We start from the raw sequence: 57,671 nt of genomic DNA, 5'->3' as shown, positions 1-57,671 counted from the left end.
GCGTCGGCCGGGGCGGACTGCCAGCCGGCGTCCGCGGCGAGGACGGAGGAGGACTCAGCGGCGTCCGTCCCGTATGCCGAGGTGACGGCCGGGGCGGCGAGGGCCGCGGCGACGACGAGGGAGACGACCGCGGCGGCCTTGGCGATACGGATGCGAGGCATGGCTGTCCGTTCCTTCCGGGACGAGGTGTGAGGTCCGGCCCGCTGTCGCGTCCCGCGGTGACGCGCTTCCTGGCCGGTGATCACTAGGTTCGTCGCCGCCGGGGCCCATGAGAAGGGTTCCTCGGTGGACGGAAAGGGCCTTGGACCGATACGTCCACACGGGCCGCTTCAGTCCACCGGTTGCTCCTCGAACGCCAGAGGCATCAGTGGCACCCCAGCACCTGTCAGCCGCGCCGCCGCCAACTGCGGGACGTCGCACAGCAGTCGGCCGCAGACGCGGACGGCCCGCTCCTCGGCCTCTCCCAGCCTGTCGGCCAGCAGGTAGAAGCCCAGGGTGAGCCGGGAGGGGGAGCGGGGATGCACGGCGACGTGCTCGACGTGGTCGTTGGGGACGATGGACGAGCGCACCAACTCACGGACATCCGGCGGCAGACGGTCGCCGGGAGGGAATTCCAGATGCGCGTGGACGAGATACACGCTCCAGCGTCTCAACGGATGAGCTCGCCACGTCGGCGCGCCGCGTGGCCGGTTGTGTCCCTGGCCCCTTCCGGCCTGCCCCTGTGACGAAACGTCTCTGTTCTGCGAAGATCAGCGCTGAAGAGGGGTCGTTGTGTGCAGAATCGGGGGGACGCACGTGCTGACCGCACTCGGACTCGACTCCGTCGCGGAGACGGTGTACCGCGCCATGCTCAGACATCCGGCCGCCGGTGTCGCGGACCTCGGCGACGCCGTGGGGCTGTCCGAGGAGGAGGTGCGCGACGCCCTCGACACCCTGAGCGAGCTGGCGCTAGCGCGTCCCGCCGCCGGGGACGCGGGGCGGCTGCGGGCGGTCTCGCCGGACATCGGCATGGAGATCCTGATGGCCCGGCAGCAGGCCCAGCTGGCGGCGCAGCAGCAGCGCCTGGAGGCCTCACGGGCGGCCGCGGCCCAGCTCATCTCGGAATACGCCGAGCTGCGGCCGGCCGCCAGTCACCCCGGCGTGGAGCAACTGGTGGGGCTCGACCAGATCCGCGACCGGCTGGCCGTGCTCACCCGTGAGGTGCGCGAGGAATTCCTGACGTTCGCGCCGGGCGGGCCGCAGACCGCGGAGAACATGGCCGCGTCCCGGCCGCTCAACGAGGACCTGCTCGGCCGCGGGGTGCGGATGCGCACGATCTACCTGGACAGCGTGCGCGCCAATCGGCCCACTGTGGAGCACGCCAACTGGCTGGCCCGGCTGGGCGGTCAGGTCCGCACGGTGCCGTCGCTTCCCACGCGGATGATCCTGATGGACCGGCGGATCGCCATGATCTCCGTCAGCAGCGACGACACCGCCGCCGGCGCGGTGCTCCTGACCGGACAGGGCACGCTCACCGCACTGTGCGCGCTCTTCGAGACCACCTGGGAATCCGCCCAGCCCCTCGGCCAGCTCGTCTCCACCGACGCGCACGGCCTCACCGGTCAGCAGGCCACCGCCCTGCGCCTGCTCGCCGAGGGTCACACCGACGAGGCCATCGCCAAGCGCCTCGGAGTGTCCCACCGCACCGCCCGCCGAATCGCCTCCGAGCTGATGGACCGCCTCGGCGCGCGCAGCCGCTTCGAGGCCGGCGTACGCGCCGTCCAGCAGCGCTGGCTCCCGGCCCACCCGTGACCCACGTCCGTGCCGGACAGCCGCCTGCCGGTAAGGCGCGTCGGCCTACGTGATCGGCCACGCGGGTCGGCCCCTCCAATTGGACTGGATAACAAGGGACCCCCAGGCCCCTGATCTGAGGTTTCTCCTCTGCCACCGTGAAGCGGATGGTGCTGGTGGGGTCGTTTCTGCGGCCCCCCTTTCGGTGGCCTGGGCCGCGACGACGGACAGAAACACGTGGGCGAGCATGGCCAGAGTGATGTGGCGATACCAGCCCGGATAACGGCGGACCTCGTACTGGTCGGGGCCGCATTCGTTCTTTGCGGTCTGGAAGGCTTCCTCGATCGCCCAGCGCGAGCCAGCGATCCGGACAAGGTCAGCAACGCTGGTGCCGTTGGGGGCGTAGGCGAGAGTAGGCAATCTCGTCCGGGCGGGCCAGGCTGCGGCGGCCCGGTATCCACCGCTCGTGGGTGGGCCTGTCGCCGTCGAAGACGCTGATCGCCGGCAGGCGTGCGGCGGCCCAATCGTAGAGGCGCGGGCCTTTGGCACCGTCGCCGCAGGAGTGGTCTTCCCATGCCTCGCCGGGGGCATCGGCGATGGCCTGGTCGTACGGCCGAAGGGAGCGTGCAGTCGCTGTGACTTCGGCACGGCCAGGACGTAGCCGACACCGGCTTCTTCCAGGGTGCGGCGCATGCGCCATTCCTGTCCGTAGGCACAGTCGCCCGTCACCCAGGCGATCGGCAGGGGGGAGGCCGGCGCCCGCAGGGTCATCGCGCGGGCCAGCTCGCCCTTGGTCGCAAAGACGCGACTGTCAGGGACCTTCGCCGCCCGGCAGCGGTCCGCATCCGAGGTCCACGACTGCGGCAGATACAGCTCCCGGTCCACCAACGCTCTGCCCTTGGCCGAGGCGTAGGCGGCGAAGACTCCAATCCGGCAGTTCTCCGTCCGGCCGGCCGTACCCGAGTACTGTCTTTGCACCCCAGCGGACGTGGTGCCCTTCTTGAGGAAGCCGGTGTCGTCCACGATCAGGACCCCGTCCGGGGTGCCGAGGCCCTCGGCGACGTAATTCTGCACGTCGTCCCGGACCGCGTCGACGTCCCAGGCCGCACCGTTCAGCAGATGCTGGAAGCCTGCCGGCCCACGGTGACCTGCGTACTCGGCGAGCTGCCAGCCGTTCTTCCGCTCCACCGGAGCCAGCAGACCACGCACGTAGTCCCGCATCCGCCACCGCAGATCCACCCTTGAGAACCGGCCCGCAACCCGCGCGAGCACCGACTCCAACTCCCCAGCCCACAAACCTGCTTCATCCACCCCCACCATGACCAGCACAACGAAGCCGACCAGCTCAGGCAACGCCGCGAGCGTGCGTGCCAGGCGCCGCGGGGCAGGCGGGACTTTCGAAACACGCCCTAGGGGCGCGAAGTGCTGCTCTATGACCGGTAGCTCCACAGCAACCACGCAACGAAGGTCTCCTGCGCTGCGTGGGAGGCCCCGGGCACGCGGGCCACAACTGATGTCTCCGGGCCGGAATGAGGGGCGCGCGGCTTCACGAGAGGATCCGGGCTTGCTGCAAGCACCGCAGCGTCTCCATGGCGCGGTGGCCCAGGCCATGGACTACGTGGCCGGGGCCCACATTGAAGAGGGCGCTTTCAACGCTTTCGCCGAAGTTCCGGCGGGCAGTCGCTCCGTCGGCCGCCCCCGCGCCCGCTGTCGCCGTTTCCGTCTGCGGACCGGACCGGGCCGGTCCGCAGACGAGGGGGGCGCCGACGCGGCCTATCCCCGGCCGGACTCCGACAGTGCCGCACGCGCGGGCGGCACAGTGGTATGCGGCCGGTACGGCAGCCGTGGGTCTCTCGGCGTGAGCGGATGGGAGTGGGTCACCAACTGCTCTTGGTGACGCCGGGCAGCTCGCCCGCGTGGGCCATCTCACGTACGCGGATGCGCGACAGGCCGAAGGCGCGCAGGTGGCCGCGGGGGCGGCCGTCCACGGAGTCGCGGTTGCGGAGGCGGGTGGCGCTCGCGTCGCGCGGCTGTCGGCGCAGTTCCCTCTGGGCGGCGGCGCGGTCCTCGTCGGATGTCCGGGGAGACGAGATGATCACCTTCAGCTCGGCGCGGCGGGCGGCGTAGCGGGCCACGACGCGGCGCCGCTGCTCATTCTTCGCGATCTTGCTCTTCTTCGCCATCAGGCCTTCCCTCCCCGGGCGCGGATGCGCGCCACCGCGGCCTCGATGCCGATCGTGTCGACCGTCTTGATGCCCTTGGCGGAGAGGGTGAGCCGGACGTGGCGGCCTTCGCTGGGCAGCCAGTAGCGCTTGCGCTGGATGTTGGGGTCGAAACGGCGCTTGCTGCGCCGGTGAGAGTGGGAGATGTGATGGCCGAAGCCGGGCTGTCGACCGGTGAGCTGGCAGTGGGCGGACACGTTTCCTCCTTGGTGGTGGCTGTGGCAGCACACTAGCAGCTTAATGAAAATGAAAATCAATAGCGTGTATGCTGCCGTCCATGGCCCGTAACGAACTCCGACCGATCATCAAGCTGAGGTCCACCGCCGGCACCGGCTACACCTACGTGACCCGCAAGAACCGCCGTAACGATCCCGACCGGCTGACGCTGCGCAAGTACGACCCGGTCGTCGGCCGTCACGTCGACTTCCGTGAGGAGCGCTGAGCGCAGTGAAGCCGGGAATCCACCCCGAGTACCGCCCGGTCGTCTTCCGCGACCGGGCCGCCGACTTCGCCTTCCTCACCCGGTCGACGGCCACGAGCGACAAGACCGTCGAGTGGGAGGACGGCAACACCTATCCGGTCATCGACGTCGAGATCTCCTCGGCGAGCCATCCCTTCTACACCGGTACCCAGCGCGTCCTGGACACCGCAGGACGGGTCGAGCGCTTCGAGCGGCGTTACGGCAACCGCGGACGGAGCAGCCGGTGAGCGGGCACAAGGCGCGGCTGCCGGTCGCGATCGTCGCCGGGCTGCACGCCGACGCCCGCAGGGCCGCCGTGGACGAGATCCTGCGTACGGTCCCCGGCGCGGTCGTGCTGCACCACGACCTGACGTCCGCCGCCGACGGTGCGGCGCACCGCACCGTACGCGACGCCAAGGGCCTGCTGGGCAGTGGCGACGCACCCCTGGTGAACGACTGTGCGTGCTGCGCGCTGCGCGAGGACCTCGTCCCCGAACTCCTGCGGCTCGCCGAGCAAGGCAGGCACCAGCTTGCCGTCGTGGAACTGTGGGATTCCGTCGAACCTCAGGGCATGGCCACGGTCATCGCTGCCGCCGGCGCACCGCTGGCGCTGACCGGGGTCGTCACCGTGGTCGATCCGGCGCTCGTCCTGCCGTACCTGGCCAACGGGGACGACCTGGCCGATGTCGGCCTCGCCGCCGCCCGGACCGACCAGCGCACCGTCGCCGACACCTTCGCCCGGCAACTGGAGTACCCCACGGTGATCGCTCTCGTTGAGGGCAGTTCGTGCGAGGAGGGCGGCGAGTCGGCCGACGACGCCGACCACGCGTTGCTCGCCCAGCTCACGCCAGGCGCACGAAAGGTGCGCGTGGACAGTGGCACCCTGCAGGCCGCTCTGCCGGCGGGCTTCGACGTGGCAGCGGCCGGCGCCCGTGTGCATCCTGCGTGCGCGCTTCTGCCGCAGGAATGCGAGGAGCACGGTGTGAGCACCTTCGTCTGGCGGCGCCAACGGCCCTTCCACCCGCAGCGCCTCTACGCCGCGCTGGAGGACCTGACCTGCGCCGCCGCCCGCAGCCGCGGGCGGTTCTGGCTGGCCGACCGCCCCGACACGCTGCTGTCCTGGGACGCCGCGGGCGGCGCGCTGTGCGTGGAGTCGGCCGGCCCCTGGCTGGCCGCCCTGCCCGACGCCGCCTGGGAGATGGTGCCCGCCGAACGCCGCGTCGCCGCCTCCGTGGACTGGCACCCCGAACACGGCGACCGCTGCCAGCACCTCACCTTCACCTCGCCCGGCCTGGACCGCGACGGTCTGGCGACCCTGCTCGATTCGTGCCTGCTCACCGAGGACGAGTACGCGGCGGGCAGGGACCGCTGGAGGCAACTTCCGCACGCCTTCGACGACTTGCTCGACCCAGTGACCTGAACCGCGAGCTGTACCGCTCCGCCGTACAGCTCGTGCGTTCCACCGCATCCCGTTGAAAGAGAGGATCGACCTCACCATGCCCCGACCCACAAGCACCCGGCGGCAGGCCGTCACACGCCGGCGCGTCAACCCCCTGGACGCCGCCGGCATCACCTCCATCGATTACAAGGACACGGATCTGCTGCGGAAGTTCATCTCCGACCGCGGGAAGATCCGCAGCCGTCGGGTGACTCACGTGACACGTCAGCAGCAGCGGCAGATAGCGAAGGCGATCAAGAACGCACGAGAGATGGCGCTCCTCCCCTACAGCTCCCGATAGCCTCGGAGGGACCAACGCTGTCCGTACGGGGCCGACGGCTCTTCGACGTACCTGATCGTCTTCGCCTCCAGCACCGGGGGCCAGGCCGCCGACGAGCCCAGCCTGCCTTCGGAGCGCCAGGTGCGCGTGACCAGACGTCATGTGTCCGTCGCCGGGGCGTCAGCGCCGTTGGACCTGCACCTTGCTCGTCGCAGCGTGAGCCGCGCAGCACGACGCCATCAGCCGGGCCGCGTACCACGTACCACGTGCCGCGTTCCGTACGTGACGAATCCGGTCAGCCGGAGCGGACACGGGGCAACTGGGGACAGGCGCGGGAAATTCCACGCCGCGCGGATGCGTCCGGTGTTGTGCCGTGTGAGGCCCGAAACAGTTGCTGGCTGGGCCACAGCACACACATTGTGCCGTCGCGATGCGTGAGGCCAGCGCAACAGTGGTGCGGGAGGGCACCGTCGTGAGCTGGGGGCTTCACCGGGACGACTTCTTGGCTCGGCTGCGGGAGCGGCGGTGCTGTTCGGCTCGGTCCTGGTGCCGCCAGCGCAGGCAGCCGGTGCGCCGACCGGCCGGCCCGATGGCGCAGCGGCAAAGGCGGTGCGTATCGCCGAGCGGATCGACAAGGTTTTCCCGGACAGCGGGCAGGAATTCGTCCGGGCCCGCACTCAGGCCGGGCAGGGGCTGGCGGCAAGCGGCCACCACCTGCGCATCGACCCGCCCGACACCAGCCGTGACAGCCTGACGCTGGCCCGGTCAGGTGCAGGCGACCGCGCGCCGTTGAGTCTGAGTCTGCCGAAGGGGGCTGCCCAGCGTCCCGCTCAGCTGGCGAAGGACGGCACTGTCGCCTATCCCGACGCGCTGCCGCACACCGACCTCGCCGTGCGGCCGATGGAGCGCAGTGCTCGGGTGCAGGCCGTGCTGAATGACGTGGCGGCGCCCAGCGAGTTCACCTACCCCGTGGATGTGCCGAAGGGAGGCCGGCTCAGCCAGGGCAAGGACGGCAGTGTCGCAGTAATGGACGCACGCGGAAATCCGGTAGGCGGGATCGACGCCCCGACGGCAAGGGACGCCAACGGGAAGGCTGTGCCCGCCTCGTACCGCATCGAGGGGAACAGCGTGGTGCAGACCGTGCGGCATGACACGGCCGCGCATCCCGTGGTGGCGGATGCGCAGGCGAGCGGGGGTGCCATCCTCTCGGCACACTGGGCCGTGCGCGGAGACGGGCCGTCCTTCTATGTGGCGACTGCCCATTGGTTCCGGCACAACCAGCTGATACGGCCCAACATCGGCACGGGCATCGCCTGGACGGAATTGCTGCAGGAGTACGGGCACCTCATCCCCCACAACCGCGGCGGCCTGTACGACCAGTTCGCATGCCACCACCAGTTCGCCCAAGGGAATCCCGTTTGGCATCTGGAGGACTGGCGCCGCGACGGCTCCTATCCTTGGACGGTCTGGTGGGAGTGCAACCCGCCTCGCGCCTGACGAGTGAGTGATGCTGTTGTGGAGTGGCTGATGCAGCCGAGAGCGCCCGCGATGCCCGCGACCATGCCGCCGCCGCGCATCCGGCCCCGCCGCGCGGCCACCTTCACCACCTCGCTCGCGCCAAGCCGTCACGGAGGTGAACACCGGGTACGGCCAGCGCACCAGGCCGACTGTGGTCGTTGACCCTCCAACGCGCTGACACCTTTGCCCCGTGTGACGAACAGGTGGTGGAGCGGCTTTCGGCGGGGTGCCCGGTTCGTCCACAGGCCTCCCGGAACGTCCAGCCGCGACGGTCCCGGTCTTCCTCGCCCACCGCGACAGCAGGTAAGGCGCAGTGCGCCCAGCGCGGTCGGGGGCTTGGCTTGCCCGAGATTGACCCTGCTCACGGCCCACGTTGGATGTTATTCGACTACGTCACCAAGCTGTGGGACCTGGTCAACTGGGAGGAGTCGCCGCCCGCTACACCGCAGCAACCAGCGCCTGACTCAGCATCACAACATCACCCTGCGGGCCGGACAGCCATCGTGGCTTCCCGGCCCGCCAACCCGGCAGCGCTGCCTGGTTGCGATCTTCTTCGGTGTGTCGATCGGAGGCGGACCCCAACCAGGCAGGCACCCGCACCAGGAACGTGGGTGCCGCAAGAACATCTCGCACACGCCCAAGGGCGCTCTCGGGCATATCGGATGGGCGAGGGAAGTCATGACCGCCAGCCGGGGAGGTCTGATATGAGGTGTGAAGGGGTACGGATTATCGCGGCGTGCGTCCCCTGGCGGTATCAACCTCGACCGAAGCCGCCCGCCATAACACAACTCGCTGAAGGCGCAAGGCGTCTTGCCGGAGTACCTACGGACAGACCGCCCTTATGCAGCTCTTGTCGGGTGGAAGGCTTCTTCTTCACTGAGGCCACTACCAAGGTGAGGTTGTCGTCATGGCGCGTCGCGTATCTCTGACGTATCGCCAACCATTCAAGATCATCTTGCACGTGCGTTGCACAAGGTGCTGAAAAACAACAGTGATCAGTGGAGGGTCGTGAAGGTGAGTATCCACAGGTCAGCTGGCATTTCGAGGTGTCGTGCCCCTTGCCTTCAAGGGGCACGACACCGCGCCGTTCAGATGTCCCGGAAGATCTCGATCTGCGCCCCGACCGTGTTGAGCCGCTCGGCCAGGTCCTCGTACCCGCGGTTGATGACGTACACGTTCCGCAGGACGGACGTGCCGTCCGCCGCCATCATCGCCAGCAGGACGACCACGGCGGGCCGCAGGGCGGGCGGGCACATCATCTCGGCGGCGCGCCAGCGAGTGGGGCCCTCGACCAGCACGCGGTGCGGGTCGAGGAGCTGGAGGCGGCCGCCGAGCCGGTTGAGGTCCGTGAGGTAGATCGCGCGGTTGTCGTAGACCCAGTCGTGGATGAGGGTCTTGCCCTGCGCGGAGGCGGCGATGGCCGCGAAGAACGGCACGTTGTCGATGTTGAGGCCGGGGAACGGCATCGGGTGGATCTTGTCGATCGGCGCCTCCAGTTTGGAGGGCCGGACGGTGAGGTCCACCAGACGCGTACGGCCGTTGTCGGCGACGTACTCGGGCGTGCGGTCGTGGTCGAGGCCCATCTCCTCCAGGACCGCGAGCTCGATCTCCAGGAACTCGATGGGGACGCGACGGACCGTCAGTTCCGACTCCGTCACCACGGCGGCGGCCAGCAGGCTCATCGCCTCGACCGGGTCCTCCGAGGGGGAGTAGTCGACATCCACGTCGATGTCCGGCACACCGTGCACGGTGAGGGTGGTCGTCCCGATGCCCTCCACGCGCACGCCCAGGGCCTCCAGGAAGAAGCACAGGTCCTGGACCATGTAGTTGGACGAGGCGTTGCGGATGACGGTCGTGCCGTCGTGCCGGGCGGCGGCGAGCAGCGCGTTCTCGGTCACCGTGTCGCCGCGCTCCGTCAGCACGATCGGCCGCCCCGGGCTGACCGCGCGGTCCACCGTGGCGTGGTACTGGCCCTCGGTCGCGGTGATGTCCAGTCCGAAGCGGCGCAGCGCGATCATGTGGGGCTCGATCGTCCGCGTGCCGAGGTCGCAACCGCCCGCGTAGGGCAGCCGGAAGCGGTCCAGACGGTGCAGCAGCGGGCCGAGGAACATGATGATCGAGCGGGTACGGCGGGCCGCCTCCGCGTCGATGGCGTTCATGTCGAGATCGGCCGGGGGCACGATCTCCAGGTCGACCCCGTCGTTGATCCACCGGGTGCGGACACCGATCGATCCGAGTACCTCCAGAAGGCGGTACACCTCCTCGATGCGGGCGACCCGGCGCAGCACGGTGCGCCCCTTGTTGAGCAGCGTGGCGCACAGCAGCGCGACACACGCGTTCTTGCTGGTCTTCACGTCGATGGCACCGGACAGGCGGCGGCCGCCGACCACGCGCAGATGCATCGGACCCGCGTAGCCCAGCGAGACGATCTCGCTGTCCAGCGCTTCACCGATTCGAGCGATCATCTCAAGACTGATGTTTTGGTTGCCGCGCTCAATGCGGTTCACGGCGCTCTGGCTGGTGCCGAGCGCCTCCGCGAGTTGCGACTGTGTCCAGCCCCGGTGCTGCCGGGCGTCACGGATGAGTCTGCCGATGCGTACGAGGTAGTCGTCTCCCATGAGGCGACCGTATATCTGATGTGAGATATACGAAAAGCGGAAGACCGCCTTCCGAGTGAGCGGGCCAGAGTTCCGGGCATGACCGGACCGTGCGCATGTACTACAGTTATCTCGACATCGAGATATCTGCCGAGGCGCGCCGCAGCCGCACGCCATCATCGAGTGGCGGTAAGGCTTGCCTAAGTAAGCCTTACCTTAGCGGATCGTCGAGACAGCGTGGCGGCAGGATGCGGTGGTACGCGCACAAAAATGAAGGAGACTGTCGTGTCGGCGAACAGCTTCGACGCCCGCAGCACGCTGCAGGTGGGCGACGAGTCGTACGAGATCTTCCGGCTGGACAAGGTGGAGGGCTCGGCCCGCCTTCCCTACAGCCTCAAGGTCCTGCTGGAGAACCTGCTCCGCACCGAGGACGGCGCGAACATCACCGCCGACCACATCCGGGCTCTCGGCAACTGGGACGCGCAGGCCCAGCCCAGCCAGGAGATCCAGTTCACGCCGGCCCGCGTGATCATGCAGGACTTCACCGGTGTTCCCTGTGTCGTGGACCTCGCCACCATGCGTGAGGCCGTCAAGGAGCTCGGCGGCGACCCGGCGAAGATCAACCCGCTGGCCCCGGCCGAGCTGGTCATCGACCACTCCGTCATCGCCGACAAGTTCGGCACGAACGACGCCTTCACGCAGAACGTCGAGCTGGAGTACGGCCGCAACAAGGAGCGTTACCAGTTCCTGCGCTGGGGCCAGACCGCGTTCGACGAGTTCAAGGTCGTCCCGCCGGGCACCGGCATCGTCCACCAGGTGAACATCGAGCACCTGGCACGTACGGTCATGGTCCGTGGCGGCCAGGCGTACCCCGACACCCTCGTCGGCACCGACTCGCACACCACCATGGTCAACGGCCTCGGTGTCCTCGGCTGGGGCGTCGGCGGTATCGAGGCCGAGGCCGCGATGCTCGGCCAGCCGGTGTCGATGCTCATCCCGCGCGTCGTCGGCTTCAAGCTGACCGGTGAGCTCCAGCCCGGCACCACCGCCACCGACCTCGTGCTCACCATCACCGAGATGCTGCGCAAGCACGGTGTGGTCGGCAAGTTCGTCGAGTTCTACGGCGAGGGCGTGGCCGCCACCTCCCTCGCCAACCGCGCCACCATCGGCAACATGTCGCCGGAGTTCGGCTCGACCGCCGCGATCTTCCCGATCGACGCCGAGACCATCAACTACCTGAAGCTGACCGGCCGCAGCGAGCAGCAGCTGGCGCTCGTCGAGGCGTACGCCAAGGAGCAGGGCCTCTGGCTCGACCCGGCCGCCGAGCCCGACTTCTCCGAGAAGCTGGAGCTCGACCTCGCCACGGTCGTCCCGTCGATCGCCGGCCCGAAGCGCCCGCAGGACCGTATCGTCCTCGCCAACGCCGCCGAGCAGTTCAAGCTGGACGTCCGCAACTACGTGGACGTCGTGGACGAGGCGGGCCAGGAGTCCTTCCCGGCTTCCGACGCCCCGGCCGTCGCCCCGAACGGCGCCCCGTCCAACCCGGTCACCGTCACCGCCCCCGACGGCTCGACCTACGAGATCGACCACGGCGCGGTGACCGTCGCGGCCATCACCTCCTGCACCAACACCTCGAACCCGTACGTCATGGTCGCCGCCGCGCTGGTGGCCAAGAAGGCGGTCGAGAAGGGCCTGACCCGCAAGCCCTGGGTGAAGACCACGCTCGCCCCGGGCTCCAAGGTCGTCACCGACTACTTCGACAAGGCGGGCCTGACCCCGTACCTCGACAAGGTCGGCTTCAACCTCGTCGGCTACGGCTGCACCACCTGCATCGGCAACTCCGGCCCGCTGCCGGAGGAGGTCTCCCAGGCGGTCAACGACCACGACCTGGCCGTGACCTCGGTCCTCTCGGGCAACCGGAACTTCGAGGGCCGCATCAACCCCGACGTCAAGATGAACTACCTGGCGTCCCCGCCGCTGGTCGTCGCGTACGCCATCGCGGGCTCCATGAAGGTGGACATCACCAAGGACGCCCTCGGCACGGACCAGGAGGGCAAGCCGGTCTACCTGTCCGACATCTGGCCCTCCGAGGCCGAGGTCAACGACGTCGTGGCCAACGCCATCGGTGAGGACATGTTCAACAAGTCCTACTCCGACGTCTTCGCGGGCGACGCCCAGTGGCAGGCCCTGCCGATCCCGACCGGCAACACCTTCGAGTGGGACGCCGAGTCGACGTACGTCCGCAAGCCCCCGTACTTCGAGGGCATGGCGCTGGAGCCGTCCCCGGTCACCGACATCGCCGGTGCCCGCGTGCTCGCCAAGCTGGGCGACTCGGTCACCACCGACCACATCTCCCCGGCCGGCGCGATCAAGGCCGACACCCCGGCGGGCAAGTACCTCACCGAGCACGGTGTGGAGCGTCGCGACTTCAACTCGTACGGTTCCCGCCGCGGCAACCACGAGGTCATGATCCGCGGTACGTTCGCCAACATCCGCCTGCGCAACCAGATCGCGCCGGGCACGGAGGGCGGCTACACCCGCGACTTCACGCAGGAGGGCGCGCCGGTCTCCTTCATCTACGACGCCTCGCAGAACTACCAGGCCGCCGGCACCCCGCTGGTCGTCCTGGCCGGCAAGGAGTACGGCTCCGGTTCGTCCCGCGACTGGGCGGCCAAGGGCACGGCGCTGCTCGGCGTCAAGGCCGTCATCGCCGAGTCGTACGAGCGCATCCACCGCTCGAACCTCATCGGCATGGGCGTGCTCCCGCTGCAGTTCCCGGAGGGCGCCTCGGCCCAGTCTCTCGGTCTGACCGGCGAGGAGACCTTCTCCGTCTCCGGCGTCACGGAACTGAACGAGGGCACCACGCCGCGCACGGTCAAGGTCGTCACCGACACGGGTGTCGAGTTCGACGCGGTCGTCCGCATCGACACCCCCGGTGAGGCCGACTACTACCGCAACGGCGGCATCATGCAGTACGTGCTGCGGAGCCTGATCCGCAAGTGATGCGCTCCGTGGCGTGACCCCCGGGCCCCCGCTCCTCAGGCCGAAGAGCGGGGGTCCGGGGGCGGCGGCCCTCAGGAAGGCTCACTCACCCCGGTGCTTCGCCGCCGACGCCTGCGCGAGGTCCTGGGACTTCTGCAGCGCCGTGCCGACCGACTGCTGTCCGGCGATCGCGGAGCCGATCTGCTGGGAGACCGCGGTACCGAGAACGGCGAACTCGGGGATGGCCAGGAAACCGATCCCGGTGTAAGGACGCGGGGCGACACCCGGGTCGTTCGGATCGGCGGACTGCGTCTCGGCCGTGTACTCCTGCCGGTACCAGGCGTGGGCCGCCTTCTGGTACTCGGGATTGTCGTAGAGCGACTCCCGGCTCCCGGCGGGCGCGGCGGTCCAGCCGAGTTCCCTGCCCACCTCGGCCTGGTACTGCTTGGAGGAGGCCCAGGAGATGAACTTCCAGGCGTCGTTCTTCTTCCTGCTCGCCTTCTGGATGCCCCAGGCCCAGGTCCACAGCCAGCCGGACCTCATCGTCTTGTCGTGCGGTGCCGGGACGTAGCCGACCTTGCCCTTGACCGGCGAACTGTCGGCCTCGATGGACGAGGCCAGCGACGTGGCGTCGTACATCATGGCGCACTTGCCCTGGACGAAGCGGCTGAGGATCTGCAGAACCCCCATCCGCTGGGCGTCGGGCTCACCGTACGCGCGGAGCAGGTGGACGTAGAACCCCACGGCCCTCCTGAAGTCCGGCGAGGTGAGCCTGGCGTTCCACCCCATGTCGTACCAGGCGCCGCCGAAGGTGTTGACGACGGTGTTGATCGGGGCGAGGTTCTGGCCCCAACCGGGCAGCCCGCGCAGACAGATGCCGTTCGCGCCGTCGGTGCCGTCGAGCCGGGCCGCGAGCCGGGCGACCTGCTCCCAGGTCGGGTTCGCCGGCATGGTCACCCCGTCCCTGCGGAAGAGGTCCTTGCGGTACATCAGGAACGACCCCTCGCCGTAGAACGGCTCGGCGTAGAGCTTGCCGTTCTTTCCGGTCAGCGAGGCGACCAGGTTGGGGAAGACGTCGCCCTGGTCGAACTTCTTGTCCGCCTTCGCGTACGAGTTCAGCGGGGTCAGCCAGCCGTTGGCCGAGTAGATCGGCACCTCGTACGCGCTGACGCTCGCCACGTCGTAGTGCCCCGCCTGGGTCGCGAACTCGCGGTTCATCCGCTCCCGCGCCGCGTTCTCCGGCAGCATGGTGTAGTTGACGTTGATGCCGGTCCGCGCGGTGAAGTACTTCATCGTGAGTTTCTTGAGGTTCTGCATCTGGGACGCGTCCGTGGTGAGCACGTTGATCGTGCTGTTCGACTGACCGGACGGCAGGCCGGCGTGGCCGCAGCCGGAGAGGACGAGACCGGTGGCGACCGTGGCGGTCACGGCCACCTGGGCTAGGCGGCTGCGCTTCATGGCACTCCGATGGACGCGAGGCTTCCTCCACCGTATGTCAGGAATGCCCGGGTCTTCCATTTGGTTGAGATTTCATCGAAAACCAGGCGATCGGTGATTGTGGTGAGCGCGTCAACCTGCCCGTGGTCGCCCGCCCCTCAGTCGGTCGGTGCGCCGGGAGAGGGAGTCGGCCGCCACGGCGGCGAGCAACACCCCTCCAGTGATCATGAACTGGATGGAGTCCTCGATCCCCAGCAGCGTCATGCCCGAGGCGATCGACCCGATGACGAGCACGCCCAGCAGCACGGACCAGGGCGAACCGCGCCCGCCGAACAGGCTGGTGCCGCCGATGACGGCCGCCGCGATGGCGTTGATCAGCAGCATGCCCGAGCCGGCGGCACGGGCCGTCGTGGGGCTCGCCGAGGTGAGCCCCGAAGCCACGAACAGGCCCCCGACGGCGGCGAGCGTCCCCGACAGCATGAACATCGTGATCCGCACCCGCTCGACACCGACTCCGGCACGTCGCGCCGCCTCGGGGCCGCCGCCGAGCGCGTACACCCGCCGTCCGTAGCGAGTGCGGCGCAGGACGTAGTCCGAGACGACGAGGACCACCAGGAAGATCAGCAGTGCCAGAGGAAGGCCCTGGAACTGGTTGAGCGTGTAGGCGGCGCCGAAGGCGAGCACCGCCAGGACCCCGCCGCGCAGCCAGATCCCGCCCGCCGGCCGGAACGGCATCCCGGCGGCCCGGTTCCGGTTCCGGTGCCGGACGGCGGCCAGCAGGTACCCGGCCGTACCGAGCCCCGCCAGACCGTAGGCGGCGGCGTGGGCACCGAAGTATCTGCTGGTCAGCGAGGCCACCAGGCCCGACTGGTCGATGTTGATCGTGCCGCTCGCGCCCAGCAGGTAGAGCGTCAGGCCGTTCCAGATCAGCAGTCCCGCGAGCGTGACGACGAACGCGGGCACGCCGATCCGGGCGAAGAACACCCCGTGGAGGGCACCCACGGCCGCCCCCGAGACCACCGCCACGATCACGGCGATCCACTCCGGCAGCCCGTAGTTCACGTTCAGCACGGCGAACACGGCCCCCGACAGGCCGCTCACGGAGCCGACCGACAGGTCGATCTCCCCGATCAGCAGCACGAACACGATGCCCACCGCGACCAGGCCCGTACCCACGATGTCCACGCTGAGGTTGGACAGGTTGCGCGGTGAGAGGAAGTTGCTGTCGAGGGTCTGGAAGACGATCCAGATCACGACCAGACCGAGGATGGCCGAGACCGGGCCGTGTTCGCCGTCCCGCACCCGGCCGCGGACGTCGTCGGCGTACCCCTTGAGGCTCTGGTGCCATCCGCGGGTGCGCGGGCCCCTGCCGGGCGTGGCGGTCCCGGCACCGATGCCGCCTCGCGGCCCGACGCGCCGGGACGGCTCGCTGCCGCTCACGGCCATGCCTCCTCGGTGCCTGTCGTGCGGTGGGCCACGGCGTTGTCCGCGGCGCCGGTGATGGAGGAGATGATCTGCTCCTGGGATGCGGTGCTGACGTCGAACAGGCCGTTGTTGCGGCCCAGGCGCAGGACGGCGACACGGTCCGCGACGGCCTTGATGTCCCCCATGTTGTGGCTGATCAGCAGGACCGCCATGCCGCGGTCCCGTACCTGCTCGATGAGGTCGAGGAGGTGGCTGGTCTGCTCGACACCCAGGGCGGCGGTGGGCTCGTCGAGGAGCAGGACCCTCGGTGAGCCCATCAGCGAGCGGGAGATCGCGACGGCCTGCCGCTGTCCCGCGGACAGCGCGGCGACCGGCATCCGCACATCGGGGATACGGATGGACAGGGTACGCATCAACTCACGGGCGCGGCGCTCCATCTCCACCTCGTCGAGAACGCCCACCCGGTCGATCTCCCGGCCGAGAAACAGATTGCCGACGATGTCGAGGTTGTCGCACATCGCGAGGTCCTGGTACACGGTCGCGATGCCCAGGGTCTGGGCGTCGTGGGGCCGTTTGATGTGCACGGGCCGGCCCTCCCACTCGATGACACCCCGGTCGGCGGGCCCGACCCCCGAGATCACCTTGATGAGCGTGGACTTGCCGGCACCGTTGTCCCCGGCCAGGGCGACCACCTCACCGGCCCGCAGTTGCAGTTCCACATCCAGGAGCGCCTGGACGCCGCCGAACCGCTTGGAGATGCCGCGCAACGCCAGCACGGGCGGGAACGCCACCGGGATCACCTCCCTTCACCAGCTTCTCCTTCGTCTCCTTCGTCTCCTTGGTCCCCTTGGTCGTCGGTCCGGTGAGCCCGGCACGGTCGCAGGCGGACCGCAGCTTCGGAGGACAGATCTCGTGGATCGAGTACACCTCGTCCCTGACGAGGGTCCGCTCGATCGTGCCGGCCGTGACGGGGACCGGGGTGAGCAGGACGGCCGGGACGTCCTGGGCGGTGGGACTGTCCACCGTCGTCGTGGCGATGGCGTGGGTCGACCTGCCGTGCCCCAGGGCCACGGCCATGGAGGCGGCCACATCGGCCTCCTGCCTGAAGGACTTGTACACGGTCATGGTCTGCTCGCCCTTGACGATCCGCTGCACCGCGTCGAGGTCGGCGTCCTGGCCGGTGACGGGGAGCAGCGGTGAGACACCGGCGCTCTTGAGTGCCGAGATGACACCGGAGGCGATGGCGTCGTTGGCCGCCAGGACGCCGTCGATCCGGCCCGGACCCAGGTCCCTGATCGCGGCCGTCATGTTGTTGTGGGCGTTGTCCGCCCGCCACTCCAGGTTGGCGTACTCCTTGCGGATCGTCACCTTGTCGTGGAGGACGGACCGGGCTCCCTTCCTGTACCAGGCCGCGTTGGGGCTCACCGGGTCGCCGTTCATCATCACGATCCGCCGGTGCTTCGCCCTGTCGCCCATGGCCTTCAGGAGTGCCTTGCCCTGGAGCCTGCCGACCTGGGCGCCGTCGAAGCTGACGAAGCCCGATACCGGGCCCTCGGCGAGCCGGTCGTAGGCCACGACCGGGATGTGTGCCCGGTCCGCCGCCTGGACCGAGGAACGCAGCGCCTTGACGTCGACCGCGTCCACGATGATGGCTCGGGCCCCTCGGGTGATCAGGGAGTTCATCTGCTGCCGCTGGTTCGTCGCGTCGTCCGCGGCGTTGGCGTACGCCACCTTGCAGTCGGGGCACAGCGCCTTCACCCGCTTCTCGATCATGGGTTTGTCGAAGCGTTCCCAGCGGGGGACCGCGCTGCTCGGCAGCAGCAGGCCGACGGTGAAGCCGTCGTCGCCTTCTCCCTCGCCCTCGCCGCAGCCGGCCATGGACACGGCCATGAGCCCCGTGATGACGGCGGCGAGGGCGTTGCGCATGCGGGTCCTCATCTCAGACGCCCTCGATTCCCTTTCCGGCCCCCTCGGTTTCCTCCGGGCCCGCGGGCCCTGGTTCGGTCGGTGTCACGACCAGCTCGCTCCACACCTGCTTGCCACCGCCGACCGGCACGGAGCCCCAGGACGCCGACATCGCCTCGACCAGGAACAGGCCCCGGCCGCCGGTCGACTCCCAGTCCACGATGACCGGCTTGGCGGGGGCGCGCGGCGAGGAGTCGGTCACGGCGACCCGTACCCGGTCCCCGGCGTGGGTGAGGTCGAGCCGGACGGCGCCCTGGGTGTGGACCAGCGCGTTGGTGACCAGCTCCGACACGACCAGCAGCACCGTGTCCGCCTCCTCGCTGACCTGCCACGAACGCAGCGTGCGCGCGGTGAAGCGGCGGGCGTGCATGACGGCGTCGGGCAGCCGCCACACCACCCATCCTGCCCGCACCGGCCGGACCCTCATCCCGTCGTAGCGCAGCAGCAGCAACGCCACGTCGTCCTCACGGCGGCCGTCCTCGCCGAGCAGCGCGTCGGCCATCCGCCCGGGATCCGAGGGGTCGGCGGCGGCGAGCGCCTCAGCCGTGCGCCGCATGCCCTCGTCCAGTTCCAGCTCGGCCGACTCGACCAGTCCGTCGGTGATCAGCGCGAGAACGGTGCCGGGAGACAGCGCCGCGGCGGTCAGGGGAAACTCGGCGTCCGCGACGATGCCCAGCGGCAGCCCGCCCTCGACCGCCACCTCCTCGGTGCTGCCGTCCGGGTGCCGCAGCAGCGGGGACAGGTGCCCGGCCCGGACGAACAGCGCGTTGCCCTCCTCCATGTCCAGCTCGACATAGCAGCAGGTGGCGAACAGGTCGGTCTCCATGCCCACCAGCAGACGGTTCGCGTGCGAGACGACCACGTCGGGCGGGTGGCCCTCCACGGCGTAGGCCCTGACCGCCGTGCGCATCTGGCCCATGATCGTCGCGGCCCCGGCGCTGTGGCCCTGCACGTCGCCGATGACCAGGGCGACCCGGCTCTCGGAGAGCGCGATGACGTCGTACCAGTCACCGCCCACCTGAAGCCCACGCTCGGCGGGGAGGTAGCGGGCCACGGCCGTCCCGCCGGGCAGCTCGGGCAGGCGGCGCGGCAGCAGACTGCGCTGCAGCATCGTGGCGAGCTCCTGCTCGGCGTCGTACGCGCGTGCCCGCTTCAGGGCCTGCCCCACCAGCCCCGCCGTCGCGGTGAGCAGGGACCGCTCCTCCGGGCCGAACTCGTGCGGCTCGTCCCAGCCGACCAGGCACACCCCGGCGACCCCGCTCTTGGCCCGCAGCGGCAGGAGGGCCAGCCCACCGGGGCCGACACCCGTGAGCCCGGGTTCGAGGGCGGCCCCCGCGGGCCACAGGCTCATCCGGCCGTCCCGCAGCGCCGCCTGCAGCGTGCTGGACAGCGCGCTGATCGGCGCGTCGGGCCACTGCGAGCGCCACTGGGTACGCCATCGCTCCGGCCAGGCATCGGCCCCCGGCGGATCGAGCACGGTGACCGCCAGCCGGTCGTCCACCAGCTCGGCGAGCGCCACCCGGTCGGCACCCAGCGGCTCGCGCAGGGCGGCGACCACCACCTCGCCGACCTCCCGGACCGTTGTGGCGTCGTCGAGCGCGGCGGTGAGCCACTGCACCCGGGCGACGTCACTGGCGCTCTGGCGCAGCACGGGAGCCGCGGTCACCAGACCCACCACCCGGTCCGGGCGGTCGTCCACATCCCGCAGCACCCGGCAGACCAGGCGCAGCCAGCACAGCTCACCGCTGGGCCGGCGGATACGGAACTCCAGCTCCCTCAGCCCGCCGACCTGCGGGGACGGCTCCACCACCGACATCAGCGAGGGGAGGTCCTCCGGCACGGTGTACGACAGGAGGGGGTGGGACTTGCCGTCGAAGTCGTCCTCGGAGATGCCGACCAGTTCGAGCAGGGTCGCGTCGGACTCGACCATTCCGGTGCTCATCACCAGGACGAACGAACCGACGCGCATGCTGCGCAGAGCGGGATCGAGCGGTGGTTCGGGCGCGGCCGTGTCGGGCTCGCCCCGGAGCCGGCCGGAGATCGCTTCGGCGTACTGCTCCAGGAAGTCCCGCTGCTCCGCTCCGAAGCCGTCCACGGAGTCGCCCACGACGACGAGGCAGCCCAGCCAGCCTCCCGCCGCCCCCAGCGGCAGCACCGCGAGAGGCCCGTCCGTGGGACGGGAGGCGAACGGCGCGGAGCTCAGCCACAGCTGCCGGCCGACGCGGAAGGCGTCGGCCACGGGCGAGTCGCCGGAGACCGGAATGCGCTCAGGCAGCCCGTCCCGGCCGGTGCCGGTGCCGGCCGACTCGACGAGCTGGAGCTGTCGGCCGCCGTCAACCGGCACGTAGACAGCCATCAGCGTCGCCCCGGCGAACGCCAGGACCCGCTCTCTCACAGTGGGCTCCGACGCCGGGCGAGACAGTCCGGCGTCCTGTGCCCCGGCCCCGAGTGCCCGCAGACCCGGGACTGCGGCCCGGGCACCGCCGTAATGGGGCATTGTCCGTAGCTACCTCCCGTCCGTGCCGCAGGTGCCGGCGGGTAGGGATTCCCCTGAACTCAGGCGGCGACGGCGTGGGCGCACGATCCGACGAGACCGGACCGCGCCGCCCATGAGCGGCAGGGCACCCACACACAGAATCGCATACCTGGACGAACACGCCCATACGGTCCGTCGTACGAGGGGGTAGGGGGTAGGGAGCAGGGGGCAGGCAGCGCAGGCGGCCCCTCGTGGTGACTGCGTGCCCTGCGCCCCGGCACGGCGTGCCGGGGCGCAGGGCCGCTCATGCCGCGGCGCGGTACCGCAGGTGCACGGTCCCGCCGCCGAACCGGTGTACGTCGCGCAGCTCCAGGCCGAGCCGGACACCACTGGGGAGGGCCTGTTTTCCACCGCCGACGACGACCGGGACGACGAAGAGGCGGACCTCGTCGACGAGGCCGGCCCGGAACGCGTGCGCGGCCAGCCCGGAGCCGCTCACCACGAGGTCGTGCGGTGCCGCCGCCTTCATCCGCCGCACCCGCTCGGGGTCGAAGTCCCGCTCGATGCGCGTCCTCGCCGTGCTCACCCGCTCCAGCGTCCTGGAGTACACGACCTTGTCCGCCGCCTGCCAGAGCTGTGCGAAGTCCCGCATGAGAGCCGACTGCGCGGCGAGGGCCGGGTCGGTCTCCCAGCCGGTCATCATCTCGTACATCCGGCGCCCGTAGAGATACGTCCCCAGTGACTTCTCCTGGTCGTTGATGTAGGCGTGCACCTCGTCGTCGGGCACCGCCCAGTCGAATCTGCCGCTCTCGTCCTCGATGAAGCCGTCGAGTGAGGTGATCGCCGTGTAGACCAACTCGGCCATGAGGGGCTCCTCCGTCTGCGTCGACAGTCGACGCGCCCCCCTCACGCTAGCGACGGGCACTGACACACCGTGCGTCAGGCGTTTACAACGGGACGACTGGGCGCTAGCTTCCGGAACAGGTGTGGTGGGAGCGCTCCCATATGCGGTGGACCGGAACCCACCCCTGGGGGCCGCTCCCACCTCCCGCACGCAGAGGCGCCGCTCGCACCCGACGCCCCTGCGCGCACCCGACGCACACGCGCACGTTCCTCATGGCTGTACACCGAAGGAGCGTTTGTCATGCACGCGATAACCCTACGATCGATGCTTCCCCAACGCCACAGAGCTCTCCTCATGGTCCTGCTCGCCCTCGTCACCACCATCCCGGCACTCGGCCTGGTCATGACGGCCGGCAGCGGCAAGGCGGAGGCCCACGGCACCCCCATGAAACCGGGCAGCCGCACCTTCCTGTGCTGGCAGGACGGGCTGACCGACACCGGTGAGATCAAACCGGTGAACCCGGCCTGCAAGGCGGCCCAGCAGGTCAGCGGCACCACGCCGTTCTACAACTGGTTCTCCGTGCTCCGCTCGGACGGCGCCGGCCGCACCCGCGGCTTCGTCCCCGACGGCGAACTGTGCAGCGGCGGCAACCCCAACTTCACCGGGTTCAACACACCCAGCAAGGACTGGCCGCTGACCCACCTCACCTCGGGCGCGACCGTCGACTTCTCGTACAACGCGTGGGCGGCGCACCCCGGTTGGTTCTACGTCTACATCACCAAGGACGGCTTCGACCCGACGAAGACGCTCACCTGGAACGACATGGAGGAGCAGCCGTTCCTGACCGTCGACCACCCGCCGCTGAACGGCAGCCCGGGCACGGTCGAGGCCAACTACTCCTGGCGCGGCAAGCTCCCGGACAACAAGTCGGGCCGCCACATCGTCTACGTGGTCTGGCAGCGCTCTGACAGCCAGGAGACGTTCTACTCCTGCTCGGACGTCGTCTTCGACGGCGGCAACGGCGAGGTGACCGGCATCAAGGAGCCGGGCAACCCCACCGACCCCGTACCGGGCCAGTGCTCGGCGACCCGCCGCACGACGGGCTCCTGGAACGGCGGCTACCAGTCCGAGGTGACCGTCAAGAACACCGGTGACGTGCCGATGCTGGGCTGGATGGTCGACTGGACGCTGCCGAGCGGGCAGTCGGTCAGAAGCCTCTGGAGCGGCAACGCCACCTACAGCGGGCAGAACGTGATGGTCCACAACGTCGACTTCAACGGGTCGCTGGACCCGGGCGAGAGCACGACGTTCGGGTACGTGGTGGACGGCTCGGGAGGTGATGCGGCCACGACTCTGGCCTGCCGGGTGGGTTGACGCCAGGGCGTGGGGCGGGCCGGGTGGGCGGCGGTGGCCGCTCGTCCGGCCCGCGCGCCGGGCCGGTCTGCTCCGCGGGGGTGAGACCGTGTGCGCGCCTCCGGCACCGTACGGCCTTTTCCGTGGTACCGGTGGCGCACGTCACTGTCCCCCGCGGTGTGTGCCACCTGTGGTGCGCGACCCGTCCGAAGGAGGAGGGGCCGCGTCATGCGTTTCCGTCCCATGTTCCTGCTGCTGGCCGCAGTTCTGACGCTCGGGGGCACCACCCCGGACCGGCAGGACGGCTCCCCGGAACCCGTCCGGGACCCCACCGTGTACGTCGATCCCCTCATCGGCACCAGCAACCGTGGCAATGTCTTCCCGGGCGCCGTCGTCCCGCACGGCATGCTCTCCTGGAGCCCGGAGAACACCCGCGGCGACGCCACCCGCGCGGCCGCACCCGGCGGCTACCGGTACGACGCCACCCGCATCCGGGGCTTCAGCCTCACGCACATGTCCGGCACGGGCTGCGCGGGCGGCAGCGGCGACATCCCGTTCTTCCCGCACGCGGGCGAGGTCACCTCCTCCCCGGCCGGCGACACCAAGGACGCGGTGTACGCGTCCGGCTTCACGCACGCCGACGAGACGGCCGAGCCCGGCCACTACAAGGTGGAGCTGGCCTCCGGAGTGACCGCCGACCTCACGGCGACCGCCCGCACGGGCTCAGGACGCTTCACGTACCCCGCCGGCAGGCCCGCCACGATGCTGATCCGCACGGCCAACTCACAGGTGGGGTCCGCCGTGTCGGACGTACGGATCGACCCGGCGACCCGCACGGTCTCCGGCTCGGTCACCTCCGGCAACTTCTGCGGCTACCTCTCCCCGGAAGGCCGGCGCGCCTACTACACGCTGCACTTCACGGCCCGCTTCGACCGCGCCTTCAAGACGGTCGGCACCTGGCAGGACGCCACCCTCACCCCCGGGTCCACCTCGGCGAGCGGTGGCACCGGCGGGTTCTCGGAGGGCGGCCGTCCCGTGGCGGGCAAGGGCGCGGGCGGCTATGTGGAGTTCGAGCCGGGTTCCGGACCCGTGAACGTCAAGGTCGGCATCTCGTACGTCAGCCGGGCGGGCGCCGAGGCGAACCTCAGGGCCGAGAACCCGCACGGCCGGTCCTTCGACGCCGTACGGGCGGCCGCGCGCCGTGCCTGGCGGGACCGCCTGGACGCGATCCGGGTCGGCGGCGGCACGGAAGCGGACCGCACGACCTTCTACACGGCGCTCTACCACTCCCTCCTCCACCCCAACGTCATCAGTGACGCCGACGGAAGGTACCGGGGTAGCGACGACCGCGTGCACCAGGTCGCCAGGGGACGCGGTGCCCAGTACGGCACGTTCTCCGGCTGGGACGTCTACCGCTCCCAGGTCCAGCTGCTGACCCTCCTCGACCCGCGTACCGGCTCCGACGTCGCCCAGTCGCTCCTCGAACTCGCCCGCCAGAACGGGGGCGTGTGGGACCGCTGGCTGCACGGCGCGGCGGGCACCCATGTCATGAACGGCGACCCCTCACCCATCGCCCTCGCGGGCATCCGGGCCTTCGGCGGCACGGACTTCGACCTGCGGGGCGCGCTGGACTCACTGGTGCGGGCGGCCACGGTGCCCACCGAACGGGACCTCTCACCGGCGGGCAGGCCGGTCCTCTCGGCGGGGCAACGCCCCTCGCTGGACAAGTACCTGGCGAAGCACTACATGCCGTCAGTGTCGAACGCCTGGGGCGGTGCCGCCGAGACACTGGAGATGTCGGGCGCCGACTTCGCGATCTCCCAGCTGGCACGCGCGGCAGGGCAGAGCACCACGGCAGCCGCCTTCGCCGACCGCTCCCAGTGGTGGCGCAACAACTTCAACCGCGCGGCCACGCCGGCGGGTGGCTACATCGCCAACCGCACAGCGGACGGCAGCTGGGTCACGGGCTTCACCCCCGCCACCCGCAACGGCTTCGTGGAGGGCACGTCGGCCCAGTACACCTGGATGGTGCAGCACAACCCGGCCGGTCTGTTCGCGGCGATGGGCGGCCGGGACAAGGCGGTCGCCCGCCTGGACGCCTTCTTCCACAAGGACGACGGCAGCTGGGCGCTCACGGACAGCGGCGGTGAGAAGTCCGAACTGGACAACGAGCCGTCGATCAACGTCCCCTACCTCTACGCGTACGCGGGCGCCCCGTACAAGACGCAGGAGACGGTCCGCGCGGCGATGCGCGAGCTGTGGTCCACCCGGCCGGGCGGCATCCCCGGCAACGACGACCTGGGCACGATGTCGTCCTGGTACGTCTTCTCGGCCCTCGGCATGTATCCCCAGGTGCCGTCACGCGCCGAACTGGTCCTGTCCTCCCCGCTGTTCCCGTACGTGCACATCGAGCGCCCGCACGGCAACGACATCGAGATCCACGCGACGGGGGCGGCGGCCGCCGCCCCGTACGTCCAGTCGCTGAAGGTCGACGGCCGTCCGGCCGACCGCCCCTGGCTCCCGTCGTCGTTCGTCCGTGACGGCGGGCGGCTGGAGTACACCCTGGACGCCACCCCGGACCGCACCTGGGGCAGCGATCCCGCCGACGCCCCGCCCTCCTTCCGCGAGGGCGAACAGCCGTGGCGGAAGGAGGGCGGGCGGTCGGGGCGCGTCAGGCCAGCAACTCCACCTCAGCCAGCGTCGACTCACCGGTGAGGACCAGGCGGTACTGGGTGTAGGTGCCCGGGGTGGTCACCGAGAACGCCCGGGTCTGCCGGTCCCAGGTGAAGGACTGGCCGGAGCGTTCGTCGAGCGTCTTCCAGGTGGTGCCGTCCGTGGAGCCCTGGAGACTCCAGCCCCTCGGGGCCTTGGCGCGGTCCGAGGACGAGGTCAGGGTGTACTGGACCGCCTTCACCCCTCCCTCGACCGGCAGGTCCACGGAGGTCACGGCCGCTTCCGTCGCCGACGTGTTGTCGAACAGCGCCCCCTCGCCCTTCGTCGCGTCGGAGCGCGGTGACGGCACCGCGTCGTCCTTCGTGATGGAGACGGGCGCCGCGTCCTTGCCCGTACCCCACGAGGACGGCTTCGGGCCCATGTCGAACTCCAGGGTCCCGCCCTTCGCGATCAGCTCGTGCGGAAGTGAGGTCTTCTTCCACGCCTTGCCGCCCACCTTGAGGCCCTGGACGTAGACGTTCTTCGCGCTGTTCTTCGGGGCCTTCACCACCAGGTCCCTGCCGTTCTCCAGGTGGACCGTGGCCTTGGTGAACAGCGGGGAGCCGATGGCGTACTCGCCGCTGCCCATCACCAGCGGGTAGAAGCCGAGCGCGGAGAAGAGGTACCAGGCCGACTGCTCGCCGTTGTCCTCGTCGCCGTGGTAGCCCTGGCCGATCTCGCTGCCGGTGTAGAGACGGGAGAGGACCTCGCGGACGTTCTTCTGTGTCTTCCAGGGCCGGCCCGCCGCGTCGTACATGTAGATCGCGTGGTGGGCCACCTGGTTGGAGTGCCCGTACATGCCCATCCGGACGTCCCGCGCCTCCGTCATCTCGTGGATGACCCCGGGGTAGGAGCCGATGAACTCCGGTGACGCCGTCTCCTCAGTGGCGAAGTACGCGTCGAGCTTCTCGGCCAGGCCCTTCCGGCCACCGTAGAGGTTGGCCAGGCCCCGGCTGTCCTGGGGAGCCGTGAAGGCGTAGCCCCAGCCGTTGGTCTCCGTGTAGTCGTAGCCCCACACGCGCGGGTCGTACTTCGACGACTCGACGCGCCAGTCACCCTTCGCGTTCCTGCCCTGGAAGAAGCCCGCCTGGTCGTCGAACAGGTTCACGTAGTCCCGCGCGCGGTTGAGGAAGTACGCGGACTCCTCCTTGTAGCGCTTCTCGCCCGTCTTCTTGTAGAGGGCCTCACCCATGCGTGCGATGCCGTAGTCGTTGAGGTAGCCCTCCAGCGCCCACGACAGGCCCTCGTGCGTCTCGGTGCTCGTGTAGCCGAGGAAGGGGGACGTGGTCATCCCCTTGCGGCCCACACCCGAGGACGGCGGGACGACCGTCGCGTTCTTCACGGCCGCGTCGTAGGCCGCCTTCGCGTCGAAGCCGACCCCCTTCACATACGCGTCCGCGAACGCCACGTCCGACGAGGTGCCCGTCATCAGGTCCGCGTAGCCGGGGGAGGACCAGCGGGAGGTCCAGCCGCCGTCCTTGTACTGCTGCACGAAGCCGTCGACCATCTCCCCCGCCTGAGAGGGCGTGAGGAACGAGTACGCCGGCCAGGTCGTGCGGTACGTGTCCCAGAAGCCGTTGTTGACGTACACCTTGCCGTCCACGATCTTCGCGCCCGTGTGCGTCGGCGTGTCCGGGCCGGGCATGGGCGAGAACGGGGACGCGTACTTGTACGTCCCGCCCACCTTCTCGAAGCCCGAGTTGGGGTACAGGTACAGCCGGTACAGGCTGGAGTACAGCGTCGTCAGCTGGTCCGGCGTGGCGCCCTCCACCTCGACCTTGCCGAGGATCTTGTCCCACTGGCGCTGTGCGCGCGTCTTCACCGTCTCGAAGGACGTGCCGTCCGGGATCTCCTGGCGCAGGTTGTCCTTCGCCTGGTCGACGCTGATGAGCGAGGTGGCCAGGCGCAGGGTGACCGTGCGGTCGGCGCCCGGGTCGAAGCGGAGGTAGCCCTTGACCCCGGACGAGGTCCCCTCCGTCACCGGTGCGTCGAAGACCCCGTACACGAAGAGGCGGGTGGCGCCCGCCGACAGCCCGGACTTCACGTCCGAGTAGCCGGTGACGATCCCGTTCTCCTTGTCGAGGGTCAGGCCGGCCTGGTCGGTGACGTTGTCGAAGAGCACGCCGGCGTCGTCGCCGGGGTAGGTGAAGCGCAGCGCCGCCGCGTGGTCGGTGGGTGCCATCTCGGCCTTGAGGCCGTTCTCGAAGCGGACGCCGTAGTAGTACGGCCGCGCCGTCTCGTTCTCGTGCCGGAAGGCCAGCGCCCGTGCCGTCCGGCCGGTGTCCGGGGTGCCCGACGCCGCCGACGGCATCACCTGGAAGGTCTGCCGGTCACCCATCCAGGGGCTCGGCTCATGGCTGGCGCTGAACGCCTGGATGGTGGGCAGGTTGTCCGCGTTGTTCGCGCGTGCGTAGTCGTACAGCCAGTTCAGGGTGCCCGCGTTGGTGACCGGTGTCCAGAAGTTGAAGCCGTGGGGCACGGCCGTGGCGGGGAAGGTGTTGCCGCGGGAGAAGCCGCCGCTGGAGTTCGTGCCGCGGGTCGTCACCGCGTAGTCCGACAGATGGGCCTTCGGCTTCTCGGGAGCGGCGGCGCGCAGGGCCACGTCGTCGAGCCAGCCGCGGAACTTCGCCGGGCCCTTCGGCGAGTCGTACGCCACCAGTATCCGGTCCACCGTCCTGCCGGCCGCGACCGAGCCGATCGACGAGCGGACGTTGTTCCACTGGTTGACGTACAGCACCTTCGCCTCGCCCTGCCCGCGCGGTGTGAGCGCGAAGCCGTGCTGGTCGGTGGCGCGCAGATCACTCAGGTAGGTGCCGTCCGTGAAGGCGAGGTCCACCGACACGTTCGTGGCGTCGTAGTCGCGGTCGCCGTTCGCCATGGACGGGAAGATCCGGTACGCCAGCTCGGTGTCGCGGCCGACGGCCACGTTCACGTCGAAGACCTTGTTGTACGAGTACGCCCGGCCGTCCGCCGTGTGCCGGCCCGCGTACCGCAGCGCCCACTTGCCGGTGAAGCCCGCGCCCGCCTTCGCGGTGGGGGAGCCGCCGGGGCCGCGGTCGACCAGCGAGAGCATGTCCTGAGGGACGGGATCGGCGGTGCCGCCCTTGGAGAACTGGACGTCGGCGAGCTGGGTGGCGTCCGAGGCGCCGTTGTTCCCGGTGATCTCCAGCCGGAAGTGCCGGTACTCGGCCGGGGTGCCGTCGATGTCGTACGTCTTCGTCTGGAACGGCTCGGAGAAGGACTCGCCCGACCGGCTGTCGAGGGTCTTCCAGTCCTCGCCGTCCGTCGAGCCCTGGAGCACCCAGTCCTTCGGGTCCCGTTCGGCGTGGTCGTTGGCCGATGTCAGCGCGTAGGTCACGACCTTCACCGGGGCGTCGAAGTCGAACTCCACCCAGCCGGTGGGGGCGAAGGTCAGCCATTTGGTGGTGGGTTCGCCGTCGACGAGGTTCTCCTTCACCTCGCCCGCGCCCGCGAACTCACCGCTCGCCCGGACGTCCGTGACATGGTCGGTCACATTGCCCGGGATGCCGCTGCTGTAGCCGCCGTCGACGCCGGAGGCCCTCTTGGTGCCGTCCGGCGCGGCATCGACCGTATTCAGCCAGTCCGGTGACGGGTCATCCGGTTCGAACGACGAGTGGAACTCTCGGTCCGCGGCCGCCGCCGTCACCGGCAGTGCCACGGTCACCCCTTGCGAGGCCGCCACGAGAGCGAAGGCGGCGGCGCCGAGCACCGCCGTGGAACCCCATCTGTGCCGCATGCGCGCGCACCCTCCCTGCGCCTGACCGGAATCGATCAGAAATGGACAACGTTGTCAACTTCGCTGCGCAAGGCACCAGTAGGGGTTCAGGTGGTGGCTGATGTCAAGGGTGTCGGGTGTGGCATCCGGGCGTTGTGTGGCTGGTTTCGCGCCGCAGAAGTCACGCCGAACCGGGGCGAAGTAGTGTGGATCTTCGCTTGGGAAGCGCACAGTCGTGACATATTTCCGCGAGGTCTCAACTCGGAAAAGACCACAGGCCAACCTTGCGTTCGATCTTGCTCCGCCGACGGGAAGTGGACTATACCTGTCGGCGTCCGCCTAGGTCCTGTCGTCACACTCCCGTCGTTCGCCCGAAGGGCGGGCCGCGCGGCGTCAGGGCCTAGGCGTGGACAGGCACGACCCGGGGGGAATTACGGGTGGCCGCGGACGTGTCACACGCGCCGACTGCCGTCTCGCCCCTGTTGAATCCTCACGCACGACCCCAGCACGAACCGACCGCGGTGCCGGGAGGATCCGGTTCACCGCCTGAGTCCTGGAGAAGGCGAGGACTTGAGCATGGGATCCACTACCGACGGGAGCAACGGCCCCGAGGGTGTCGGCCGCCGTGATCTGATCAAGCGTTCCGCTGCGCTGGGCCTGATCTCCGTCCCCACGATGGGCGTCCTGTCCGCGTGTGCCAGCAGCGGTGGCGGCGGCGAGGAGAAGGCCGAGGCGGGCGAGAAGACCGCGAAGAACCCGCTCGGCGTCAACGACGCCACCCAGATGGAGTTCGTTCTGTTCGACGGCGGCTTCGGCAAGGAGTACGGCCAGGACGCCGTGAAGCTCTACGAGAAGAGCTTCCCCAAGGCGAAGGTCAAGTTCTCCGCCACCCAGAAGATCCAGTCCACGCTGCAGCCGCGGTTCAACCAGGGCACCCCGCCCGACCTCATCGACAACTCCGGCGCCGAGCAGATGGACATGGGCGTCCTCGTCGGCAAGAAGCAGCTCGCCGACCTCACCCCGCTGCTGGACGCCCCGTCGTACGACAACCCGGACAAGAAGGTCCGCGACACCCTGCGCCCCGGCATCGTGGAGATGGGCCAGTTCGACGGCGACCCGGTCTGGATCATGTACTACGCCTACACGGTGTACGGCGTCTGGTACTCGCAGAAGGCCCTGGACTCGCTCGACGAGCAGTACCCCGAGACCTGGGACCAGATGCTCGCGGTCTGCGAGAAGGCCAAGAAGAAGGGGATGGCGGGCTGGACGTACGCGGGCAAGTACCCGTACTACATCCCCTTCTCGCTCTACCCGATGATCGCCAAGGTCGGCGGGCGAGAGGTCCTCGACGCCATCGACAACCTGGAGCCGAACGCCTGGAAGCACCCGGCGGTCAAGGCCTCCTTCGAGGCCTACTACGAGCTCTACAAGAAGGGCTACGTCCTCAGGGGCACCCCGGGCCTGGACCACATCCAGTCGCAGACCGCATGGGCCCAGGGCAAGGCCCTGTTCCTCCCGAACGGCTCCTGGGTGGAGAACGAGTCGGCGAACGTCATCCCGAAGGACTTCGGCCTCGCCGTGTCGGCGCCCACCGGCCTCGACTCCTCCGACAAGATGCCGTTCGGCACCATCTGGGCCTCCGGCGCCGAGCCCTTCGTCGTCCCGGCCAAGGCGAAGAACCCGGCCGGCGGTATGGAGCAGCTGCGCATCATGCTCAGTGAGGCCTCGTCAAGGAACTTCACCTCCAAGGTGAAGTCGCTGAGCGCCTACAACGGCGGCACCACCGGTATCACCCTCACCCCTGGCCTGGAGTCGGGCCAGGCGGCGCTGGAGAAGGCCGGGGACAACGTGGTGAACCCGCGCATCCAGGACTGGTATGTGAAGCTTCAGAAGGAGCAGATCGGTGTGGCCGGTCTCGGCGAGATGATGGCCGGCCGCATGACCCCGGCCGAGGCCATCAAGAAGATCCAGGGCTTCGCCGACGCGGCCGCCAAGGACACGTCGATCAAGCACTACAAGCACCAGTGAGGATCCGTCACCAGGGTGTGCCCGGCGTGCGTGCGCCGGGCACACCCCGACGGCATCCGCGCGCAGATCGGGGTCGGTGGTAATGCAGCACGGCAAGTACCGGTTCGTCGTGGGGTTCCTCGCGGTGCCCCTGGGGTTGTACGCGCTCTTCGTCGTCTGGCCGTTCATCCAGTCCATCTACTACTCGTTCACGGACTGGACCGGTCTGAGTCCCGAGTTCAAGATGGTCGGTTTCGACAACTACTCCAGGATGCTCGACGACGACATCTTCTGGAAGTCGTTGCAGCACAGCCTGCTGTTCGCGCTGCTGCTGCCGGTGGTGACGATCGGCCTGGCGCTGTTCTTCGCCTTCATGATCAATGTCGGCGGACGGCGGAGAAAGGGCGGACCGGTGATCTCCGGGGTCCGCGGCTCCGGGTTCTACAAGATCGTCTACTTCTTCCCGCAGGTACTCTCGATCGCGATCGTCGCCCTGCTGTTCCAGTTCGCGTACAACCCGGACAGCGGAGCGATCAACTCCTTGCTGCGCGGGATCGGGCTGGACAGTGTCCAGCCGCTGTGGCTCGGTGACCCGAACCTGGCGCTGTGGTGCGTGATGGCGGTGCTGGTGTGGTCCACGGTCGGCTTCTTCGTGGTCCTCTTCTCGGCCGGTATGGCCTCCATCCCCGCCGACCTGTACGAGGCCGCGCTGCTGGACGGGGCCAACCGCATCACCACGTTCTTCCGGATCACCCTGCCGCTGCTGTGGGACACCGTGCAGTCCGGCTGGGTCTACATGGGCATCCTCGCCCTCGGCGCCGAGTCGTTCGCGGTCGTGGGCATCATGACGACCGGGCCCGGCGGGCCCGACTACTCGACCACCGTCATGGTCCTCTACGTGTACCAGAAGGCGTTCCGTGACGGTCAGGCCGCCTACGCCACCACCATCGGCGTCGCCCTGCTCGTCGTCACGCTGGCCTTCGCCGCCGCCGTGATGCGGCTGGGCCGGCGCGAGCGGCTGGAGTACTGACACATGAAGACGACCGAGACCTCCGCCCCCGTACCCGCCGAGTCCGGTGCCCCCGTCGCCAAGGTGGGCGCCCCGCTCGGAGCGCCCCCGAAGGAGAAGAAGGAGGGCGCCGTCCTCAACGTCTTCTCCCACGGGATGCTCGTCCTCTGGGCGTTCATGGTCGTCATGCCGCTGCTGTGGGCGGTGATGACGTCCTTCAAGGACGACAAGTCGATCTTCAGTTCGCCCTGGTCACTGCCGGACAAGCTGCACTTCGACAACTGGTCGCGGGCCTGGACCCAGGCCAACATGAGCGACTACTTCCTCAACACCGTTCTGGTGGTGGGCGGTTCGCTCATCGGCACGCTGGTGCTCGGCTCGATGGCGGCCTATGTGCTGGCCCGCTTCGACTTCCCGGGCAACCGCTTCATCTACTACCTGTTCATCGGCGGCATGAGCTTCCCGATCATGCTGGCGCTGGTCCCGCTGTTCTACGTGGTGAACAACATGGGCCTGCTGAACACCATCCACGGGCTGATCCTCGTCTACATCGCCTACTCGCTGCCCTTCACGGTGTTCTTCCTGACCGCGTTCTTCCGCACCCTGCCGACCTCGGTGGCGGAGGCGGCGTTCGTGGACGGGGCCTCGCACTCGCGTACGTTCTTCCAGATCATGCTGCCGATGGCCAAGCCCGGCCTGATCAGCGTCGGCATCTTCAACTTCCTGGGGCAGTGGAACCAGTACATGCTGCCGACGGTGCTCAACACCGACGAGGACAAGCACGTCCTCACCCAGGGCCTGGTCCAGCTGGCCGTCAGCCAGGGCTACAAGGGCGACTGGTCGGGCCTCTTCGCCGGACTGGTGATGGCGATGCTGCCGGTACTCGCCGCGTACATCCTCTTCCAGAGGCAGGTGGTGCAGGGGCTCACGGCGGGTGCGCTGAAGTAGGAGAGCCCGGCGCACGGCGGCCCGGCGCGTTCACGGATGTCACGCCGCTCCCGGTCTTCCGGGGGCGGCGTCCCCCGCATCTGCGAAGACCCGGATCCGGGTCAACCTCTTGACGGAACATGCCCCGAACAGCTCGACTTAGAGTTCACTTGTTGGACATGGACGGGGCCTCGCTGAAGCGGTCCCGCGCGCAGGAGGTCGTCGTGGAGACTCCGGGGTCGCAGTCGTCGCTGCACCGAGCCAATCTGGAGCGGGTCGTACGCGCCGTGCGGCTGGCCGGATCCCTCACCCAGGCGGAGATCGCGCGGACGACGGGCCTGTCGGCGGCGACCGTCTCCAACATCGTGCGGGAGCTCAAGGAGGGTGGAACGGTCGAGGTCACGCCCACCTCGGCGGGTGGCCGACGGGCCCGGGCCGTCAGTCTGAGCGGTGACGCCGGCATTGTCATAGGCGTGGACTTCGGGCACACGCATCTGCGCGTCGCCATCGGAAACCTCGCCCACCAGGTGCTGGCCGAGGAGTCCGAGCCGCTCGACGTGGACGCCTCCGCGGCGCAGGGCCTGGACCGGGCCGAGCAGCTGGTGAACCGGCTGATCGCGGCCACCGGAGTGGACCGCGCCAAGATCGCGGGCGTCGGCGTCGGCGTGCCCGGCCCGATCGACGTGGAGTCCGGCACCCTCGGCTCCACCGCCATCCTGCCCGGCTGGACCGGGACCCGGCCCGCCGAGGAGCTGCGGGCGCGGCTCGGCGTCCCCGTGCACGTGGACAACGACGCCAACCTCGGCGCCCTCGGGGAACTGGTCTGGGGGAGCGGCCGCGGGGTCAAGGACCTCGCGTACATCAAGGTCGCGAGCGGTGTCGGTGCCGGTCTGGTGATCGCCGGGAAGATCTACCGCGGACCGGGCGGCACGGCGGGGGAGATCGGGCACATCACGCTGGACGAGTCCGGCCCCGTCTGCCGCTGCGGCAACCGGGGGTGCCTGGAGACCTTCGCGGCCGCGCGCTACGTCCTGCCGCTGCTGACCTCCAGCCATGGCACCGGCCTGACCATGGAAGGCGTGGTCAGGCTGGCGCGGGACGGAGATCCGGGATGCCGGAGGGTGATCGCCGACGTCGGCCGTCACATCGGCAGCGGAGTCGCCAGCCTCTGCAATCTGCTCAACCCGAGCCGGGTGGTCCTCGGCGGCGATCTCGCCGAGGCCGGGGAACTGGTCCTCGGACCCATCAGGGAGTCCGTCGGCCGGTACGCGATCCCCAGCGCGGCACGGCAGCTCTCGGTGCTGCCGGGGGCCCTCGGCGGTCGTGCGGAGGTCCTCGGAGCCCTCGCGCTGGCCCTCAGCGAGATGGGGGATTCCACCCTTTTGGACGGCACGCTGACCGCCGCCACGCCCGCCTTCACTTAGAGGACGGATGACACCGTTGCCAACCCGTTAAGGATTTACTTCTTGACGTCGCACGTGTGGCCGAGTTGACTTCCAGCCACCTCGGCCGCAGTGTCGCGGCCTCGTCAGGGAGGTTTCTGAAGTGAACACGCGTATGCGTCGTGCCGCCCTCGCCGTCGCAGCTGGTGCGATGGCGGTCTCACTTGCCGCCTGTGGCAGCGCCAAGGAGTCGGGCGGCGACAACGAGTCCGCGGGCGCGGCGAAGGGTGACGACATCAAGGTCGGCCTGCTTCTGCCGGAGAACAAGACCGCCCGGTACGAGAAGTTCGACAAGCCCCTGATCGAGAAGAAGATCAAGGAGCTCACGAACGGCAAGGCCGACGTCCTCTACAGCAACGCGCGGCAGGACGCCAACCTCCAGGCCCAGCAGGTCGACACGATGATCACCAGCAAGGTGGACGTCCTCATCGTGGACCCCGTGGACGCCAAGGCCATTCAGAACTCCGTCCAGAAGGCCAAGGAGGCCGACATCCCGGTCGTCGCCTACGACCGCCTGGCCGAGGGCCCGATCAGCGCCTACACCTCGTTCGACAACGTCACCGTCGGCAAGACCCAGGGCGAGGCGCTGCTCAAGGCCCTGGGCGACAAGGCCAAGGACGGCAGCATCGTCATGATGAACGGGTCGGCCACCGACCCCAACGCCGCCCAGTTCAAGGAGGGCGCCCTCTCCGTCCTCAAGGGCAAGGTGAACATCGGCCGCCAGTTCGACACCAAGGAGTGGTCGCCGGACAACGCCAACGCCAACATGGAGTCGGCGATCTCGGCGCTCGGCAAGAACAAGATCGTCGGCGTCTACTCCGCCAACGACGGCATGGCGGGCGGCATCATCACCGCCCTGAAGGCGGCCGGCCTGGACGTCCCCGTCACCGGCCAGGACGCGGAACTCTCGGCCGTGCAGCGCATCCTCACCGGCGAGCAGTTCATGAGCGTCTACAAGTCCTACCCGCAGGAGGCGGACGTGGCGGCCGAGATGGCCGTGGCGCTCGCCAAGGGCGAGAAGCTGGACTCCATCGCCAAGGACAAGGTCTCCAGCAACAGCGCCAAGGACGTCCCCTCGGTCCTGGTCCCGGTGGTCTCGCTGACCAAGGAGAACATCAACGAGACCGTCATCAAGGAGGGCTTCTACACGGCCGCCGAGATCTGCACGGCCAAGTACAAGTCGGCCTGCGACGAGGCCGGCGTCAAGTAGGCAGCCGCACGTCCCTGTCGCCGTACACGAATTCCTCCCGAATTCCCGTACGGGGACGGGGACCGGCTCGTGCGGAGCGGCCCCCGTGGCCCGGCCCGCTCCGCCCCAGGCTCCGCCGGCGCCCCGCGCATCAGACAGCCCCGCAAGCTCGCGCGGGGCGCCGGACGGAACACCCCCCAACTTTCTGTGCAGCCTTCCGCCGGGTCAGGCGGCGAAGGAGATGGTTCACGTGTCCGCTACGCCCGTGCTGGCGTTGCGCGGGGTCTCCAAGCGGTTCGGTGCCGTACAGGCGCTCACCGACGTAGAGCTTGAGGTCCACGCCGGTGAGGTGGTCGCCCTGGTCGGCGACAACGGCGCCGGAAAGTCCACGCTGGTCAAGACGATCGCCGGCGTGCACCCCATCGATGAGGGCGTCATCGAGTGGGACGGCAGGCCCGTCCAGATCAACAAACCGCACGACGCCCAGGACCTGGGCATCGCGACCGTCTACCAGGACCTCGCGCTGTGCGACAACATCGACGTCGTCGGCAACCTGTTCCTGGGCCGCGAGCTCAGGAAATGGGGCGTCCTCGACGAGGTCGAGATGGAGCGGCGCTCCCAGGAACTGCTGCGGACGCTGTCGATCCGCATCCCCAGCGTCCGCATCCCCATCGCCTCGCTCTCCGGCGGCCAGCGCCAGACCGTGGCCATCGCCCGCTCCATGCTCGGCGAGCCCAAGCTGGTCATCCTCGACGAGCCCACCGCGGCCCTCGGCGTCGAGCAGACCGCCCAGGTCCTCGACCTGGTCGAACGGCTGCGCGAACGTGGCCACGCCGTCATCCTCATCAGCCACAACATGGCTGATGTGAAAGCCGTCGCCGACAAGGTCGCGGTGCTGCGCCTCGGCCGCAACAACGGTGTCTTCGAGGTCAAGTCGACCTCGCAGGAAGAGATCATCTCCGCCATCACGGGCGCCACCGACAACGCCGTGACCCGCCGCGCGGCGCGCACGAACGGGGAGGTTTCCCAGTGAGCATCGACAAGACCTCCGCGACCGCGCAGGACGAACCCGTCGTCGAGAATCCCGAGGCCGCCGCGGCCGCGGTGACCGCGGTCGACCCCCGGCTCCTCATCCGCGAGCACGGACTGGCGGGCTACATCGGTGAGTTCAGGCGGAAGATGAAGGCCGGTGAGCTGGGCTCCATCCCGGTCGTCATCGGTCTGATCGTCATCTGCGTCGTCTTCCAGAGCCTGAACTCGGCGTTCCTCTCCGCGGAGAACCTGAGCAACATCACCATCACGATGGTCGGCACGGGCATGATCTCCGTCGGCATCGTCTTCGTGCTGCTGCTCGGTGAGATCGACCTGTCGGTGGGCTCGGTCAGCGGCGCCGCCAGCGCCATCGCGGCCGTACTCGCGGTCAACCAGGGCTGGCCCGAGTGGGCCGCGGTGCTGTTCGCCATCGCCTCGGGTGCCGCCATCGGCGCGGCGCACGGCTTCTTCTTCGCGGTGCTCGGCGCCCCCGCGTTCGCCGTCACCCTGGCCGGTCTGCTGTTCTGGCTGGGCTTCATGCTCCAGACCCTGGGCGAGAACGGCACCATCAACCTCGACAGCGACGGTCTGATCGGCAAGCTGACCACGTACTACTTCACGGACATCGCGGCCGCCTACGGTCTCGCCGCCGTGGTGGTCGGCGTGTTCTTCCTCACCTCGTTCCTGTCCAACCGTCGGCGTGAGGCGGTCGGTATCCCGTCGAGGCCGCTCAGCGACACGGTCCTGCGCACGGTGCTGCTCGCCGTGATCTCCTTCGCCGCGGCCTTCATGTACAACCAGTACAAGGGTCTGCCGCTGGCCACGGTGATCTTCCTGGTGTTCCTGGTGGCCACCGACTTCCTGCTGCGCCGCACCGCGTACGGCCGCAAGGTCTTCGCGCTCGGCGGCAGCGTGGAGGCGTCCCGGCGCGCGGGTATCAACGTGACCGCCGTACGTATCTCCGTGTTCGCGGTCTCGGGCGGGTTCGCGGCGATGGGTGGCCTCTTCCTGGCCTCCAAGATCGCCTCGGCGAACCAGAGCGCCGGTACGGGGGATCTGCTGATGAACGCGATCGCCGCGGCCGTGATCGGTGGTACGTCGCTGTTCGGTGGGCGTGGCCGTACGTGGAACGCGCTGCTGGGTGTGATGGTGATCGTGTCGATTCAGTACGGGTTGCAGCTGGAGTCGATCGCTGAGCCGGTGAAGTACATGATCACCGCGGGGGTTCTGCTGACGACGGTGGTGATTGACTCCGTCACACGGCGGACGCAGAAGACCGCGGGGCGCGCGTAGCGATTTCCGGGGGAGCGCCGCGGGGGCTTGTGTGGTTGGCCGACTGCGGGTTGTTTGTGGCTGGTCGCGCAGTTCCCCGCGCCCCTTGGTGGCCGCTGCGCGGCCATCTCAGGGGCGCGGGGGACGTTTCGGGGCCGGAAGCCTGTGCAGGATGGTCTACGTCCGATCGCGTGAGTACGACGCGCGGGCCGGGCGTCGCCCGTACGGGCGGAACATTAGACTCGACGAACCCGGTAACGCTCGAACAGCACTATTGCAAGGAGGCACGGGTGCCGCTGCTGACCCGCATCAGGGGACCGCGCGATCTGGACCGGCTCAGCCTGGAGCAGCTGGACCAGCTGGCAGAGGAGATCCGGACCTTCCTCGTCGAGGCGGTATCCAAGACCGGCGGCCACCTCGGCCCCAACCTGGGTGTGGTCGAGCTCACCATCGCCCTGCACCGTGTCTTCGACTCCCCGAACGACAAGGTGCTCTGGGACACAGGCCACCAGTCCTATGTGCACAAACTGCTCACCGGCCGTCAGGACTTCTCGAAGCTGAAGATGAAGGGCGGTCTGTCGGGTTACCCGTCGCAGGCCGAGTCCGAGCACGACGTCATCGAGAACTCGCACGCGTCCACGGTCCTCGGCTGGGCCGACGGCCTCGCGAAGGCCAACCAGCTCCGCAAACGGGGCGACCACGTGGTCGCCGTCATCGGCGACGGCGCCCTCACCGGCGGCATGGCCTGGGAGGCGCTCAACAACATCGCGGACGCCAAGGACCGCCCGCTGGTCATCGTCGTCAACGACAACGAGCGTTCCTACGCCCCCACGATCGGCGGCCTCGCCAACCACCTCGCCACGCTGCGCACGACGGAGGGGTACGAGCGTTTCCTCGCCCGGACGAAGGAAGTGCTCGAACGCACCCCCGTGGTCGGCAAGCCGCTCTTCGACACGCTGCACGGCGCCAAGAAGGGCTTCAAGGACTTCATCGCTCCGCAGGGCATGTTCGAGGACCTGGGGCTGAAGTACGTGGGTCCGATCGACGGGCACGACATCGAGGCCCTGGAGTCCGCGCTCGCGCGTGCCAAGCGGTTCGGCGGCCCCGTCATCGTGCACTGCCTCACCGAGAAGGGCCGCGGCTACCAGCCCGCCCTCCAGGACGAGGCGGACCGCTTCCACGCCGTCGGCAAGATCCACCCCGACACGGGTCTGCCGATCGCCTCCTCCGGTGCCGACTGGACGTCCGTCTTCGGCGAGGAGATGGTCAAGCTCGGCATGGAGCGCAAGGACATCGTCGCCATCACCGCCGCCATGCTGCAGCCGGTCGGTCTGGACAAGTTCGCCAAGGCCTTCCCCGAGCGGGTGTTCGACGTCGGTATCGCCGAGCAGCACGGTGCCGTGTCGGCCGCCGGTCTGGCCACGGGCGGGCTGCACCCCGTCTTCGCCGTGTACGCCACCTTCCTCAACCGGGCCTTCGACCAGGTGCTGATGGACGTGGCCCTGCACAAGTGCGGTGTCACCTTCGTCCTCGACCGCGCCGGTATCACCGGCACGGACGGCGCCTCCCACAACGGTATGTGGGACATGTCGATCCTTCAGGTCGTGCCGGGGCTGCGGCTCGCCGCGCCGCGCGACGCCGACCAGGTCCGCGCCCAGCTCCGCGAGGCCGTCGAGGTCAAGGACGCCCCGACCGTGGTCCGCTTCTCCAAGGGCGCGGTCGGTCCCGCCGTACCCGCCGTGGGCCGGATCGGCGGCATGGACGTGCTGCGCGAGCCGGGCACCGACGCGCCGGACGTGCTGCTGGTGTCGGTGGGCGCCCTCGCGCCGATGTGCCTGGAGATCGCCGACCTGCTCGACAAGCAGGGCATCTCCACGACCGTGGTCGACCCGCGCTGGGTCAAGCCCGTCGACGAGGTCATGGCGCCGCTCGCCGAGCAGCACCGCGTGGTCGTCACCGTCGAGGACAACTCCCGTGTCGGCGGCGTCGGTTCGGCGGTTGCCCAGGCCCTGCGCGACGCCGGCGTGGATGTCCCGCTGCGCGACTTCGGCATTCCGCCGCGCTTCCTCGACCACGCCTCCCGCGCCGAGGTCATGGCGGAGATCGGCCTCACCGCGCCGGACATCGCGCGCCAGGTCACCGGCCTGGTCTCCAAGCTGGACGGCCGGTTCGAGCAGGTGGACTCGGTGGAGCCCGCCCGCGACTGACCGCGCTCATGCACCCGGATGGGCCGGTCTCCCCACCTTCTTTACGGTGGGGAGACCGGCCCATTTGCGTGAATTGACCCACGCTGGGGCATACGCCCTACGCCCTTCATGTCGGGGACGACACAGCGTGGGAGGTACGCCGTGAGCAGTACTCTCTTCAGGACAAAAAGGATCGAGCAGTCGCTCCGGGACACCGAGGAACCGGAGCGTGCGCTCAGGAAATCCCTGTCCGCCCTGGACCTCACCGTCTTCGGCGTCGGCGTCATCATCGGCACCGGCATCTTCGTGCTCACCGGTACGGTCGCCAGGAACAACGCGGGACCCGCGGTCGCCCTGGCCTTCGTCGTGGCCGGAGTCGTGTGCGCGCTCGCCGCGCTCTGTTACGCCGAGTTCGCGTCCTCGGTCCCGGTCGCCGGGTCCGCGTACACCTTCTCGTACGCCACGCTGGGTGAGCTGCCCGCCTGGATCATCGGCTGGGACCTGGTGCTGGAGCTCGCGCTCGGCACGGCGGTGGTCGCCGTCGGCTGGTCCGGCTACGTGCGCTCACTGCTGGACAACGCGGGCTGGCACGTGCCTGAGGTGCTGGCCGGCCGGGAGGGAGCCCACGGCTTCGGATTCGACATCCTCGCCGCCCTGCTCGTCCTCGTCCTCACCGGCATCCTCGTCCTCGGGATGAAGCTCTCGGCCCGCCTCACCTCGTTCGTCGTCGCCGTCAAGGTGATCGTCGTCCTCGTCGTCATCATCGCGGGTGCCTTCTTCGTCAGGACCGCCAACTACCACCCGTTCATCCCGAGGTCGCAGCCCGTGGAGGCGGGCGGGGACCTCCACGCCCCGCTGATCCAGCTGATGTTCGGCTGGGCGCCCGCCAACTTCGGTGTGATGGGCATCTTCACCGCCGCGTCCGTCGTCTTCTTCGCCTTCATCGGCTTCGACATCGTGGCCACGGCCGCGGAGGAGACGAGGAACCCGCAGCGGGACATGCCGCGCGGCATCCTCGGCTCACTGTTCATCTGCACCGCGCTCTATGTGGCGGTGTCGATCGTGGTGACCGGCATGGAGCACTACACGAAGCTCTCCGTGGACGCCCCGCTCGCCGACGCCTTCAAGGCCACCGGGCACCCGTGGTACGCGGGCTTCATCAGCTTCGGCGCGGCCGTCGGTCTGACCACCGTCTGCATGATCCTGCTGCTCGGCCAGACCCGGGTGTTCTTCGCGATGAGCCGTGACGGGCTGCTGCCGCGCTTCTTCTCCGAGGTCCACCCCCGGTACAAGACTCCGCACCGGCCGACCATCCTGCTCGGCGTGATCATCGCGATCGTCGCGGGCTTCACGAGCCTCGGCGAACTCGCCGAACTGGTCAACATCGGCACGCTGTTCGCCTTCGCCGTCGTGGCGGTCAGCGTCCTCATCCTCCGCAGGACCCGCCCGGACCTGCACCGCGCCTTCCGCACGCCGTGGGTGCCCGTCATCCCGGTCCTGTCCGTCCTCGCCTCGCTGTGGCTGATGCTCAACCTGCCGGCCGAGACCTGGATCCGCTTCGGTGTGTGGATGCTCCTCGGCTTCGTCGTGTACTTCCTCTACAGCCGCACCCACAGCCGTCTCGCACAGCGGGAGGCGACCCCGCCGGGCGAGGTGACCACGCCACCGAACTACAACGCCCAGTGATCAACCGGCACAGGCACACCACCGAGCGGCCGCCGGCCGGCTCATGACGGGCCGTGCACGGTGCGAGGCCCGGCGACGTCCGCTCCCAGCTCACCTACCCGGCGCCGCAGTTCGCGGTCGGCCGTGACCACGAGACGGGGCCGGTCGGGGGCCTCGGCGACGAGCTCGACGATCCGGTCGTCACCGCTTCCGGGCGCCTGGTCGACCCGTACGCCGGGGACGGACTCCACACCGCGCGCCGCCCCCTCGACGACGAGGACGAGCTCCACGGGGGCGTCCTGCCCGGGCACCCCGTCCCGGGCGAGCCGGTCACGCAGCCGTTCCGCCGCGCCACGCCGGTCACGCCACCAGCCGTCGGGGACGGAGCCGATGACGTTGGCGGCGTCGATGATCACGAGTGTCGTCATGATGGTGCCTCCGGGCTGAACCCTGTCGTCGAACTCCCGTCTCCCGCCCGGGGACCCTACAGCCGAAGGGCCCCCGCCAAGCGGGGGCCCTCTTCACACGCCCGGGCGCCAAGCGACCCCGGGGACCCGCTTACGCGGGAACCGAAGCGACTCCCGGCTCCAGGAACCTCTTGCCGTTCACGCGGTCGCTGACGCCCTCGCGGTCCAGGTACGGCGTGATTCCGCCCAGGTGGAAGGGCCAGCCCGCACCCGTGATGAGGCACAGGTCGATGTCCTGGGCCTCGGCCACCACGCCCTCGTCGAGCATGAGGCCGATCTCCTGGGCGACCGCGTCCAGGACCCGCGCCCGCACCTGCTCCTCGGTCAGGACGGTGTCGCCCTGCTTCAGCAGCGCGGCGACCTCCGGGTCGAGCTCGGGCTTTCCGCTGTCGTACACGTAGAAGCCCCGCTTGCCCGCCTCCACGACCGCCTTGAGGTTCGGGGAGACCTTGAAGCGGTCCGGGAAGGCGCCGTGCAGCGTCTCGGAGACGTGCAGACCGATGGCGGGGCCGACCAGCTCCAGCAGGACCAGCGGCGACATCGGCAGCCCCAGCGGCTCGACCGCCTTCTCGGCGACCTCGACCGGGGTGCCCTCGTCGATGACGTTCTGGATCTCGCCCATGAAGCGCGTGAGAATGCGGTTCACCACGAACGCCGGGGCGTCCTTCACCAGGACCGCGGTCTTCTTCAGCTTCTTGGCGACGGCGAACGCCGTGGCCAGCGAGGCGTCGTCGGTCTTCTCACCGCGGACGATCTCCAGCAGCGGCAGCACCGCGACTGGGTTGAAGAAGTGGAAGCCGACGACCCGCTCGGGGTGCCGGAGCTTCGACGCCATCTCCGACACCGACAGTGAGGACGTGTTCGTCGCCAGGATCGCGTGCGGCGGGGCGACCGCCTCGACCTCCGCGAACACCTGCTGCTTGACGCCGATCTCCTCGAACACGGCCTCGATGACGAAGTCCGCGTCGGCGAAGCCCTCGGCCTTGTCCAGGACGCCCGTCACCAGGGCCTTCAGACGGTTCGCCTTGTCCTGGTTGATACGGCCCTTGCCGAGCAGCTTCTCGATCTCCGCGTGGACGTAGCCCACACCCTTGTCGACGCGTTCCTGGTCGATGTCGGTCAGCACGACCGGCACCTCCAGGCGGCGCAGGAAGAGCAGCGCGAGCTGCGAGGCCATCAGGCCCGCGCCGACGACGCCGACCTTGGTGACCGGGCGCGCCAGGTTCTTGTCGGGCGCCCCGGCCGGGCGCTTGCCGCGCTTCTGCACCAGGTTGAACGCGTAGATACCGGCGCGCAGTTCGCCACCCATGATCAGGTCGGCCAGGGCGGCGTCCTCGGCGTCGTACCCCTGCTGGAGGTCGCCGTTCTTGGCGGCGGCGATGATGTCCAGCGCCCGGTACGCGGCCGGGGCGGCGCCGTGCACCTTGCCGTCGGCGATGAAGCGGCCGCGCGCGACGGCCTGGTCCCAGGCCTCACCGCGGTCGATGACCGGCCGCTCGACCGCGATGTCGCCCTTGAGGACGTTCGCCGTCCAGACCAGCGACTGCTCCAGGAAGTCCGCGCCCTCGAAGATCGCGTCGGCGATCCCGAGGTCGAAGACCTGCCGGCCCTTCAGCTGCTTGTTCTGGTTGAGGCTGTTCTCGATGATCACCGAGACGGCCTTGTCGGCGCCGATCAGGTTCGGCAGCAGGGTGCAGCCGCCCCAGCCGGGGACCAGGCCGAGGAAGACCTCGGGGAGGGAGAAGGCCGGGAGCGCCTTGGAGACGGTCCGGTACGTGCAGTGCAGACCGACCTCGACGCCACCGCCCATCGCGGCACCGTTGTAGTAGGCGAAGGTCGGTACCGTGAGCGCGGACAGGCGCTTGAACACCTCGTGGCCGCCCCTGCCGATGGCGAGCGCGTGGTCGTGCTGCTTCAGCAGCTCGACGCCCTTGAGGTCGGCACCGACCGCGAAGATGAACGGCTTGCCGGTGATGCCGACGCCGACGATGTCGCCGTCGGCCGCTTCCTTCTCCACCTGGTCGAGCGCGGTGTTGAGGTTCGCGAGCGAGGCCGGGCCGAAGGTGGTCGGCTTGGTGTGGTCGAGGCCGTTGTCCAGCGTGATGAGCGCGAAGCGCCCGGCGCCGGACGGCAGGTCGAGGTGGCGTACGTGCGCGGACGTCACGACCTCGTCGGGGAACAGCTCGGCCGCGCCCTTCAGAAGCTCAGCGGTGGTTGTCACTTGTCCCCCTCGAAGTGCGGGTTCTCCCAGATGACCGTCGCGCCCATGCCGAAGCCGACGCACATGGTGGTCAGGCCGTAGCGGACCTGCGGCTGCTCCTCGAACTGGCGGGCCAGCTGCGTCATCAGGCGGACGCCGGAGGAGGCCAGCGGGTGGCCGAAGGCGATGGCGCCGCCGTACTGGTTGACGCGCTCGTCGTCGTCCGCGATGCCGTAGTGGTCGAGGAAGGCCAGGACCTGGACGGCGAAGGCCTCGTTGATCTCGAAGAGGTTGATGTCGGAGATCGACAGGCCCGCCTTGGCGAGCGCCTTCTCCGTGGCCGGGATGGGGCCGTAGCCCATGACCTCCGGCTCGACGCCCGCGAAGGCGTAGGAGACGAGACGCATCCTGACCGGCAGGTCGTTCTCGCGGGCGAAGTCCTCGCTCGCGATGATCGAGGCGGTGGCGCCGTCGTTCAGACCGGCCGCGTTACCGGCGGTGACCCGGCCGTGGACGCGGAACGGCGTCTTGAGGCTCGCCAGGTTCTCCAGGGTGGTGCCCGGACGCATCGGCTCGTCGGCGGTGACCAGGCCCCAGCCCGTCTCGCCGCCCTCGGGGGTCGTACGACGCACCGAGATCGGCACGAGGTCCTGCTGGATCTTGCCGTTGGCGTACGCCTTGGCGGCCTTCTCCTGCGAGCGCACGGCGTACTCGTCGGCGCGCAGCTTGGTGATGTGCGGGAAGCGGTCGTGCAGGTTCTCGGCGGTCATGCCCATGAACAGCGCCGACTCGTCGACCAGCTTCTCGCTGACGAACCGCGGGTTCGGGTCCACGCCCTCGCCCATCGGGTGACGGCCCATGTGCTCCACGCCGCCGGCGATGACGACGTCGTACGCGCCGAAGGCGATGGAGCCGGCGGTGGTCGTCACCGCGGTCAGCGCGCCCGCGCACATCCGGTCGATCGAGAAGCCGGGCACGGACTGCGGCAGCCCGGCGAGGATGCCGGCGGTACGGCCGATGGTCAGGCCCTGGTCACCGATCTGCGTGGTCGCGGCGATGGCGACGTCGTCGACCTTCTCCGGGGCGAGACCGGGGTTGCGACGCAGCAGCTCCCGGATCGCCTTCACGACGAGGTCGTCGGCACGGGTCTCGTGGTAGATGCCCTTCGGGCCCGCCTTGCCGAACGGGGTACGGACGCCGTCCACGAAGACGACGTCCCTGACAGTACGAGGCACGATGGCTCTCCTCCAGGGTGCGGGATGGCACTGCTGCGAGCGCAGGCACTGAGCGCGCGCTCAGACCCATGCTACTTGTGGGTAACCAAGCTGCCCAGTCCAGGACACGGGAGCGGTGAAGGTCACATGGAAAACTGTGGCGCGTCAGGGTGAGCGCACCCCTGTACGGCTCACTCGGGGCGGCGCCGTGGACCCCCGAGGCGTCAGCACCGGCGTAGGCACCGGATGCGACCCGGCCGACCCCTCACCCCTGATCACCCCGAACAACGTCCGCGCCACCTCCGCCCCGAACCCGTGCACGTCATGACTCATCGCGGACAACGTCGGACGCGTCAGCCGGCACAGCTGAGAGTCGTCCCAGGCCAGCAGCGACACATCCTCCGGCACCGACAGCCCCATCTCCGCCGCCACCGACAACCCCGCCACCGCCATGATGTCGTTGTCGTACACGATGGCCGTGGGCCGGTCCCCACCGGAGGCACTGAGCAGCGACCGCGTCGCCCGCGCCCCCGCCTCCCCCGAGAAGTCGGTCGACACCTGCCACGCCCCGTCCGGCGCCAGCACCCTCGCGGCCTCGTCGAAGGCGGCCGTACGGATCGATGTGTGCCCGAGCGCCGCCGCGCCCCCCACCCGGGCGATCCGGCGGTGCCCGAGCGCCGCCAGGTACCGTACGGCCTCCGTCACGGCGGTGGCGTCGTCGGTCCACACGGAGGTGAGGCCGCCGGTCAGGGAGGGATGCCCGACCGCGACCACCGGCATCCCGAGGCGCCTGACCGCCGCCGTCCGCGGATCATCCGCGTGGAAGTCGACGAGGATCGATCCGCTGACCTGCTTCCCCCGCCACCACGCGTCCTGGAGCCCCACCTCCTCCTCCAGATTGCGCACCAGGCGCAGGAGCAGCGAGCAGGACCGCTCGGTCAGTACGCTCTCCACCCCGGCGATGAACTCCATGTAGAACGGTTCGAGGCCCAGCAGTTTCGCCGGACGGCAGATCGCCAGCCCCACGACGTCCACCCGCCGGCCGGCCAGCGACCGGGCGGTCAGGTTCGGCGCCCAGCCCAGTTCGCGGGCCGCCGCGAAGATACGGTCCCGGGTGGCCTCGGACAGCCCCGGCTTGTGGTTGAAGGCGAGCGACACCGCTCCCTTGGACACCCCGGCCCGCGCGGCGACCTCCTTTATCGTGACCCGGGATGCCGGAGGCGTCGGCGGGGGTGTGGTCATCGGGCAGGCTCCACGCAGTACAGGGCGGACCGGACGGCGTCCGCACCGGACCCGTCGTCCGGAGCCTGCCAGCCGCGGACGCCCAGGGTGACCCGTTCGCCGGGCAGCAGGGTGACCAGCCCGGTGTCGGTCCGGGCCGCGGGGTCCAGACGGTCGGCCTGGAGCAGCAGATCCCGTACGAGCGTCCGCGCCGTCACGGTCACCGTGCCCGGTGCCACGGTGACGTCGAACTCCGGCCGGGGGTAGGCGACTTCGCGGTCCGGTACGGGGAAGTGCAGGGCGCGCAGCCCGTCCGCCTCTCCCTCCGCGTCCGTGTCCGCGACCAGGAACTCCTTCGGCCCGGTGGGTACCAGCTCGCGCGGCACACGGACGTCGGCGACCGTCCGCGCGGCGGCCGTGAGAGCCAGGTCCACCGCGGCCACCACCACACCGTCCACGGACATCCGCCGCAGCCGGAGCGCACACGACCAGTCCTCGCCCGCCTGGTTCACGGCGGCCAGCACCAGCTCGCCGGCCCGTGGCTGAAGCGTGAGCAGCCGGTCCGCGTACAGTCTGCGCAGCTCGTGGTAGAGCGGCTTGGGCCGTCCGTCGCCGTCGATCGCGGCCCAGGAGGTCACCGGCCAGCAGTCGTTGAGCTGCCACACGACCGTGCCCGCGCAGACGGGCCAGTGCGACCGCCAGTGCTCGATCCCGGCGGCGACGGCACGGGCCTGGTTGACCTGCATGAGGTAGTGCCAGCGGTCGAAGTCGCCCTCGGGCACCGGGAAACGGCGGGCGAGACCGCGCTCCAGCTTGCCGTTGCCGTCGTCCGCCTTCTGGTGGTGCAGCATGCCGGGGGAGTCCGGGGCGAGCTCCTCGCCGGGCAGGGCGCGCCGCAGCGTCGCGTACGCGGGCGGTGCCTGCCAGCCGAACTCGGCCACGAAACGCGGCACGTTCGCGCGGTACGCCGTGTAGTCGTCCCGGTTCCACACGTCCCACGAGTGGTGCGTGCCGTGCGCCGGGTCGTTCGGGTGGCGGTCCCAGGACCCGGACCAGGGGCTGCCCGCCGTGTACGGCCGGGTCGGGTCCAGCTCGGCGACGACACGCGGCAGTACGCCCAGGTAGTAGCCCTCGCCCCAGGACTCCCCGGCGAGCCGCTGCTCCCAGCCCCAGTCCCTGAAGCCCCACAGGTTCTCGTTGTTGCCGTTCCACAGCACCAGCGAGGGGTGCGGCATCAGCCGTACGACGTTCTCGCGCGCCTCGGCCTCCACCTCGCCCCGCAGCGGCTGTTCCTCGGGGTAGGCCGCGCACGCGAACGGGAAGTCCTGCCAGACGAGCAGCCCCAGCTCGTCGCACGCGTCGTAGAAGTCCTCGCTCTCGTAGATGCCGCCGCCCCAGACCCGGACGAGGTCCACGCCCGTCTCGGCCGCCTGGGCGAGCCGCTCGCGGTAGCGCTCGCGGGTGATCCGGGAGGGGAACACATCGTCCGGGATCCAGTTGACCCCGCGCGCGAACAGCCGCGTTCCGTTGACGACGAGGGTGAAGCCGGTGCCGTGCGCGTCAGGGCTCCGGTCCAGCTCGACGCTCCGGAAGCCGATGCGGCGCCGCCAGACGTCGAGCGGTGCGCCGTCGTGCGCGAGCGTCAACTCCACCTCGTACAGCGGCTGTTCCCCGTACCCCCGCGGCCACCACAGCGCGGGGTCCGGCACCTGGAGCCGTACGGTGCCGCTGGTCCCGTCGACCGCCGCGCTCATCTGTACGCCGCCGATCCGGGCCTGAAGGGTGAGGTCCGCCTCGACCCGGGTGCGCTCGACGTCGACGGCCAGCTCGACGCGCCCCAGGCCGTCCTCGACGGTCACCAGCGGGCGCACCCGCGCGATCCGGGCCGTCGACCAGTGCTCCAGGCGCACCGGTCGCCAGATCCCCGCCGTGACGAGGGTCGGCCCCCAGTCCCAGCCGAAGGAGCAGGCCATCTTGCGGAGGAACGGGAAGGGCTCCGGATAGGCGTTCGGCCGGTCACCGAGCCGGTCCCGCACCGCCTCCGCCTCGGTGTACGCGGAGGCGAAGCGCACCGCCAGCCGGCCGCTCATACCGGTCACGTCGAAGCGGTACGAGCGGTGCATGTTCCGTACCCGGCCGAGGAGCCCGCCGTCCAGGACGATCTCGGCGGCCGTGTCGAGGCCCTCGAAGACGAGATCGGTCTGCTCGTGCCCGGCAGAGCCCGTCGCGCCGGAAGCGGCCGGCAGTTCCGTCTCGTACACCCACTCCCTGCGCCCCACCCACGCCACCTCGGTCTCGTTCCGGCCGAGGAAGGGGTCCGGGATCACGTCCGCCGCCAGCAGGTCGGTGTGCACACAGCCCGGTACGGCGGCGGGCAGCGCGCGGCCGTCGTACCGCAGGCTCCATCCGTCGGTGAGCGGTGTCGCGTCCACCATGCGCACTCCCTAAACCGGTCCAGTCCAGTGTCCGAGAACACTGCCCGAAATGTTTCGGAACCCTTGGCGAAATAGGGACTTTACCGGTTCAGTACGGGCTGTCAGAGTGCCGAACCAGCCAACCCATTCGTGCTCATCCGTCCCCGAACGGAGCTGGTGCACATGAACCATCGCAGGAGTCTCATCGGAACACTGCTGGCCGCCGCGCTCATGGCCGCGGGCTGCACGGGCAGCGGCGGCACGTCGAAAGGCGCGGACGCGAAGGCACCTGACGACCCGTCGAAGGTGTCCGGAACCATCAAGGTCCTCACCCACCGGACCGACATCGTGCAGGACGGCACGATGCAGAAGTACGCGGATGAATTCAACAAGACCTATCCGAAGGTCAAGGTGGAATTCGAGGCCATCACCGGTTACGAGGCCGAAGTCAAGATCCGTATGAACACGGAGAACTACGGCGACGTCCTCATGATCCCGGCCGTCATCAAGAAGAACGACTACCCCAAGTTCTTCGCCTCGCTGGGCACCGAGGCCGAGCGCCGCGAGAAGTACCGCTTCACCGACTACACCGCGGTCGACGGCAAGGTCTACGGACAGACCACCAACGGCGTGATGCCCGGCTTCGTCTACAACAAGAAGGTCTGGCGGGAGGCCGGGGTCACCGACTGGCCCACCACTCCGGCCGAGTTCCTCACCGCGCTGAAGGCCATCAAGTCCAGGACGGACGCGGTCCCGTACTACACGAACTTCAAGGACATGTGGCCGCTGACCTCGTGGACGTCTGTCAACGGCTCGGTGCACTGCGATACGCGGGCCACCACCAGGCTGACCGAGGGGGACCCGTGGGCCGAGGGCGCCGACCTCCGAGTCGGTGACCGGCTCCTGTACGACATCGTGAACCAGGGCCTGGCCGAGAAGGACCCCACGACCACCAACTGGGAGGCGTCCAAGCCCCGGCTCGCGAAGGGCGAGATCGGCACGATGTGGCTCGGCACCTGGGCGATCATCCAGTTCCGGCAGGCCGCCGAGAAGGCCGGCAGCGACCCCGACGACATCGGGTTCATGCCCTTCCCCACCCAGGTGGACGGTGAGTTCTGCGCGACCGCCGCCCCCGACTACAACCAGGCGGTGAACGTCCACTCCCCGCACAAGGAGGCCGCCCGCGCCTGGATCGACTGGTTCACGGAGAAGTCCACGTACGTGGCCGACAACCTGGCCATGTCCCCGCTCAGGGACGCTCCGTTGCCCGACGTGCTGAAGGCGTACGAGGACGCCGGTGTGAAGCTCATCGAGGTCGACGACAGCGAGGGCGCACTGGTCAAGGAGATCGACAACGCCTCGGAGGTCGGCATCTACGCGCCCGACTACCGCCAGGACCTGGTCGACCTCGCCCGCGGTGCCAAGGACGGCGACGTCGACGACTTCCTCTCCGGCCTCGGCAGGCGCTGGACCGAGGCGGAAGAGGCCCTGGGGTCCTGATGACGCACACCACTCGGACGGAGAAGGCGGCGCGGTCACCGGCCGCCGCGCCGCCACAGGACGCCGGGACGTCCCGTCCTCCGCGGAAGGTACGGGTGTGGCGGCGAGTGACCCCCTGGCTCTTCCTGGCCGCGCCGCTCGCGCTGCTGGTCACCTTCACCTACGCGCCGGTCGCCAACATGGTGGCGTACAGCTTCACCGACTGGGACGGTGTCAGCCCCGAACTCCACTACACCGGAGTCGAGAACTACGTCGACATCTTCACCAGGGCGGAGCTCTTCCAGGTCTTCCTGGTCAGCGGCTACTACCTCGCCGCCTCGGTGGTCCAGATCGGCCTCGCGCTGTACTTCGCCACGATCCTCAGCTTCAACGTCCGCTTCCGGAACTTCTTCAAGGGCGTGCTCTTCTTCCCGTATCTGATCAACGGGGTGGCGATCGGCTTCGTCTTCCTCTACTTCTTCCAGGACGGCGGCACACTGGACTCGCTGCTGAGCCTGTTCGGCCATGACTCGGACCGCGCCTGGCTGGGTACGTCGACGTCGGCGAACGTCTCGCTCGCGGGTGTGTCGGTCTGGCGCTACATGGGCCTGAACTTCGTGCTGTTCCTGGGCGCGATCCAGTCGATTCCCGGCGAGTTGTACGAGGCCGCCGAGTTGGACGGCGCGAACCGCTGGCAGCAGTTCCGGTACATCATCGCGCCCGGCATCCGCCCGGTGATCGGCCTGACCGTCATCCTCTCGATCTCCGGCTCGCTGGCGGTCTTCGAGATCCCCTACATCATGACCGGCGGCGCGACCGGCACCGAGACCTTTGTGATCCAGACGGTGAAGCTGGCCTTCCAGTTCAACAAGACGGGTCTGGCGTCGGCCGCGGCGGTCGTCCTGTTGCTGATCATCCTGGCGGTGACCTGGGTGCAGCGCCGACTGGTCCCCGACGACAAGGTGGATCTCGTATGAGGCTCATGGCCCCGACGCCCGCGGTCACCAGGGGAGTCGCCCGAACGCTCACGTACCTGTCGCTGGTCGTGGCGAGCGTGGTGGTACTGCTGCCACTCGCCGTCGTCTTCCTGACATCGCTCAAGACCTCCGAGGAGATGGCGGACGACAGCGGTGCGCTCAGCCTGCCCGGCGACCTGCTGAACCTGCACAACTACGTGACGGCGTTCCAGGACGGCAGGATGCTCATGGCCATCGGCAACACGGCCTTCATCCTGCTCTTCGCCATCACGGGAACGGTGATCATCGGCTCGATGGCGGCGTACGCGATCGACCGCTTCACCTTCCGTTTCCGGAAGCTCGTCGTCGCGCTGTTCCTGTTCGCGACCCTGGTTCCTGGTGTGACCACCCAGGTGGCGACCTTCCAGATCGTCAACGGTTTCGGCATGTTCGACAGCCGCTGGGCGCCGATCATGCTCTACACGGGCACCGACATCGTGTCGATCTACATCTTCCTGCAGTTCGTGCGATCGATCCCGATCTCACTCGACGAGTCGGCCCGCCTGGACGGCGCCAACGCCTTCACCATCTACCGGAAGATCATCTTCCCGCTGCTCAAGCCCGCGATCGCCACGGTGGTGATGGTGAAGGGGATCGCCGTTTACAACGATTTCTACATCCCCTTCCTCTATATGCCGTCCAAGGATCTTGGCGTGATCTCGACGTCCCTGTTCCGCTTCAAGGGCCCCTTCGACGCCCACTGGGAGGTCATCTCGGCGGGAGCGGTCCTCGTGATCCTGCCCACGCTGATCGTGTTCCTGTTCCTGCAGCGGTACATCTACAACGGGTTCGTGAGGGGGGCGACGAAATAGGGGGGCCTGCCGAGTGGGGCCGCAGGCCCCCAAAAGGGGCGCGGGGAACCGCGCGAGCAACCACGACGAACCCGCAGCCGCCGTACGAGGAGAACCCTCTTGGCGGCTAGGAACCCTTCACGGACAACGCCGCCACCAACACCGGCGTCACCTGCTCGACCTGCCACGGCCGGGCACCGTAGCCGGCCAACGCGGCACTCACCGACTCGGCATCGACGGAACCCGGCGGTTCCCAGCACACTCTCCGCACGGTATCCGGAGTGATCAGGTTCTCCTGAGGCATGTTCAGCTGCTCGGCCAACCCGGAAACCGCGGAGCGCGCCGCGGACAGCCGTGCCGCGGCCGCCGGGTCCTTGTCGGCCCAGGCACGCGGCGGGGGAGGCCCCGTCACCGGCTGCCCCGGCTGCGGCAGCCGGGCATCCGGCAGCGCCTTCGCACGGTCGACCGCGGCCTGCCACTGCTCCAGCTGGCGCCGGCCCATCCGGTGCCCGAAGCCGTTCAGCGAGGCGAGCGCGTGCACGTTGGCCGGCAGGCCCAGCGCGGCCTCGACGATGGCCGCGTCACTGAGCACCTTGCCGGGCGAGATGTCCCGGCGCTGCGCGATGCGGTCGCGGGCCTCCCACAGCTCCCGTACGACGGCCATCTGGCGTCGCCGCCGTACCTTGTGCATCCCGGACGTACGGCGCCAGGGGTCCTTGCGGGGCTCCGGCGGCGGCGCGGACGCGATCGCGTCGAACTCCTGCCGGGCCCACTCCAGCTTGCCCTGCCGGTCGAGCTCCTTCTCCAGGGCGTCCCGCAGGTCGACCAGGAGTTCGACGTCGAGCGCCGCGTACCGCAGCCATGGCTCGGGGAGCGGGCGCGTGGACCAGTCGACGGCGGAGTGCCCCTTCTCCAGGACGTAGCCGAGGACACCCTCGACCATCGCGCCGAGGCCGACCCGGGGGAAGCCGGCGAGGCGCCCGGCGAGTTCGGTGTCGAAGATCCGCCTGGGAACCATGCCTATCTCACGGAGGCAGGGCAGGTCCTGGGTGGCGGCGTGGAGCACCCACTCCACACCGGAGACGGCCTCGCCGAGGCCCGACAGATCGGGACAGGCGACGGGGTCGACCAGCGCGGTGCCCGCGCCCTCGCGGCGCAGTTGGACGAGATAGGCGCGCTGGCCGTACCGGTACCCGGACGCGCGTTCGGCGTCCACGGCGACGGGACCGGACCCGGCGGCGAACGCGGCGATCGTCCTGGCGAGCGAGGTATCGTCGGCGATCACCGATGGAATGCCGTCCCGAGGCTCCAGCAAAGGAATCGGCGCCTCCGTCGCAGAAGATCCGCCGTCGTCCGGAGGGGCGCCTCCGGTGGTTCGCAGTGAGCTGTCTGCTGCGGTCTTTTGGGCGTCGGTCACCTGTCAAGGGTATCTGTGTATGCACAACGTCCGCCGACGGAACGTTCCGTCGGCGGACGTCGTAGGGTCGTAATCCAGTCACGCACCACACGCGCCACATGTGTCGGTGAACGCCTTCCGGCGCGCGGGCCGTCGCAACGCGGTAGACGGAGCCGATCGGTTCACGTACCCCGTGTCCGGGATCGGCGCGGGGCCGTCGGTCCCGGACACGGGGCACCGGTCGTCGGGCACCGTCCTGTGCTCAGTGGATGATCCCTGTGCGCAGGGCCACCGCCACCATCCCGGCGCGGTCGCCCGTGCCGAGCTTGCGGGCGATGCGGGCGAGGTGGCTCTTGACGGTGAGCGCCGACAGGCCCATCGAGACGCCGATCGCCTTGTTGGACTGGCCCTCGGCGACCAGGCGCAGCACCTCGACCTCACGGCCCGACAGCTCGCGGTAGCCACCCGGGTGACTCGGGGCACCCGGGGGGCGGCGGTGCATACGGGCCGCCGCGGAGCCGATGGGGGCGGCGCCGGGGCGGGTGGGAAGGCCGATGTTCGTCCGCGTACCGGTGACGACGTAGCCCTTCACACCGCCGGCCAGGGCGTTGCGGACGGCGCCGATGTCGTCGGCGGCGGAGAGGGCGAGGCCGTTGGGCCAGCCCGCGGCGCGGGTTTCGGACAGGAGTGTGAGGCCGGAGCCGTCCGGAAGGTGGACGTCGGCGACGCAGATGTCTCGGGGATTGCCGATGCGGGGACGGGCCTCCGCGATGGACGAGGCCTCGATGACATCGCGGACACCGAGCGCCCAGAGGTGGCGGGTGACGGTGGAGCGGACGCGGGGGTCGGCCACCACCACCATCGCGGTGGGTTTGTTCGGACGGTAGGCGACCAGGCTTGCGGGCTGCTCTAGGAGAACGGACACCAGGCCTCCTGGGGTGCGGGACGGGGCCGGCTCGTGGGGGCGAAGCCGGGACGAACCGTGCTTTCAAGGTCACAGACGTCTTCGGCACCCGACGCATGCTCCTTTAGGGAGTGATCACGATTTGGTGAGTAACAATCCGTACAATTCGGACACGCCTTCGATCATTCGAAGATCGAACGGGTTCGCTCTGCGTCGATACCGGTCCGAAAGTGGCCGTATCGACAAAGAGGTAGGGGCGAAAGGGTGATGTGAGAGGCGGGGATGCATGATCAGGCCGAAAGGGCCGTGGAGGGCGCCGAGGAACCTCTGGTGAACGAACCAACCCCTGCCGGCGAGCGAACCCCTGGTGAACGAGGCAGCCCATTGGCGAACGGGGCGGCGCCGCCGGCGGCCGTGCGCGATCTCCGGCGGCCGTGCGCGATCTCCGGGGCACGTGCGCGATCTCGGGGGCACGTGCGCGATCTCGGGGTGCGGCGGAACCAGCCCTTGACGTGCCCTGGGGCTAGCGCGGCTGCGGTCCCCGGCGCTGGGGCAGTGTGACCACGGACGCCTCGCCCGGGGCCGCCGGTGGCAGGCCGGCGACCTGGGAGAGCAGATCGCACCAGGAGGCGAGGTGGGAAGCGGTGTCGGGGACGCCCCCGAGGCCCTCACGGGGCGTCCAGGAGGCGCGGATCTCGATCTGGCAGGCGGCGGGGCGGGCGCGGAGGCCGCCGAAGTAGTGGGAGCTCGCCCGCGTGACGGTGCCGCTCGGTTCGCCGTACGACAGACCGCGGGCCTGCAGCGCGCCCGTCAGCCAGGCCCAGCACACGTCGGGCAGCAGCGGGTCGGCGGCCATCTCCGGCTCCAACTCGGCGCGGATCAGGGTGACCAGACGGAACGAGCCCTGCCAGGCCTCGTGTCCCGCAGGGTCGTGGAGGAGGATGAGGCGGCCGTCGGCCAGGTCCTCGTCGCCGTCGAGGACCGACGCCTCCAGGGCGTACGCGTACGGGGCGAGCCGCTGCGGCGCGCGCGTGGGCTCGATCTCGATCTCCGGCCGCGGTGTCGCGGCCCCCAGCGCGTCGACGGCCGTACGGAAGGGCAGCGGAGCCGTCTCCGTCTCCATCGCTTCCCGGTCCCCCTCCGTCGCGTCGTCCATTCCGCCAGCGCCGTCCGACAGTCGTCCCTGAGCCGCAGCCATGCGGGGAACATTAAGGGGAACGGAGCCCGAGCGCAGGGAGAGACACCCGTGCGCCGGGTCACGGTCGCATCGCGCTGAGCGAAAGCGGCGCCCTGTACCGGGCCTTCGCACGCCGCCGCGGGCCCCCTTCGGCTGCCTCGCGGAGCCCCTGTGCCGACCCCACCCGGCGTCGGAGGCGGCACAGGGCGTGCGAGACTTTCCGTCGTGAGTGCCAACGTCGGCCCCTCGGGCCACCAGCCGACCGCCACGACCCCCCAGCGCGACGCGGTCCAGGATTCAGCCTTCCTCAGGGCGTGCAGGCGCGAGCCCGTGCCGCACACGCCGGTGTGGTTCATGCGGCAGGCCGGCCGGTCCCTCCCCGAGTACCGGAAGGTGCGCGAGGGCATCCCGATGCTGGAGTCCTGCATGCGTCCGGAGCTGGTGACGGAGATCACGCTCCAGCCGGTTCGCCGGCACAACGTGGACGCGGCGATCTACTTCAGCGACATCGTGGTCCCGCTCAAGGCCATCGGCATCGCCCTCGACATCAAGCCCGGCGTCGGCCCGGTCGTGGAGAACCCGATCCGCACCCGCGCCGACCTCGCCCAGCTGCGCGACCTGACCCCGGAGGACGTCGGCTACGTCACCGAGGCCATCGGTCTGCTCACCGCCGAGCTCGGCGAGACCCCGCTCATCGGTTTCGCGGGCGCGCCCTTCACCCTCGCGAGCTACCTCGTCGAAGGCGGCCCGTCCCGCACGTACGAGAACGCCAAGGCGATGATGTACGGCGACCCGCAGCTGTGGGCCGACCTGCTCGACCGGCTCGCCGAGATCACCTCGGCCTTCCTGAAGGTGCAGATCGAGGCGGGCGCCAGCGCCGTCCAGCTCTTCGACTCGTGGGCGGGCGCCCTCGCACCCGCCGACTACCGCCGCTCGGTCATGCCCGCGTCCGCCAAGGTCTTCGAGGCGGTCGCGCCGTACGGTGTGCCGCGCATCCACTTCGGCGTCGGCACCGGCGAGTTGCTCGGCCTCATGGGCGAGGCCGGCGCGGACGTCGTCGGCGTCGACTGGCGCGTCCCACTCGACGAGGCCGCCCGCCGCGTGGGCCCCGGCAAGGCGCTCCAGGGCAACCTCGACCCCACCGTCCTCTTCGCCTCCCGCGAGGCCGTGGAGACCAAGGCCCGCGAGGTGCTCGACGCGGCTGCCGGTCTTGAGGGCCACATCTTCAACCTGGGCCACGGCGTCATGCCCTCCACGAACCCCGACGCCCTGACCCACCTCGTCGAGTACGTCCACACGCGGTCCGCGCGCTAGGGCCTGTGTCGAAAGTGGCGTCGTCCGCCCGGAGGGCGTGCCAGGCGTCGCCCGGCAGGCGCCACTTTCGACACAGGCCCTAGGTGTTCTGTCCACGGAGGTTGGGGACGGGTGACGGCGATCACTGACGTGTG

The 57,671-nt window shown here is 69.5% G+C and carries 42 protein-coding genes and 1 pseudogene (1 of these 43 running past the window's edge); 22 read left to right on the top strand and 21 right to left on the bottom strand.

Annotated features, from left to right (window positions below):
• Both IE262_RS37875 and IE262_RS37870 read right to left on the bottom strand, forming a co-directional pair.
• Nucleotides 1-161, bottom strand: the 5' portion of a protein-coding gene (locus tag IE262_RS37875; RefSeq protein ID WP_189880118.1) for a hypothetical protein. Its footprint begins 13 nt before the window's first position; only the first 161 of its 174 coding nucleotides appear in the window; the start codon lies at nt 159-161; the stop codon falls past the left edge of the window.
• 168 nt (nt 162-329) lie between these two features.
• A complete protein-coding gene (locus tag IE262_RS37870) occupies nt 330-653 on the bottom strand; it encodes a hypothetical protein (protein ID WP_229877952.1) in 324 nt (107 codons plus the stop codon).
• A gap of 142 nt (nt 654-795) precedes the next feature.
• Here IE262_RS37870 and IE262_RS37865 point away from each other — a divergent pair, with 142 nt between their 5' ends.
• The gene (locus IE262_RS37865) at nt 796-1,791 is read left to right on the top strand and encodes a helix-turn-helix domain-containing protein (protein WP_189880115.1); all 996 of its coding nucleotides are present in this window, start codon (nt 796-798) and stop codon (nt 1,789-1,791) included.
• Between the two features lie 45 nt (nt 1,792-1,836).
• On the opposite strand, the gene IE262_RS37860 is transcribed toward IE262_RS37865, so the two are convergent.
• From IE262_RS37860 to rpmB, 3 genes are all read right to left on the bottom strand, one after another.
• On the bottom strand, nt 1,837-3,123 hold the full coding sequence (locus IE262_RS37860; protein WP_229877950.1) for an IS701 family transposase: 1,287 nt from the start codon (nt 3,121-3,123) through the stop codon (nt 1,837-1,839).
• Between the two features lie 524 nt (nt 3,124-3,647).
• Nucleotides 3,648-3,953 carry a 30S ribosomal protein S14 gene (rpsN, locus tag IE262_RS37855; protein WP_189880113.1) on the bottom strand — a complete coding sequence of 102 codons (306 nt, stop codon included), beginning with the start codon at nt 3,951-3,953 and terminating at the stop codon, nt 3,648-3,650.
• Entirely contained in the window at nt 3,953-4,189 is a 237-nt protein-coding gene (gene rpmB, locus IE262_RS37850) for a 50S ribosomal protein L28 (protein ID WP_189880111.1), read from the bottom strand. The genes rpsN and rpmB overlap by 1 nt, the downstream gene beginning before the upstream one ends.
• 80 nt (nt 4,190-4,269) lie before the next feature.
• On the opposite strand from rpmB, the gene rpmG reads away from it, so the two are divergent.
• The 5 genes from rpmG (at nt 4,270) to IE262_RS37825 (ending at nt 7,667) form a co-directional block, all read left to right on the top strand.
• Nucleotides 4,270-4,434 carry a 50S ribosomal protein L33 gene (rpmG, locus tag IE262_RS37845; RefSeq protein WP_026252351.1) on the top strand — a complete coding sequence of 55 codons (165 nt, stop codon included), beginning with the start codon at nt 4,270-4,272 and terminating at the stop codon, nt 4,432-4,434.
• 5 nt (nt 4,435-4,439) lie between these two features.
• Nucleotides 4,440-4,700, top strand: a complete 261-nt coding sequence (locus IE262_RS37840) for a type B 50S ribosomal protein L31 (RefSeq protein WP_189880109.1) — start codon at nt 4,440-4,442, stop codon at nt 4,698-4,700.
• Nucleotides 4,697-5,872 carry a CobW family GTP-binding protein gene (locus tag IE262_RS37835; RefSeq protein WP_189880107.1) on the top strand — a complete coding sequence of 392 codons (1,176 nt, stop codon included), beginning with the start codon at nt 4,697-4,699 and terminating at the stop codon, nt 5,870-5,872. Before IE262_RS37840 ends, IE262_RS37835 begins: the two co-directional genes overlap by 4 nt.
• A gap of 76 nt (nt 5,873-5,948) precedes the next feature.
• Nucleotides 5,949-6,191 carry a 30S ribosomal protein S18 gene (gene rpsR, locus IE262_RS37830; RefSeq protein ID WP_189880105.1) on the top strand — a complete coding sequence of 81 codons (243 nt, stop codon included), beginning with the start codon at nt 5,949-5,951 and terminating at the stop codon, nt 6,189-6,191.
• A gap of 504 nt (nt 6,192-6,695) precedes the next feature.
• Complete coding sequence (locus tag IE262_RS37825; RefSeq protein ID WP_189880103.1) at nt 6,696-7,667, top strand: DUF2599 domain-containing protein; 972 nt, start codon at nt 6,696-6,698, stop codon at nt 7,665-7,667.
• Between the two features lie 1,109 nt (nt 7,668-8,776).
• Here IE262_RS37825 and IE262_RS37820 read toward each other — a convergent pair.
• Nucleotides 8,777-10,306, bottom strand: a complete 1,530-nt coding sequence (locus IE262_RS37820) for a helix-turn-helix domain-containing protein (protein ID WP_134028939.1) — start codon at nt 10,304-10,306, stop codon at nt 8,777-8,779.
• A gap of 264 nt (nt 10,307-10,570) precedes the next feature.
• On the opposite strand from IE262_RS37820, the gene acnA reads away from it, so the two are divergent.
• On the top strand, nt 10,571-13,288 hold the full coding sequence (gene acnA, locus IE262_RS37815) for an aconitate hydratase AcnA (RefSeq protein ID WP_189880102.1): 2,718 nt from the start codon (nt 10,571-10,573) through the stop codon (nt 13,286-13,288).
• An 81-nt stretch (nt 13,289-13,369) separates the two neighbouring features.
• Here the strand turns inward: acnA and IE262_RS37810 are convergent, their stop codons facing one another.
• From IE262_RS37810 to IE262_RS37785, 6 genes are all read right to left on the bottom strand, one after another.
• Nucleotides 13,370-14,725, bottom strand: coding sequence for an ABC transporter substrate-binding protein (locus IE262_RS37810; protein WP_189880100.1), 1,356 nt, complete (start codon nt 14,723-14,725; stop codon nt 13,370-13,372).
• A gap of 111 nt (nt 14,726-14,836) precedes the next feature.
• The gene (locus tag IE262_RS37805) at nt 14,837-16,150 is read right to left on the bottom strand and encodes a sugar ABC transporter permease (protein ID WP_189880097.1); all 1,314 of its coding nucleotides are present in this window, start codon (nt 16,148-16,150) and stop codon (nt 14,837-14,839) included.
• A complete protein-coding gene (locus IE262_RS37800; RefSeq protein WP_189880095.1) occupies nt 16,141-16,920 on the bottom strand; it encodes an ATP-binding cassette domain-containing protein in 780 nt (259 codons plus the stop codon). The genes IE262_RS37805 and IE262_RS37800 overlap by 10 nt, the downstream gene beginning before the upstream one ends.
• Complete coding sequence (locus IE262_RS37795) at nt 16,823-18,055, bottom strand: sugar ABC transporter substrate-binding protein (RefSeq protein WP_308432845.1); 1,233 nt, start codon at nt 18,053-18,055, stop codon at nt 16,823-16,825. Before IE262_RS37795 ends, IE262_RS37800 begins: the two co-directional genes overlap by 98 nt.
• A gap of 13 nt (nt 18,056-18,068) precedes the next feature.
• A complete protein-coding gene (locus IE262_RS37790; RefSeq protein ID WP_189880091.1) occupies nt 18,069-20,591 on the bottom strand; it encodes a SpoIIE family protein phosphatase in 2,523 nt (840 codons plus the stop codon).
• A 283-nt stretch (nt 20,592-20,874) separates the two neighbouring features.
• Nucleotides 20,875-21,435 carry a dihydrofolate reductase family protein gene (locus tag IE262_RS37785; protein WP_189880089.1) on the bottom strand — a complete coding sequence of 187 codons (561 nt, stop codon included), beginning with the start codon at nt 21,433-21,435 and terminating at the stop codon, nt 20,875-20,877.
• Nucleotides 21,436-21,714: 279 nt separating this feature from the next.
• On the opposite strand from IE262_RS37785, the gene IE262_RS37780 reads away from it, so the two are divergent.
• Nucleotides 21,715-22,788 (top strand): lytic polysaccharide monooxygenase auxiliary activity family 9 protein, encoded by a 1,074-nt coding sequence (locus tag IE262_RS37780; protein ID WP_189880087.1) that lies wholly within the window; start codon nt 21,715-21,717, stop codon nt 22,786-22,788.
• A 207-nt stretch (nt 22,789-22,995) separates the two neighbouring features.
• Nucleotides 22,996-25,413: pseudogene (locus IE262_RS37775) on the top strand (GH92 family glycosyl hydrolase); the annotation flags it as partial.
• Between the two features lie 25 nt (nt 25,414-25,438).
• Here IE262_RS37775 and IE262_RS37770 read toward each other — a convergent pair.
• Nucleotides 25,439-29,236: a GH92 family glycosyl hydrolase gene (locus tag IE262_RS37770; protein WP_189880085.1), complete on the bottom strand. Its 3,798-nt coding sequence runs from the start codon at nt 29,234-29,236 to the stop codon at nt 25,439-25,441.
• Between the two features lie 555 nt (nt 29,237-29,791).
• On the opposite strand from IE262_RS37770, the gene ngcE reads away from it, so the two are divergent.
• From ngcE to IE262_RS37725, 9 genes are all read left to right on the top strand, one after another.
• Nucleotides 29,792-31,243 carry an N-acetylglucosamine/diacetylchitobiose ABC transporter substrate-binding protein gene (gene ngcE, locus IE262_RS37765; RefSeq protein ID WP_134028894.1) on the top strand — a complete coding sequence of 484 codons (1,452 nt, stop codon included), beginning with the start codon at nt 29,792-29,794 and terminating at the stop codon, nt 31,241-31,243.
• Between the two features lie 82 nt (nt 31,244-31,325).
• A complete protein-coding gene (locus IE262_RS37760; protein WP_189880083.1) occupies nt 31,326-32,252 on the top strand; it encodes a carbohydrate ABC transporter permease in 927 nt (308 codons plus the stop codon).
• 3 nt (nt 32,253-32,255) lie between these two features.
• Entirely contained in the window at nt 32,256-33,179 is a 924-nt protein-coding gene (locus IE262_RS37755) for a carbohydrate ABC transporter permease (protein ID WP_134028890.1), read from the top strand.
• Nucleotides 33,180-33,382: 203 nt separating this feature from the next.
• The gene (locus tag IE262_RS37750) at nt 33,383-34,582 is read left to right on the top strand and encodes an ROK family transcriptional regulator (protein ID WP_134029078.1); all 1,200 of its coding nucleotides are present in this window, start codon (nt 33,383-33,385) and stop codon (nt 34,580-34,582) included.
• A gap of 133 nt (nt 34,583-34,715) precedes the next feature.
• Entirely contained in the window at nt 34,716-35,810 is a 1,095-nt protein-coding gene (locus IE262_RS37745; protein ID WP_189880144.1) for a sugar ABC transporter substrate-binding protein, read from the top strand.
• 220 nt (nt 35,811-36,030) lie between these two features.
• Nucleotides 36,031-36,822 (top strand): ATP-binding cassette domain-containing protein, encoded by a 792-nt coding sequence (locus tag IE262_RS37740; RefSeq protein ID WP_166681516.1) that lies wholly within the window; start codon nt 36,031-36,033, stop codon nt 36,820-36,822.
• Complete coding sequence (locus IE262_RS37735) at nt 36,819-38,114, top strand: sugar ABC transporter permease (protein WP_189880081.1); 1,296 nt, start codon at nt 36,819-36,821, stop codon at nt 38,112-38,114. Before IE262_RS37740 ends, IE262_RS37735 begins: the two co-directional genes overlap by 4 nt.
• Nucleotides 38,115-38,383: 269 nt before the next feature.
• Nucleotides 38,384-40,300: a 1-deoxy-D-xylulose-5-phosphate synthase gene (gene dxs / locus IE262_RS37730; protein ID WP_189880142.1), complete on the top strand. Its 1,917-nt coding sequence runs from the start codon at nt 38,384-38,386 to the stop codon at nt 40,298-40,300.
• 141 nt (nt 40,301-40,441) lie between these two features.
• The gene (locus IE262_RS37725; protein WP_189880079.1) at nt 40,442-41,965 is read left to right on the top strand and encodes an amino acid permease; all 1,524 of its coding nucleotides are present in this window, start codon (nt 40,442-40,444) and stop codon (nt 41,963-41,965) included.
• Between the two features lie 41 nt (nt 41,966-42,006).
• On the opposite strand, the gene IE262_RS37720 is transcribed toward IE262_RS37725, so the two are convergent.
• From IE262_RS37720 to IE262_RS37700, 5 genes are all read right to left on the bottom strand, one after another.
• Nucleotides 42,007-42,372 carry an NYN domain-containing protein gene (locus IE262_RS37720; protein WP_189880077.1) on the bottom strand — a complete coding sequence of 122 codons (366 nt, stop codon included), beginning with the start codon at nt 42,370-42,372 and terminating at the stop codon, nt 42,007-42,009.
• Between the two features lie 130 nt (nt 42,373-42,502).
• Nucleotides 42,503-44,632: a 3-hydroxyacyl-CoA dehydrogenase NAD-binding domain-containing protein gene (locus IE262_RS37715; protein ID WP_189880075.1), complete on the bottom strand. Its 2,130-nt coding sequence runs from the start codon at nt 44,630-44,632 to the stop codon at nt 42,503-42,505.
• Complete coding sequence (locus IE262_RS37710; RefSeq protein ID WP_134028874.1) at nt 44,629-45,846, bottom strand: thiolase family protein; 1,218 nt, start codon at nt 45,844-45,846, stop codon at nt 44,629-44,631. Before IE262_RS37710 ends, IE262_RS37715 begins: the two co-directional genes overlap by 4 nt.
• 144 nt (nt 45,847-45,990) lie before the next feature.
• On the bottom strand, nt 45,991-47,067 hold the full coding sequence (locus IE262_RS37705) for a LacI family DNA-binding transcriptional regulator (RefSeq protein ID WP_189880073.1): 1,077 nt from the start codon (nt 47,065-47,067) through the stop codon (nt 45,991-45,993).
• Nucleotides 47,064-49,481 (bottom strand): glycoside hydrolase family 2 protein, encoded by a 2,418-nt coding sequence (locus IE262_RS37700; protein ID WP_189880071.1) that lies wholly within the window; start codon nt 49,479-49,481, stop codon nt 47,064-47,066. The genes IE262_RS37705 and IE262_RS37700 overlap by 4 nt, the downstream gene beginning before the upstream one ends.
• A gap of 162 nt (nt 49,482-49,643) precedes the next feature.
• On the opposite strand from IE262_RS37700, the gene IE262_RS37695 reads away from it, so the two are divergent.
• Genes IE262_RS37695 through IE262_RS37685 form a run of 3 tightly spaced genes read left to right on the top strand, consistent with a single transcriptional unit; the run spans nt 49,644 to nt 52,767 of the window.
• Nucleotides 49,644-50,960, top strand: coding sequence for an ABC transporter substrate-binding protein (locus IE262_RS37695; RefSeq protein ID WP_189880070.1), 1,317 nt, complete (start codon nt 49,644-49,646; stop codon nt 50,958-50,960).
• Nucleotides 50,960-51,916 carry a carbohydrate ABC transporter permease gene (locus tag IE262_RS37690; RefSeq protein WP_189880068.1) on the top strand — a complete coding sequence of 319 codons (957 nt, stop codon included), beginning with the start codon at nt 50,960-50,962 and terminating at the stop codon, nt 51,914-51,916. Before IE262_RS37695 ends, IE262_RS37690 begins: the two co-directional genes overlap by 1 nt.
• Nucleotides 51,913-52,767, top strand: a complete 855-nt coding sequence (locus IE262_RS37685) for a carbohydrate ABC transporter permease (protein WP_229877946.1) — start codon at nt 51,913-51,915, stop codon at nt 52,765-52,767. Before IE262_RS37690 ends, IE262_RS37685 begins: the two co-directional genes overlap by 4 nt.
• Before the next feature lie 106 nt (nt 52,768-52,873).
• On the opposite strand, the gene IE262_RS37680 is transcribed toward IE262_RS37685, so the two are convergent.
• The 3 genes from IE262_RS37680 to IE262_RS37670 all read right to left on the bottom strand — a co-directional run bounded on the left by IE262_RS37680 (nt 52,874) and on the right by IE262_RS37670 (nt 56,244).
• Nucleotides 52,874-54,163, bottom strand: coding sequence for a ribonuclease D (locus tag IE262_RS37680; protein ID WP_134028863.1), 1,290 nt, complete (start codon nt 54,161-54,163; stop codon nt 52,874-52,876).
• 241 nt (nt 54,164-54,404) lie between these two features.
• Entirely contained in the window at nt 54,405-55,067 is a 663-nt protein-coding gene (locus tag IE262_RS37675) for a response regulator transcription factor (protein WP_123973178.1), read from the bottom strand.
• Nucleotides 55,068-55,569: 502 nt separating this feature from the next.
• Complete coding sequence (locus IE262_RS37670; RefSeq protein WP_189880066.1) at nt 55,570-56,244, bottom strand: DUF3000 domain-containing protein; 675 nt, start codon at nt 56,242-56,244, stop codon at nt 55,570-55,572.
• A 204-nt stretch (nt 56,245-56,448) separates the two neighbouring features.
• Here IE262_RS37670 and hemE point away from each other — a divergent pair, with 204 nt between their 5' ends.
• Entirely contained in the window at nt 56,449-57,537 is a 1,089-nt protein-coding gene (hemE, locus tag IE262_RS37665) for a uroporphyrinogen decarboxylase (protein WP_134028859.1), read from the top strand.
• The last annotated feature ends 134 nt before the right edge of the window (nt 57,538-57,671 follow it).

Origin of the sequence: Streptomyces bluensis (genome assembly GCF_014650715.1) — a bacterium.
In the GTDB taxonomy this organism is placed as follows: Bacteria; Actinomycetota; Actinomycetes; order Streptomycetales; family Streptomycetaceae; genus Streptomyces; species Streptomyces bluensis.
The sequence above is the reverse complement of the archived record's forward strand: the minus strand, read 5'-3'. Positions and strand labels throughout refer to the sequence as shown.

Excerpts from the sequence above, each read along its gene's own strand:
- rpsN (WP_189880113.1), bottom strand. The coding sequence starts at position 3,953 with ATGGCGAAGAAGAGCAAGATCGCGAAGAATGAGCAGCGGCGCCGCGTC.
- rpmG (WP_026252351.1), top strand. The coding sequence starts at position 4,270 with ATGGCCCGTAACGAACTCCGACCGATCATCAAGCTGAGGTCCACCGCC.
- rpsR (WP_189880105.1), top strand. The coding sequence starts at position 5,949 with ATGCCCCGACCCACAAGCACCCGGCGGCAGGCCGTCACACGCCGGCGC.
- IE262_RS37820 (WP_134028939.1), bottom strand. The coding sequence starts at position 10,306 with ATGGGAGACGACTACCTCGTACGCATCGGCAGACTCATCCGTGACGCC.
- IE262_RS37810 (WP_189880100.1), bottom strand. The coding sequence starts at position 14,725 with ATGAAGCGCAGCCGCCTAGCCCAGGTGGCCGTGACCGCCACGGTCGCC.
- IE262_RS37805 (WP_189880097.1), bottom strand. The coding sequence starts at position 16,150 with ATGGCCGTGAGCGGCAGCGAGCCGTCCCGGCGCGTCGGGCCGCGAGGC.
- IE262_RS37795 (WP_308432845.1), bottom strand. The coding sequence starts at position 18,055 with ATGCGCAACGCCCTCGCCGCCGTCATCACGGGGCTCATGGCCGTGTCC.
- IE262_RS37790 (WP_189880091.1), bottom strand. The coding sequence starts at position 20,591 with ATGCCCCATTACGGCGGTGCCCGGGCCGCAGTCCCGGGTCTGCGGGCA.
- IE262_RS37785 (WP_189880089.1), bottom strand. The coding sequence starts at position 21,435 with ATGGCCGAGTTGGTCTACACGGCGATCACCTCACTCGACGGCTTCATC.
- IE262_RS37780 (WP_189880087.1), top strand. The coding sequence starts at position 21,715 with ATGCACGCGATAACCCTACGATCGATGCTTCCCCAACGCCACAGAGCT.
- IE262_RS37770 (WP_189880085.1), bottom strand. The coding sequence starts at position 29,236 with ATGCGGCACAGATGGGGTTCCACGGCGGTGCTCGGCGCCGCCGCCTTC.
- ngcE (WP_134028894.1), top strand. The coding sequence starts at position 29,792 with ATGGGATCCACTACCGACGGGAGCAACGGCCCCGAGGGTGTCGGCCGC.
- IE262_RS37760 (WP_189880083.1), top strand. The coding sequence starts at position 31,326 with ATGCAGCACGGCAAGTACCGGTTCGTCGTGGGGTTCCTCGCGGTGCCC.
- IE262_RS37755 (WP_134028890.1), top strand. The coding sequence starts at position 32,256 with ATGAAGACGACCGAGACCTCCGCCCCCGTACCCGCCGAGTCCGGTGCC.
- IE262_RS37745 (WP_189880144.1), top strand. The coding sequence starts at position 34,716 with ATGCGTCGTGCCGCCCTCGCCGTCGCAGCTGGTGCGATGGCGGTCTCA.
- IE262_RS37740 (WP_166681516.1), top strand. The coding sequence starts at position 36,031 with ATGGTTCACGTGTCCGCTACGCCCGTGCTGGCGTTGCGCGGGGTCTCC.
- IE262_RS37720 (WP_189880077.1), bottom strand. The coding sequence starts at position 42,372 with ATGACGACACTCGTGATCATCGACGCCGCCAACGTCATCGGCTCCGTC.
- IE262_RS37705 (WP_189880073.1), bottom strand. The coding sequence starts at position 47,067 with ATGACCACACCCCCGCCGACGCCTCCGGCATCCCGGGTCACGATAAAG.
- IE262_RS37700 (WP_189880071.1), bottom strand. The coding sequence starts at position 49,481 with ATGGTGGACGCGACACCGCTCACCGACGGATGGAGCCTGCGGTACGAC.
- IE262_RS37695 (WP_189880070.1), top strand. The coding sequence starts at position 49,644 with ATGAACCATCGCAGGAGTCTCATCGGAACACTGCTGGCCGCCGCGCTC.
- IE262_RS37690 (WP_189880068.1), top strand. The coding sequence starts at position 50,960 with ATGACGCACACCACTCGGACGGAGAAGGCGGCGCGGTCACCGGCCGCC.
- IE262_RS37685 (WP_229877946.1), top strand. The coding sequence starts at position 51,913 with ATGAGGCTCATGGCCCCGACGCCCGCGGTCACCAGGGGAGTCGCCCGA.
- IE262_RS37670 (WP_189880066.1), bottom strand. The coding sequence starts at position 56,244 with ATGGCTGCGGCTCAGGGACGACTGTCGGACGGCGCTGGCGGAATGGAC.